The organism is Arthrobacter glycogeni, from assembly GCF_054511155.1.
Genome location: NZ_JBTNDE010000011.1, coordinates 56062 through 112648 on the forward strand (window position 1 = coordinate 56062; position 56587 = coordinate 112648).

At 64.2% G+C, this 56587-nt stretch carries 53 protein-coding genes and 3 pseudogenes (2 of these 56 running past the window's edge); 29 read left to right on the forward strand and 27 right to left on the reverse strand.

The window, feature by feature from the left end:
* The 4 genes from ACX80O_RS09230 to ACX80O_RS09245 all read right to left on the reverse strand — a co-directional run.
* On the reverse strand, window positions 1–862 hold the 5' portion of the coding sequence (locus tag ACX80O_RS09230; RefSeq protein ID WP_459306317.1) for a carbohydrate ABC transporter permease. Its footprint begins 29 nt before the window's first position; 862 of the gene's 891 nt are visible here — the first part of the coding sequence; it begins with the start codon at window positions 860–862; its stop codon lies off the left edge, out of view.
* Complete coding sequence (locus ACX80O_RS09235) at window positions 859–1983, reverse strand: carbohydrate ABC transporter permease (protein ID WP_459306319.1); 1125 nt, start codon at window positions 1981–1983, stop codon at window positions 859–861. The genes ACX80O_RS09230 and ACX80O_RS09235 overlap by 4 nt, the downstream gene beginning before the upstream one ends.
* 240 nt (window positions 1984–2223) lie before the next feature.
* On the reverse strand, window positions 2224–3489 hold the full coding sequence (locus ACX80O_RS09240) for a sugar ABC transporter substrate-binding protein (protein ID WP_459333261.1): 1266 nt from the start codon (window positions 3487–3489) through the stop codon (window positions 2224–2226).
* A gap of 59 nt (window positions 3490–3548) precedes the next feature.
* The gene (locus tag ACX80O_RS09245; protein ID WP_459306322.1) at window positions 3549–4592 is read right to left on the reverse strand and encodes a LacI family DNA-binding transcriptional regulator; all 1044 of its coding nucleotides are present in this window, start codon (window positions 4590–4592) and stop codon (window positions 3549–3551) included.
* Between the two features lie 177 nt (window positions 4593–4769).
* Here ACX80O_RS09245 and ACX80O_RS09250 point away from each other — a divergent pair, with 177 nt between their 5' ends.
* Window positions 4770–6641: a glycogen debranching N-terminal domain-containing protein gene (locus tag ACX80O_RS09250; RefSeq protein ID WP_459306324.1), complete on the forward strand. Its 1872-nt coding sequence runs from the start codon at window positions 4770–4772 to the stop codon at window positions 6639–6641.
* Between the two features lie 81 nt (window positions 6642–6722).
* Here ACX80O_RS09250 and ACX80O_RS09255 read toward each other — a convergent pair whose 3' ends face one another.
* The gene (locus ACX80O_RS09255) at window positions 6723–7544 is read right to left on the reverse strand and encodes a CPBP family glutamic-type intramembrane protease (protein ID WP_459306325.1); all 822 of its coding nucleotides are present in this window, start codon (window positions 7542–7544) and stop codon (window positions 6723–6725) included.
* A gap of 118 nt (window positions 7545–7662) precedes the next feature.
* On the opposite strand from ACX80O_RS09255, the gene ACX80O_RS09260 reads away from it, so the two are divergent.
* From ACX80O_RS09260 to ACX80O_RS09270, 3 genes are all read left to right on the forward strand, one after another.
* Window positions 7663–9045 (forward strand): dihydrolipoyl dehydrogenase family protein, encoded by a 1383-nt coding sequence (locus ACX80O_RS09260; protein WP_459306327.1) that lies wholly within the window; start codon window positions 7663–7665, stop codon window positions 9043–9045.
* 181 nt (window positions 9046–9226) lie between these two features.
* The gene (locus ACX80O_RS09265; protein WP_459306329.1) at window positions 9227–9484 is read left to right on the forward strand and encodes a hypothetical protein; all 258 of its coding nucleotides are present in this window, start codon (window positions 9227–9229) and stop codon (window positions 9482–9484) included.
* Between the two features lie 10 nt (window positions 9485–9494).
* Entirely contained in the window at window positions 9495–9728 is a 234-nt protein-coding gene (locus tag ACX80O_RS09270) for a DUF6480 family protein (protein WP_459306331.1), read from the forward strand.
* A gap of 66 nt (window positions 9729–9794) precedes the next feature.
* Here ACX80O_RS09270 and ACX80O_RS09275 read toward each other — a convergent pair whose 3' ends face one another.
* The 5 genes from ACX80O_RS09275 to ACX80O_RS09295 form a co-directional block, all read right to left on the reverse strand.
* Window positions 9795–10100 (reverse strand): PRC-barrel domain-containing protein, encoded by a 306-nt coding sequence (locus ACX80O_RS09275; RefSeq protein WP_459306332.1) that lies wholly within the window; start codon window positions 10098–10100, stop codon window positions 9795–9797.
* Window positions 10101–10233: 133 nt separating this feature from the next.
* Window positions 10234–11289, reverse strand: coding sequence for an iron-siderophore ABC transporter substrate-binding protein (locus ACX80O_RS09280; RefSeq protein WP_459333262.1), 1056 nt, complete (start codon window positions 11287–11289; stop codon window positions 10234–10236).
* Between the two features lie 188 nt (window positions 11290–11477).
* A complete protein-coding gene (locus tag ACX80O_RS09285) occupies window positions 11478–12452 on the reverse strand; it encodes an ATP-grasp domain-containing protein (protein WP_459333263.1) in 975 nt (324 codons plus the stop codon).
* A gap of 76 nt (window positions 12453–12528) precedes the next feature.
* Entirely contained in the window at window positions 12529–14103 is a 1575-nt protein-coding gene (locus ACX80O_RS09290) for an AbgT family transporter (protein ID WP_459333264.1), read from the reverse strand.
* Window positions 14104–14175: 72 nt separating this feature from the next.
* The gene (locus tag ACX80O_RS09295) at window positions 14176–15495 is read right to left on the reverse strand and encodes a M20 family metallopeptidase (RefSeq protein WP_459333265.1); all 1320 of its coding nucleotides are present in this window, start codon (window positions 15493–15495) and stop codon (window positions 14176–14178) included.
* Window positions 15496–15692: 197 nt separating this feature from the next.
* Between ACX80O_RS09295 and ACX80O_RS09300 the strand changes: the two genes are divergently transcribed.
* Complete coding sequence (locus ACX80O_RS09300; protein ID WP_459333266.1) at window positions 15693–15917, forward strand: hypothetical protein; 225 nt, start codon at window positions 15693–15695, stop codon at window positions 15915–15917.
* On the opposite strand, the gene ACX80O_RS09305 is transcribed toward ACX80O_RS09300, so the two are convergent.
* Window positions 15914–17110 carry a TerC family protein gene (locus ACX80O_RS09305; protein WP_459306340.1) on the reverse strand — a complete coding sequence of 399 codons (1197 nt, stop codon included), beginning with the start codon at window positions 17108–17110 and terminating at the stop codon, window positions 15914–15916. The genes ACX80O_RS09300 and ACX80O_RS09305 overlap by 4 nt on opposite strands.
* A gap of 108 nt (window positions 17111–17218) precedes the next feature.
* On the opposite strand from ACX80O_RS09305, the gene ACX80O_RS09310 reads away from it, so the two are divergent.
* Window positions 17219–18337, forward strand: coding sequence for an alcohol dehydrogenase catalytic domain-containing protein (locus ACX80O_RS09310; protein ID WP_459333303.1), 1119 nt, complete (start codon window positions 17219–17221; stop codon window positions 18335–18337).
* Window positions 18338–18350: 13 nt separating this feature from the next.
* On the opposite strand, the gene ACX80O_RS09315 is transcribed toward ACX80O_RS09310, so the two are convergent.
* Entirely contained in the window at window positions 18351–18893 is a 543-nt protein-coding gene (locus tag ACX80O_RS09315; RefSeq protein WP_459333267.1) for a TetR/AcrR family transcriptional regulator, read from the reverse strand.
* A 109-nt stretch (window positions 18894–19002) separates the two neighbouring features.
* Between ACX80O_RS09315 and ACX80O_RS09320 the strand changes: the two genes are divergently transcribed.
* Entirely contained in the window at window positions 19003–20562 is a 1560-nt protein-coding gene (locus tag ACX80O_RS09320; RefSeq protein ID WP_459333268.1) for an APC family permease, read from the forward strand.
* Window positions 20562–21794 (forward strand): saccharopine dehydrogenase family protein, encoded by a 1233-nt coding sequence (locus ACX80O_RS09325; protein ID WP_459306345.1) that lies wholly within the window; start codon window positions 20562–20564, stop codon window positions 21792–21794. Before ACX80O_RS09320 ends, ACX80O_RS09325 begins: the two co-directional genes overlap by 1 nt.
* Window positions 21795–21944: 150 nt before the next feature.
* Here the strand turns inward: ACX80O_RS09325 and ACX80O_RS09330 are convergent.
* Window positions 21945–23689 (reverse strand): annotated as a pseudogene (locus ACX80O_RS09330) (choice-of-anchor I family protein).
* A gap of 380 nt (window positions 23690–24069) precedes the next feature.
* Between ACX80O_RS09330 and ACX80O_RS09335 the strand changes: the two are divergent.
* Both ACX80O_RS09335 and ACX80O_RS09340 read left to right on the forward strand, forming a co-directional pair.
* Window positions 24070–24756 carry an SDR family oxidoreductase gene (locus tag ACX80O_RS09335; protein WP_459333269.1) on the forward strand — a complete coding sequence of 229 codons (687 nt, stop codon included), beginning with the start codon at window positions 24070–24072 and terminating at the stop codon, window positions 24754–24756.
* An 85-nt stretch (window positions 24757–24841) separates the two neighbouring features.
* The gene (locus ACX80O_RS09340; RefSeq protein ID WP_459306350.1) at window positions 24842–25060 is read left to right on the forward strand and encodes a hypothetical protein; all 219 of its coding nucleotides are present in this window, start codon (window positions 24842–24844) and stop codon (window positions 25058–25060) included.
* 45 nt (window positions 25061–25105) lie between these two features.
* Here ACX80O_RS09340 and ACX80O_RS09345 read toward each other — a convergent pair whose 3' ends face one another.
* Both ACX80O_RS09345 and ACX80O_RS09350 read right to left on the reverse strand, forming a co-directional pair.
* Entirely contained in the window at window positions 25106–25831 is a 726-nt protein-coding gene (locus ACX80O_RS09345; protein ID WP_459306352.1) for a YqjF family protein, read from the reverse strand.
* Window positions 25824–26483: a Pr6Pr family membrane protein gene (locus ACX80O_RS09350; protein WP_459333270.1), complete on the reverse strand. Its 660-nt coding sequence runs from the start codon at window positions 26481–26483 to the stop codon at window positions 25824–25826. Before ACX80O_RS09350 ends, ACX80O_RS09345 begins: the two co-directional genes overlap by 8 nt.
* A 56-nt stretch (window positions 26484–26539) precedes the next feature.
* On the opposite strand from ACX80O_RS09350, the gene ACX80O_RS09355 reads away from it, so the two are divergent.
* Window positions 26540–27145: a class I SAM-dependent methyltransferase gene (locus ACX80O_RS09355; RefSeq protein ID WP_459333271.1), complete on the forward strand. Its 606-nt coding sequence runs from the start codon at window positions 26540–26542 to the stop codon at window positions 27143–27145.
* Between the two features lie 65 nt (window positions 27146–27210).
* On the opposite strand, the gene ACX80O_RS09360 is transcribed toward ACX80O_RS09355, so the two are convergent.
* The 3 genes from ACX80O_RS09360 to ACX80O_RS09370 form a co-directional block, all read right to left on the reverse strand.
* The gene (locus tag ACX80O_RS09360) at window positions 27211–27846 is read right to left on the reverse strand and encodes a uracil-DNA glycosylase family protein (protein WP_237715347.1); all 636 of its coding nucleotides are present in this window, start codon (window positions 27844–27846) and stop codon (window positions 27211–27213) included.
* A gap of 98 nt (window positions 27847–27944) precedes the next feature.
* Window positions 27945–29576, reverse strand: a complete 1632-nt coding sequence (locus tag ACX80O_RS09365; RefSeq protein WP_459333272.1) for an alpha/beta fold hydrolase — start codon at window positions 29574–29576, stop codon at window positions 27945–27947.
* 166 nt (window positions 29577–29742) lie between these two features.
* Complete coding sequence (locus tag ACX80O_RS09370) at window positions 29743–30033, reverse strand: hypothetical protein (protein ID WP_459333273.1); 291 nt, start codon at window positions 30031–30033, stop codon at window positions 29743–29745.
* Window positions 30034–30269: 236 nt separating this feature from the next.
* Between ACX80O_RS09370 and ACX80O_RS09375 the strand changes: the two genes are divergently transcribed.
* Window positions 30270–30950 carry a TetR/AcrR family transcriptional regulator C-terminal domain-containing protein gene (locus ACX80O_RS09375; protein ID WP_459306359.1) on the forward strand — a complete coding sequence of 227 codons (681 nt, stop codon included), beginning with the start codon at window positions 30270–30272 and terminating at the stop codon, window positions 30948–30950.
* On the opposite strand, the gene ACX80O_RS09380 is transcribed toward ACX80O_RS09375, so the two are convergent.
* The 4 genes from ACX80O_RS09380 to ACX80O_RS09395 form a co-directional block, all read right to left on the reverse strand.
* On the reverse strand, window positions 30932–31303 hold the full coding sequence (locus ACX80O_RS09380) for a hypothetical protein (protein WP_459306361.1): 372 nt from the start codon (window positions 31301–31303) through the stop codon (window positions 30932–30934). The genes ACX80O_RS09375 and ACX80O_RS09380 overlap by 19 nt on opposite strands.
* A 266-nt stretch (window positions 31304–31569) precedes the next feature.
* Entirely contained in the window at window positions 31570–32790 is a 1221-nt protein-coding gene (locus ACX80O_RS09385; RefSeq protein WP_459333274.1) for an NAD(P)/FAD-dependent oxidoreductase, read from the reverse strand.
* A gap of 3 nt (window positions 32791–32793) precedes the next feature.
* A complete protein-coding gene (locus ACX80O_RS09390; RefSeq protein ID WP_459333275.1) occupies window positions 32794–33003 on the reverse strand; it encodes a hypervirulence associated TUDOR domain-containing protein in 210 nt (69 codons plus the stop codon).
* Window positions 33004–33167: 164 nt separating this feature from the next.
* Window positions 33168–33710: a hypothetical protein gene (locus ACX80O_RS09395; RefSeq protein ID WP_459306364.1), complete on the reverse strand. Its 543-nt coding sequence runs from the start codon at window positions 33708–33710 to the stop codon at window positions 33168–33170.
* Between the two features lie 139 nt (window positions 33711–33849).
* Between ACX80O_RS09395 and ybaK the strand changes: the two genes are divergently transcribed.
* Window positions 33850–34335 (forward strand): Cys-tRNA(Pro) deacylase, encoded by a 486-nt coding sequence (gene ybaK, locus ACX80O_RS09400; RefSeq protein WP_459333276.1) that lies wholly within the window; start codon window positions 33850–33852, stop codon window positions 34333–34335.
* Between the two features lie 35 nt (window positions 34336–34370).
* Here ybaK and ACX80O_RS09405 read toward each other — a convergent pair whose 3' ends face one another.
* Window positions 34371–35033, reverse strand: coding sequence for a peroxiredoxin-like family protein (locus ACX80O_RS09405; protein WP_459306368.1), 663 nt, complete (start codon window positions 35031–35033; stop codon window positions 34371–34373).
* Window positions 35034–35197: 164 nt separating this feature from the next.
* Window positions 35198–36010, reverse strand: coding sequence for an endo alpha-1,4 polygalactosaminidase (locus ACX80O_RS09410; protein ID WP_459333277.1), 813 nt, complete (start codon window positions 36008–36010; stop codon window positions 35198–35200).
* Window positions 36011–36095: 85 nt separating this feature from the next.
* Between ACX80O_RS09410 and ACX80O_RS09415 the strand changes: the two genes are divergently transcribed.
* The 14 genes from ACX80O_RS09415 to ACX80O_RS09480 all read left to right on the forward strand — a co-directional run bounded on the left by ACX80O_RS09415 (window position 36096) and on the right by ACX80O_RS09480 (window position 51397).
* Window positions 36096–36767 carry a GntR family transcriptional regulator gene (locus ACX80O_RS09415; RefSeq protein WP_459333278.1) on the forward strand — a complete coding sequence of 224 codons (672 nt, stop codon included), beginning with the start codon at window positions 36096–36098 and terminating at the stop codon, window positions 36765–36767.
* Between the two features lie 77 nt (window positions 36768–36844).
* Complete coding sequence (locus tag ACX80O_RS09420; RefSeq protein ID WP_459333279.1) at window positions 36845–37666, forward strand: SDR family NAD(P)-dependent oxidoreductase; 822 nt, start codon at window positions 36845–36847, stop codon at window positions 37664–37666.
* A complete protein-coding gene (locus ACX80O_RS09425) occupies window positions 37659–38363 on the forward strand; it encodes a carboxymuconolactone decarboxylase family protein (RefSeq protein ID WP_459333280.1) in 705 nt (234 codons plus the stop codon). Before ACX80O_RS09420 ends, ACX80O_RS09425 begins: the two co-directional genes overlap by 8 nt.
* Window positions 38360–39379, forward strand: coding sequence for a TAXI family TRAP transporter solute-binding subunit (locus ACX80O_RS09430; protein ID WP_459333281.1), 1020 nt, complete (start codon window positions 38360–38362; stop codon window positions 39377–39379). Before ACX80O_RS09425 ends, ACX80O_RS09430 begins: the two co-directional genes overlap by 4 nt.
* 6 nt (window positions 39380–39385) lie before the next feature.
* Window positions 39386–39907: a hypothetical protein gene (locus tag ACX80O_RS09435; protein WP_459333282.1), complete on the forward strand. Its 522-nt coding sequence runs from the start codon at window positions 39386–39388 to the stop codon at window positions 39905–39907.
* Complete coding sequence (locus ACX80O_RS09440; RefSeq protein WP_459333283.1) at window positions 39904–42123, forward strand: TRAP transporter permease; 2220 nt, start codon at window positions 39904–39906, stop codon at window positions 42121–42123. Before ACX80O_RS09435 ends, ACX80O_RS09440 begins: the two co-directional genes overlap by 4 nt.
* The gene (locus ACX80O_RS09445; protein WP_459306382.1) at window positions 42120–43352 is read left to right on the forward strand and encodes an MFS transporter; all 1233 of its coding nucleotides are present in this window, start codon (window positions 42120–42122) and stop codon (window positions 43350–43352) included. Before ACX80O_RS09440 ends, ACX80O_RS09445 begins: the two co-directional genes overlap by 4 nt.
* Entirely contained in the window at window positions 43349–44587 is a 1239-nt protein-coding gene (lhgD, locus tag ACX80O_RS09450; protein ID WP_459306384.1) for an L-2-hydroxyglutarate dehydrogenase, read from the forward strand. Before ACX80O_RS09445 ends, lhgD begins: the two co-directional genes overlap by 4 nt.
* A complete protein-coding gene (locus ACX80O_RS09455) occupies window positions 44584–45516 on the forward strand; it encodes a dihydrodipicolinate synthase family protein (protein ID WP_459333284.1) in 933 nt (310 codons plus the stop codon). The genes lhgD and ACX80O_RS09455 overlap by 4 nt, the downstream gene beginning before the upstream one ends.
* Entirely contained in the window at window positions 45516–46289 is a 774-nt protein-coding gene (locus ACX80O_RS09460; protein WP_459306388.1) for an SDR family oxidoreductase, read from the forward strand. Before ACX80O_RS09455 ends, ACX80O_RS09460 begins: the two co-directional genes overlap by 1 nt.
* Before the next feature lie 83 nt (window positions 46290–46372).
* Entirely contained in the window at window positions 46373–47269 is an 897-nt protein-coding gene (locus tag ACX80O_RS09465; protein ID WP_459333285.1) for a fumarylacetoacetate hydrolase family protein, read from the forward strand.
* On the forward strand, window positions 47269–48462 hold the full coding sequence (locus tag ACX80O_RS09470) for a CaiB/BaiF CoA transferase family protein (protein WP_459333286.1): 1194 nt from the start codon (window positions 47269–47271) through the stop codon (window positions 48460–48462). The genes ACX80O_RS09465 and ACX80O_RS09470 overlap by 1 nt, the downstream gene beginning before the upstream one ends.
* A 44-nt stretch (window positions 48463–48506) precedes the next feature.
* A complete protein-coding gene (locus ACX80O_RS09475; RefSeq protein ID WP_459333287.1) occupies window positions 48507–49667 on the forward strand; it encodes an acyl-CoA dehydrogenase family protein in 1161 nt (386 codons plus the stop codon).
* Entirely contained in the window at window positions 49664–51397 is a 1734-nt protein-coding gene (locus ACX80O_RS09480) for an IlvD/Edd family dehydratase (RefSeq protein WP_459333288.1), read from the forward strand. Before ACX80O_RS09475 ends, ACX80O_RS09480 begins: the two co-directional genes overlap by 4 nt.
* Window positions 51398–51476: 79 nt before the next feature.
* On the opposite strand, the gene ACX80O_RS09485 is transcribed toward ACX80O_RS09480, so the two are convergent.
* Window positions 51477–52247, reverse strand: coding sequence for a GAF and ANTAR domain-containing protein (locus tag ACX80O_RS09485; RefSeq protein WP_459333289.1), 771 nt, complete (start codon window positions 52245–52247; stop codon window positions 51477–51479).
* 204 nt (window positions 52248–52451) lie between these two features.
* Between ACX80O_RS09485 and ACX80O_RS09490 the strand changes: the two genes are divergently transcribed.
* On the forward strand, window positions 52452–53303 hold the full coding sequence (locus ACX80O_RS09490) for a GAF domain-containing protein (protein WP_459333290.1): 852 nt from the start codon (window positions 52452–52454) through the stop codon (window positions 53301–53303).
* Window positions 53304–53373: 70 nt separating this feature from the next.
* Here ACX80O_RS09490 and ACX80O_RS09495 read toward each other — a convergent pair whose 3' ends face one another.
* Complete coding sequence (locus ACX80O_RS09495; RefSeq protein WP_459333291.1) at window positions 53374–53877, reverse strand: hypothetical protein; 504 nt, start codon at window positions 53875–53877, stop codon at window positions 53374–53376.
* A 709-nt stretch (window positions 53878–54586) separates the two neighbouring features.
* On the opposite strand from ACX80O_RS09495, the pseudogene ACX80O_RS09500 reads away from it, so the two are divergent.
* Window positions 54587–55395, forward strand: a pseudogene (locus tag ACX80O_RS09500) (IS3 family transposase); the annotation flags it as partial.
* Window positions 55396–55741: 346 nt separating this feature from the next.
* Here the strand turns inward: ACX80O_RS09500 and ACX80O_RS09505 are convergent.
* Window positions 55742–56587 (reverse strand): annotated as a pseudogene (locus tag ACX80O_RS09505) (ISL3 family transposase) (its annotated part continues 256 nt past the right edge of the window); the annotation flags it as partial.

The window sequence follows — 56587 nt, forward strand, 5'->3', positions numbered from 1 at the left end:
TCATGATCTTCTTCTGGAAGATGAAGAAGACGATAGCCACTGGAATGGTCATCAGCGCGGCCGCTGCCAGCTTCAGCGGGTATTGGGTTCCCTGGCTGAGCTGCCCGGACGCCAGCTGGGCGACACCCTTGGTGAGAGTGGTTAACGCCGGGTCCTGGGTGGAGATGATGAAGTGATTCAGCTCGTTCCACGATCCCTGGAACGAAAGGATGACAATGGTCATCACCGCGGGGCGGGCCATCGGCAGAACGATAGACCAGAAGGTACGGAACGTGCCGGCGCCGTCAACTCTGGCCTGCTCTTCAACACTGGGTGGAATCGACTCGAAGAAGTTCTTCATGATGAACACTCCCGCCGCGTCGGCCAGCAGTGGCACGATCATGCCAACAAACGTGTCATAGATGCCGAGCTGGTTGATGACGAGGAACTTGGGAATCAACAGGACGACGCCGGGCACCGCCATCACACCGACCAACAGGGCGAAGACCAGGCCACGACCACGGAAGTTGATACGGGCCAGCGCATAGCCGGCCAGGCAGTTGAAGAACACCCGTCCTGCGGTCACGAAGACCGTGACGATGAAGGAGTTCCGCCCCCATATCGGGAAGTCCGAGTTCGCGAAGAGCGTCTCGTAAGCGGCGAAGGTCCAGTGCTGCGGGATCAGGCCCAGCGGGTCCTGCGCGGCGTCGGGTTCGGTCTTGAAAGAGGTGGCCACCTGGATGATGAACGGGAAGATGTAGATGACCGCCAGCACGATCAGCAGGATGTACGTGATCCAGGCGCCGCGCCCGATTTTGCGCCGCCGGTTTTGGGGCCGCTTCGGCGCCTCTGGCGCGGGCGCGGGTGCTGTGACAGTGCTCATCGCCGGTCTCCCTTGGTGGTTGCTGTGTCATCCGGGCCGTCGTCGGTAGGGCGGTCCGCCCCGGTGCGGTCTTCATGGCGGACGGCCGAGCTGTGGGCTGCGGCCGACTTGGGGTCGGCACCCACCGGGACCATTCGTTTCCGTTTGGGAACGTCCCGTTCCCGCAGCGCGTACCGCTGCAGCAGGGTGAGCGCGACAATGATGCCGAAGAGGATGAAGGCTATCGCCGCGCCTTCACCCCAGTTCTGGTTATTGAAGGCCGTGTTGAAGGACAGGTAGGCCGGGGTGAGGGTGGTCTTTGCAGGTCCGCCCTGGGTGCCCGTGTAGATCTGGTCGAAGACCTGCCAGGTGCCAATGAGTCCGAGCGTGAGCACCGTGAACAGGGTAGGCCGCAGCATCGGCAGGGTGACCTGCCAGAACCGCTGCCAGCCGGTGGCGCCGTCCACCATGGCGGCCTCCTGCACTTCGCCGCTGATGTTCTGCAGCGCCGCGATGAAGAGCAGCATGAAGGTGCCGGAGGTGGTGAAGATGGCCATCAGCACAAACGCACTCATGGCGACGGATGGTCCGGCCAGCCACTCCCAGCCGGAAATTCCCAGGAAGGCTGGATCCTGGAGGCCTGCGGGCGCCTGGTTGAGCCCGAACACCGAAAACACAACATGAAAGACGCCACGAGGATCCTGGAACCAATTCGGGCCCTGCACCGCGAAGAACGACAGAACCTTGTTGACGACGCCAGTCGCACTGAAGAGGAAGAGCCAAAGCACGGTAATCGCCACGGAACTGGTGACCGAAGGAAAGTAGAACGCGGTGCGGAAGAAGCCTCGGCCCTTGAGGACCTGCTTATTGACCATCACCGCCAGGAACATGGCGAGGGCCGTCTGCAATGGAACTACCAACAGCACGTAGTAGAAGTTGTTGCGGATGGCTGTGCCGAAGTCGCGGGCTGCGAGGCCTTCACCGCCGAGGATGGTGGAGAAGTTCTCCCCGCCCACGAAGTTGACGTCCCCGGAGAACGGGCTCCCCCGACCTGTCCAGTCGGAGAGGCTGACCCAAATCGCCATCAGGACCGGAATGACCAGGAACAGTCCCAGAATAAGGACAACGGGTGAGATGAACAACCACCCTGTAAGGCCTGTGCGGCCCTGAATGCCCGTACTTTTACGGTATCCAGGCTTTGCACCTGTCGTGTTGGCCGGCTTCTTTGCCGCTGTACTTCGTGCCACTGCGTCCTCGCTCTGCTACCTGCTGGTCTTGAATGCGGCTACTGGTTATCCGACGATATGGGGCGCCGCGGGACCGCCCCAGTGTCAGGGGCAGTCCCTCAGCAATTTGTACTGCGTTTGCCTGCGGTAGCTCGGCTATCCGGCGTCGGCGACGACCGCTTCCATGTCACCCTGCAGAGTGTCGAGAACCTGCTGGACATCAGCCGTCTTGATGGTTTCGAGCTGTGCGTTCAGCTCGGCGAGCACGTCCGACGCGCCTGGCTGGGCTGGCAGATTCTGGGCGTAATCGCCGCCGGCGATGAACGCTGCGAGGTCCGGGTAGGTGGTGGCCCACTCTTCGGCGGCCGACTGCACTGACGGCATCACCCCGAACGCTTCAGCGAAACCGAGCTGGCTCTCCACTGACGTCAGGTGCGCGACCAGTTCCTTGGCTCCCTCGATGTTGTCGCTATCCGCAGCAATGCCCCAGCAGTTGGTGAACTGGAGGGTGCCCGGCCCAGCCGGACCGGATGGGAGCTCGGCGACCTGGTAGTCAACGTCCGGGAAGTCATTCGTCATGGCTCCGGTGATCCAGTTGCCTTCGATGACCATGGCGGCCAGCCCCTTGCCGAAGGCCTCGCCGCCCCAACCCGCGCCCAGTTCTGATGAGAAGGCGGCGGTGCCTTCGTTCATGAGCTCCTGTACATAGGTGAGGCCCTCGACATTCTCGGCGCTGTTGACCGTGGCTTCACCGTCGGTGACCAATCCGCCGCCAGCCTGCGCGGTGAACACGCCCAGCCGCTGGAATTCGGGGCCCATTCCGAGGCCAACCACGTCATCGCTGGTGAGTTCCCCGGCAACGGTGCTGAGTTCATCCCAAGTGGTGGGAATGTCGTCTTCGGTGAGCCCGGCCTCTTCCCACAGGGTGTTGTTGATGATCAGACCCAGGGTGGAAAAGTCCTTGGGGGCGCAGTACAACTGGTCTTCGTAGGTGAAGGCCTCCTTCAGCGCCGGGTAGAAGTCGTCCTTGTTCTCCAGGTCATCGCCGTACGGCTCGAGGGATCCGTTGGCCGCATAGCCGGCGAACAGGTCGGTGGACACATAGAACACGTCGGCCGGTTCGCCGGAGGCGAAGCCCTGGCTGAGCTGTTGGGGCAGGTCGGAGGCCACGCTGACGCTGGCGTCCTTGCCGGACTCGGTGGCCCACGCGTCGACGGCACCGGTGACTGCCGTGGTCTCGGCTTCACCCGAAGAACCGATCAGCACGGAAATCGGCGCGTCCGACGGTCCCGCGGACTCGCCTCCTTCGTCTTCTGACCCCGAGAATCCTGAGCCTCCACAGGCGCTCAGCGCGAGGGCTGCTGCAGCTGTCACGGCGACGGCTAGCGTCTTCCTCCGGGTTCGAAAGTTTCCAGTCTTCATTGTCTGTTTCCTCATTCTTTGTGTTTTATTCGGGCTATCTAGGGGATGAAGTGCAGGGGTCATGTCAGCCAACCGTCGCCAGCGAGGGGATAGGGGAACCGTTCCGCCAGGGTGGGCGGCAGCAGGAGGTGCTTGTCGGGACGGCCGTTCTCCGCGTCACCCGAAAGGGTATGAGTGAGGACCCGGATGATGTGACGGGCCGCATCCTCAATCGGCTGGGCAACACTGGAGAGCCCGACGGCGGTCGCTACCGGAGTGTCGTCGAAACCAATCACGTCGGGGGTGGCGGGAGCCGGGCGGTGACCCCTAAACGTTGCGAGTGCGCCCAGCGCAAAACTGTCGCTGGCGCACACGACGGCGGTGGCTCCAGCAGCAAGGAGCTTCTCAGCCGAACGAGCGCCAGCGGGAACGCCGTCGTCGGCTTCCACATCGAGGTGATCGGTAGCCCGGCCAGTGCCTTTCATCGCACGCCGCCACCCGCCGCGACGGTCGTCGCCGGCACCGGAGCCGGTCGGCCAGCCGATGAACCCGATCGCGGTGTGACCCTGGTCGAGGAGTAGCTGGGTGGCCTGCTCAGTCCCCGCACCGCCGTCGACGTCCACCCAGGGATGAAGCGAGCTGAAGGGATCCTCGGTGTCGCTCCAGGGTCGGCCGAACGAGGCGAACGGGATCTCATTCTCGAGCAGCCACGCGGTGCGCTGATCGCCGTGATGAGTGCCGGTCAGGACAAAACCGTCCAGGTCAGCCACATTGAGAAGATCTTCGTACTGGCGGACTTCGTCGTCGTCCGTCGCGGCGCTGAACAGGGTCAGGCGATAGCCCTCCTCCTGCGCGGCCTCGGTGAGGGCGTGGAGGAAGCGGTCGAGGATGGAACCGTTGATACCGTCGACGACCGGCATCATCCGGATGCCGAGGTTCATCGAACGCCGGGTGCGCAGTTGCCGGGCCGCCGCGCTGGGCCGGTAGCCACTCTCGGTGATGGCGTGCTGAACCCGCATGCGCGTCTCCAGTTTGACGCGGTGGGGGGCGTTGATAACGTTGGAGATGGTCTGGCGGGACACGCCGAGGGATTCAGCCAGACTCACAAGCGTCGCCTTTTCCATCTCACTCCTTCGTGTTTCTCACCAACTGCGTTCCCTGACAGTTAGGCTGCTTCACAATGCCGCTGTCTGTTTACAATAATATGAACGTTCAAATATGATGTCAATCACTAATTTGAACGATCCAATAACGTTTTGGCAATAGTGTCAAGGCGACAGCACCAGCACCAAGGAGTTCACGTGTCGTATAGGCAGCCGTATCTGCACAACCTCAGCGGCGTTTTCAGCGCGCCGGTCCAGGCCTGGGCGGATAGCCAGGGACAGATCCGGGGTCACGGAGCACAGGGTATCCATTGCGGTGACGACCGGGTGCTCCGGGAAGCTGTGCTGACTGTCAACGGAGAGGAACCCGAATGGGTGTCGACACAGGTTCGTTCGGCCAGCCGAGTGGACTACCTCTACTTCGTCCGGGTGGAATCACCCGTCACCGACCCCTTGCTATACCTCACCCGCTCGCGTATCGCAGACGCGCATGGCATCAGCGAGGAGATCAGGATCGAGTCGGCCCATAGCTTCCCAGCCCACCTCGAAGTGCAATGCCATCTGCTGGCCGACGGCACTCCCATGGAGAAGGTCAAGTCCGGGTCCGCCCCGCTGGCCGCCCTTGACGTGACCGGGCCGCAGTGGAGCTGGCGCGGACCAGACACCTCCGTGGCACTGGATGCCAGCGGCGCCCGCGCCGAGTTCGACGGCAATCACATCGAACTCACGTGGACCATCGATGTTGAGCCAGGTGGCTCCGCGATGCTGCCGTGGCGAGTTTCCCTGACCGACTCTGTGGCTCCCATGATCGCTCCGAGCACCCCGGCGCTGGAAGCCCCTCGGCTCGCAGAGCCCCGGCTGCAGAGCCTGATGAGCCAGTCGATCTCCGACCTGAACGGCCTCCGGATGGCCCCTGCGGACCGGCCCGAGGACACCTTCCTCGCGGCCGGTGCGCCGTGGTTCTTCACAATGTTCGGCCGGGACTCGTTGATCGCCGCCCGAATGCTCCTCCCGCTCGATACCGCGCTCGCCGGCAGCACGTTGCGGGCCCTGGCCTCGCGGCAAGGTGACAGCACTGATCCGCAGACTGCTGAGCAGCCGGGCAAGATCCTGCATGAGGTGCGGCGGGGGACGCTGCAGTTCGTCGAGGACGGAAACGGAATGTCTCTCCCTCCGGTGTATTTCGGGACGATCGACGCCACTCCCCTGTGGATCTGTCTGCTGCACGACGCCTGGCGCGCCGGACTACCCACGGCCGAGGTGGAAGCTTTGCTGGACCAGCTTGAGGCGGCGCTGCTCTGGCTACGGGACCACGGTGATTCCGACGGCGACGGCTTCCTTGAGTACCTCGACACCAGCGGTCATGGGCTGGCCAACCAGGGCTGGAAAGACTCAGGGGATTCAATCCGCTGGCACGACGGCGCGCTGGCCGACGGTCCGATTGCCCTCGCCGAGGTTCAGGCCTACGCCTACGAAGCGGCGATGGGCGGGGCTGCCCTGCTCGACGCGTTTGGCCGACCGGGCGCCGGGGATTGGCGGGACTACGCCAACAAACTCGAGATCCGCTTCCGTGAATCTTTTTGGTGCAGCGACGAGCTGGGGGCGTACCCGGCGATCGCCCTCGATGCAGCGAAGCGGCCCGTCGACGGGATCACGAGCAACATGGGCCACCTGCTCGGCACAGGCATCCTCAACCTCGAGGAGCAAGCGGCAGTGGTCCGCCGGTTGATGGATCCCACCATGTTCTCCGGCTATGGCATCAGAACCGTGTCCACCACCAACGGTGGGTTCTGGCCCACCCGCTACCACGCCGGGTCGGTGTGGAGCCACGACACGGGCATGATCATCAGCGGACTCATCAAGGACGGCTTCGCCGACGACGCACGCACCGTGGCCTCCGGGCTGCTCCGTGCCGCCGAGGGCTTCGACTGGCGCCTCCCGGAGCTGTTCTCGGGCCACGCGTCCGACGACGTCTGGCCGCCAGTCCCCTACCCCGCCTCCTGCCGCCCGCAAGCCTGGGCTGCGGCGTCGGCGGTCCCGATCGTGACCGCGCTCGGCGGCTTCGCCTAGCCCTTCTCCGCTGGAACCTCACCATCAATGGCCACGTCAGGGATCGATGGTGAGGTTCCAGGCTCGCCGTCAGTAGCCACGTCAGTACAGGAAAATGTCGAACCACTCACGGTTGTGCGCGTGGATCAGCACCAGAAACAGCACGAAGTCGAACAACAAATGGACCGCCACGATGTAGCTCAACGACTTGGTTTTCTTGAAAATCCACCCCTGGACCAGCGCGAAGGGGTAGATCAGGAGCGGCCCCCACGCGTGGAAGCCCAATTCCCAGAGGAACGAGGTGAACAGCACCGCCTGCAGCATGTTGGCCTGCCAATCCGGCAGGTGCCGCCGCAACAAGGTGAAGGCGGTGCAGATGAAGAACAGTTCGTCCCAGATTCCCAGCACGTTGGTCCCGAGGAACAGCCTCGCCACGGTGCTCCCGTTGGACGCCGCGGGCCAGTTCTCAAACACGCCGGTCGGAATCATGTAGACGGGGAGCAGAAGGTATCCCATGACGACGACGGCCACCAGATACCAGCGCTCGGTCCGGGTCCACTTCTGACCGGTGCGGACGGGAAACCGAATCGCGTGGTCCTTCAACACAAACCGGGAGATCGCATAGGGCAGCCCCACCGCGAGGATCATCGCCGTACCCATGATGAGCATGTGGCTGAAGCTGATGTCGGTGGTGATAGGCACGAGACTCATAATGACCAGACCCAGTGCCAGCAGTGCCAGATCCTTGAATAGCTGCCGGCCGATGAGGAACGATGACGCCAGCGCCGCCGCGAGCAGGAGGTAGCCCAGCCACCGCTGATCCAGTCCAAACATCACAAACCCGGAGGACGCAACGAGCACCGCCGGAAGCAGGTTCGCTGCACTCTTCCGTGTCTCCCGGAGGACATCCGGTGCGGTGGTCATACCCACGAGATTACCGTTGTTACCCAAAGGGTGGGAGCAAGTGCGGGAGTTTCGGAGGATTTGGCGCTATACAGGAAACAGGAACACCACCACACCAGCCAGCACCGGGAGCTACGCCATGGAATACGACTTCGATGTCCTCATTGTCGGTGCCGGCCCGGCGGGCATGGCAGCCGCGGTACGGGCCGCTGAACTGGGCGCCCGGGTGGGTGTGGTGGAACGTGCGAGACTCGGCGGCACCTGCGTCAACTCCGGGTGTGTGCCCACCCGTGTGCTTGCGAAAACGGCCCGCTTGTATCGGGAGGTCCGCACCGCCTATGACTATGGGATCGTCGTCGCCGAACCGTCGGTCGACTGGCCCCAGATTGTCCGCCGCGTCCGGTTCACCGTGGACCGGGTGCTTGCGGCGAAGGGGTACGACGACGACGTCGCCCGGCTCGGCATCGCCCTGCTGACCGGCGAGGCATCCTTCGCTGATCCGCACACCCTGACCGTGAGTGGCCGCCCGGTGACCGCCGGATCGGTGATCCTCAGCGTGGGTGGCAGTGCGCGGCGACTACCCATTCCCGGCGCCGAGCACGCGGTGTTGCCGCCGGATATCCTCGACCTGCCAGACCTTCCGGCCACGATCGCTGTGATCGGCGGCGGGCACACGGGAGCTCAGTTGGCCACCATCTTCCACGCGCTCGGCTCCCGGGTGCTGCTGCTGGATCTCGCGCCACGCATCCTCACCACCGAGGATGCTGCCGTCTCGGCCGCAGTCACCGACGGGTTCCGCACCCGCGGCGTGCGCGTCGAGACAGGGATTGCCGGGATCGACCGGCTCACCAAGGACGACGGCGGGCTGCGCCTGCACTGGCGCAACGAGTCCGGGGAGCACATGGAAGCTGTCGACACGGTGGTGATGGCGGCCGGATGGCCAGCGAACACTGGCCCCCTTGCCCTTGAGGCGGCAGGGATCCAGGCACAACGGAACGCCATACCAGTCGACGATTATCTGCGGACAAACGTGCCGCACATTTTCGTTGCCGGCGACGCGAATGGTTCGAGCATGCTGGTGCAGGCTGCGGTCTTCGAAGGTGAAACCGCCGCGGAAAACGCGGTACTCGGGGCACACCGGACCACCCCGCACCATCTGCTGCCGGCGGGCGGTTTCACCGATCCGGATTACGCGGGGGTGGGGCTCACCGAGGAGGCGGCGCGGCGGCGCGACCGGGAGGCGGCTGTCATCGTCGTACCCTACGCCGAGGTGGAGCGGCCGATCATCGACGACCGCGAGCAGGGATTCCTGAAACTGGTACTCGACCGGCATCGTGAACTGATTCTCGGCGCGCACGCAGTCGGCGAGAACGCCGTCGAAGTGATCCAGGCGGTCGCTGCGGCGATGGCCGCGGGGACCGACGTCGCCACCCTCGCCCGGGTGAAGTTCGCCTACCCCACCTACACGGCGATCATCGGAGTGGCGGCACGCGCAGCCCTGCGGCGTGGGCCCGAGGACTAGGATCGGCGGGCCGCGGTTGCTTCGGTCCCCTGTAATCGTCAAGCCGGTGTGAACGGGGGTGCTGCTAGTGTTGGATCATCCCGAAACCGCACAGGGGGCTTATCCTTATGCGCCACAGAACGTGGGACCTTTATCCTGCTGGCTATCCCACTGCAGAGACCTAAGGAGCACAATAGCAACTATGGACAGCAAGTTCTCTGTAACCGAAGAGTCGTCAAGCAAGCATCCGCATGATTGGGGCCGGGCCATGGCAGTGGCGATCAGCCGTCTGGTCGAAATGGCTCATGAGGCAGGTGACGTGGTGGAACACGAGAACCTCTATGGAGAGGACCTTCACCTGTTCGTCCGCGAGACAGAAGAAGGCGCGGACATCACCATGTCCTGGACGCCCAAGGAAACCAAGGATCCATCGCCCAAGAGGTCTGAATGGGAAATCTAAGAGGAACTCTATGACAGCACCAAATCCCGATCCCCAGGGCGACAAGATCACCGGCCTTGAGCCGGGCGGCGGGGTTCCGCCGGGCGAAACGCCACCGGGCGAATCTTCGACGGTCGGGCCACAGGGTCACGATGAGGGAACCTCGAAAGGGAACAACCCATTGCCATGGCTGGTCGGCATTGGAGTGGTCTTCGTGGCCTGCATCGTGCTGTTTATTGTCGGCCGTCTGGTCGACGTCTTCTAACCCACCCCTGCTGGGGGACGCGCCCGAAATGCTCCACCGCGAGCGCGTTCCCGGCTTCAGCGACGACTACAGGTTGTAGTACTCCCGCAGGGACCCTGTCTGCTCATCGGTCAGTTCCGACTCGGCCGTGAGGTCCGGCGCGTCGGTGATTTTGTCCCTGGTGTACGCGACGTGCAGGTCACCGCCGTCGAGCCGCGCGCCGTCGAACGGGATGAAGTGCTCGCGGGTGTTGAACAATCCCAACGCCACGGTCACAAAAATGGGTTCGCCGGTGTGCGCGTCGAGGTGAACCTGGGACACCTGGCCCAACTTTTCGCCGTCGGCGTCCCAGGCGGTGGCTTCCTGCAGGTCATGAATGTCCGGTTGTGCCATGGTGCATCTCCATCCCTCGGTGAAACTAAGTGTGCTGAACCTATTTCAGCCCACCCGCGCCCGCACGGCAACTCGAGAACACCAGAGGCGCCCCCTCAAGAAGGGGACGCCGCTGGTGCAACGGTGAGTTGTGCTAGCCCTCGGCCTGCTGTGCTGCCTCATCCAGCAGGGGGAGGAACGTGTCCAGCGCCCAGGGGAGGCTCAACGGGTTGGCTGCCGAGATGGATAGCGTCAGGGTGTTGTCCGGGTCAGCGACCAGCGCGCCGGACTCGACCGCGGGGATCTGACCCAGCAGCGGGTCCTCGGCGATCGCCTGGATGGTCGACTCGTCGGGCACCCAGGTCACGAAGACGTCCGATTCCAGCTCGTTGGCACGCTCAGCGGACCACGGGATGAAGAACTCCTCGGAGCCTTTGGTGTTCTCGGTGACGATATCGGCCTGGATCATGCCGATCGACTCAAGGAACCGCGGCCGGTTGTCATTGGCCGTGTAGATACTGACCCCTTCAGCGCTGGCAGGCTCAAGGTTGCCGTAGATGAAGGTCTTGCCCACGATCGATGGATAATCGGCAGCCGCAGTCGCAACTGTCTCCTCGGTCTCGGTGACCAGCTCCCCGGCTTCCTCGGCCAGGCCGAGAGCCTCGCCGATCATTCGGGTCGATTCCTGCCACGGCGTCCCATAGGCAACCTCCGGGTACGCAACTACCGGTGCGATCTCGCTCAGGGTGTCGTAGTCTTCCTGCGTCAGGCCCGAGTATGCCGCCAAGATGACGTCCGGGTCGGTGGCAGCCACCTCGTCGAACGCGTAGCCGTCGGCTTCCGAGTACTGCACTGGTGCGTTCTCCGTGCCGATCGCCGCGCCGAGCTCCTCGAGCTTGGCGTCCTTCCACGGCGTGGAGGCGTTCTCGTTGCCGCCATACTCATCGCGCTGCATGCCCACGGGAACGACGCCGAGGGCCAGGGCCACGTCGGCATTGACCCAGTCGACAGTGGCCACACGCTCAGGCAATTCCTCGAGGACCGTCTCACCGAAGGCGTGCTCGATCGTGACAGAGAACTGATCCGCCGCGCCCGCGGCTTCGGGACCTTCGGAGCCCGAGCCGCCGTCCGTGGGACCCGTACTGCAGGCGGATAGGGCAAGGACGGCGACGGCGGCAGCGGCCAAACCGCGCAGGCGAATGGAGGCCATGGGGGCTCCTCAACTTTCGGAAGAACTATGACTCACGCCCATGCGGACGCAACGAAAGTAAGGCTACCCTACCCTTACTTCTATTACGAAATGTTTATGTTGCGTAATAGACGGTCAAGCGCTCACCTCAGTATCGGGCACCGACGACGGGCTCCAGCCGAGCCGTCGTCGTCCGCGTGGCCCCTACCCTAGCGACGAGCCGGTTCCGGCGTTGGAGCAGCCAACGAGGAGAGGTAAGTGACGAGGGCGCCCGGGGCGGACCGGGGGGCCTGGGCCTCGACCACCGCGTTGTAGTTGGTGTTCGTGTTGACGTCATAGGTCAGCACCCGGCCGTCGGCGGTTTCGATGAACTCAATCCCACACACCTCGATATTGTTCCGGCGGGCAAACTCAAGGTACTTCCCGATGATCGTGTGATCGAAGCCTTCACGGAGGCTGAACAGCTGCTGGCCTTCCTCGGGTTCGATGGTGGCGCCGGGCGGCATGATGGGCTTGCCGGTCACTGGGTCGATGGCGCAAGCGTCAGCCGGGCAGAGTTGGAATCCGCCGCGCGCCGTGTCGGCCTGGATGGCGTAGATGAACTCGCCGCCGACAATCTCGACCCGCGTGATGATCGGCTTTGCAGCCTGGATGAACTCCTGGATCAACGTGATCCCGTCCTGGGGTTCTTCGAAGTCGGACGATCCCACGTACTCGGACAGTTCCTCGTGGCTCTCGAACTTCCGCACGCCCAGACCCTTGCCGCCCTGGTTGTGCTTGGTGATGAACGGCGTCGGGAAGCCTGCAGCGGCGTCGAGGATCCGGTCCTTACCGATGGCGGCGACCGTGCGCGGCGTTTCGATCCCTGCGGCCCTCAACGCGGTGAGCTGGTCGACCTTGCTCATCTCCAGCTCAAGGACCCGCCGACCATTGACTGTCCGACGACCGTGGGCTTCGAGCCAGGACAACACAGCACGGGCGTAGTCCTTGGACAGCCCGTGGTCCCGGGTGTGTGACGACGCGCTGATCCGCGACCAGAAGATGCCCTCGGGCGGCTCCTGGTCGAGGTCGAGGATGCCGTCGGTGAGCAGCCATTCCTCTACCTCGACGCCCTCGGCTTCGAAGGCCTTGGCGAAGGGTGGGAACCATTCAGGGTTCTCATGCAGGGCGTAGATCTTGGTCACAAAGTACCTCCAGCTTGGGTTCATCAGGGAACAACGGCGGCCGCAGCGGAGCTATTCCTGCGCCCTATGGGGCAGGCTACTCGGGCAGGAAGATGCCGTTCCCCGGGCCGAGGGGCAGGTCGAGGAAGAAGAACACGCTCAGGATTACCACCCAGGCGAGCCAGAACGGCACCACGAACGGCAGCATCCGCGCCATCAGCGTGCCGAGGCCGGCCTGCGGCTCATACTTTCGCAGCATGGTCAGGAGCACGATCATGTACGGGTTCAGCGGGGTGATGACCTGGGTTGCGGAGTCGCCCACCCGGAACGCCGCCTGAATGAAGGCCGGCTCATAGCCCAGCAGCACAAACAGCGGCACGAACACTGCGGCCATCAGTGTCCACATCGCCGACCCCGAAATGATGAACAAGTTCAGCAGGGACGCCAACACGATGAAGGCCAGGATCGCCGGATACCCGGTCAGCCCGATTGCCTCCAGTCCGCCCGCACCCGCCACAGCGATCCACTGCCCAATTCCCGACCAGTTGAACAGCGCAATGAACTGGCCCAGGATGAACGCCAGCACCAGAAACCCGGCCATGTCCTTGATCGCCTCGCCCATCACCCGTGGGACGTCCCGGCCGGTGGTGATGGTGCCGACAATTTTCCCGTACACCAGGCCCGGCACCACGAACATGCTGAACACGACGAACACAATCGAGCCGAGCAACGGCGAGGCGGGCAGGAAACCGCCGTCCTCGTTCCGCCACGGCGACGCGGGCAACGTAAACGCCACCACCAGGACGACGGCGAGGATCGCCCCGCTGATCATGGCCCACCGCAGCCCCTTGCTCTCCCGGGGTGTCAGGTCTGCGCTGAGCTCGGCGCTGGTGGGGGCCACCGGGGCGTCCTCATTCCGGATCTCTTCGCGGGGGATGCCCTGCCGGTTAAGTCGCGGTTCGAGGATCTTGTCGATCACAAAGCCGGCGATCGCCATCAGGACGATCGAGGACACCACGTTGAAGAAATAGTTGGACACGGGGGTCACGGGAGACCCGGCGTTCGGCAGCGTTTCGGTGACCGCCGTCGTAATCCCAGCGAAAAGGGCGTCGAGGCTGGTCACCAGGACGTTCGTCGAGTAGCCAGCCCCCGCCGCAGCGAAGCCACCGAGCAGCCCTGCGACCGGGTGCCTGCCCGCGGCCTTGAACACCAGCGCAGCCAGGGGCGGGATCACCACAAAGGCCGCGTCGGACATGATCGAGCCGGTCACGCCGACCGCGCCGACGGCGTAGGGCAGCGCCCAGCGCGGTGCGCTCCCGAAAGCCTTGCGGATCATCGCCGCCAGCAGACCCGACTTTTCCGCCACCCCGACCGCCAGCAGGATCGGCAGCACGGTGGCCAGCGGCGGGAACCCCAGGTAGTTGGGGCCCAGGTTGGTGGTGAACCAGGTGAGGCCCTCCCCGGTGAAGAGTCCCTTGATTGGGGTGATCTCGTCGCTGCCGGGCAGCTGAACCGTGACGTTGGCCCACGCCATCCCGGTGGACACCACAGCGGTGATGCCGAACAGGATCAGGAACAGCATGAACGGATCGGGCAGCTTGTTGCCGACCCGTTCCACCCCGTTGAGGAACTTGTCGGTGACTCCGCGCGGGGCGCTGGCGGTGGTGGACATGGGTGGTGCTCCCTTGACTTTAGGTCACGCGGGTTTCGTTGAAGAGGTTCGTTGTGCCTGGTGGAGCCGTGCTCAGTCGAAGTAGGAGGGGACGTCGATGGCGCCGCCCTGGTGCTCGAATTCTTGCCGGACCTGCCGCTGCAGGATTGGGTCCATCAGGTAATCCAGTGCCGTCAGCGCGAGCCCGGCGGCCCCGTCATACGCTCCCTGCACCGCCGCGTCAGATGCGGCAGCAGCCGCGAAGTCGGTGGTGTGCAGGGCAGTGCCCTGGTCGGCGATTTTGATCAGTGGGTGGATGCCCGGGATGCGATAGCTGACGTTGCCGAAGTCGGTCGACGCCGCCAGGGTGTCCGAGACGACGCCGGCCGGAAGCGGGTTGCGCCCGCGCCGCTGCTGGGATTGCACCCAGCGGCCGGTGAGCGCATCGTTGGTCCGGATGGGGAGCGACGGCGGGTGCTGGTCCCAGTCGAGCTGCACCGTGGTGCCGGTCATCAGCGCCGCCCCGCGGGCGATGTCCTCAAGGCATCTACTGAGGTCCTTCAACGTGTCCGGATACTTCGACCGGGCGTAGAGCTTCATGACCGCCCGATCCGGGATGATGTTGGGGCTGCGCCCACCCTCGGTGACGTTGCTGTGGACGCGGTCCGACGGCGGCAACTGCTGGCGGAGCAAGCCGATCCCCTGATAGGTGAGGCTGGCGGCGTCGAGCGCGTTGCGGCCCATGAACGGCTGCGCGGAGGCGTGCGCAGCGATCCCGGTGAACGTGATGGTGAGGAGCCTGCGCCCCAGCCAGACCTGGTCGGCGAGGTCATACCCGTACGGGTGCACCATGATGGCGGCGTCGACGCCGTCGAACGCGCCGTTGCGGGCCAGCAGTTCCTTACCGGAGTGGCCCTCTTCCGCTGGCGTACCGAGGAAGACCACCGTGCCGTTGAGCCGGTCCCTGACCCCGGCGAGCGCCAGGAAGGCTCCCACCCCGGTGGCGGCGATGACGTTGTGGCCGCACGCGTGGCCGATCCCCGGGAGCGCGTCATACTCGCTGAGTACGGCGATGGTGGGCCCGTCGCCGGCGCCGCGGATTTCGGCGCGGACCGCCGTGTCGACGCCGTGGGCGCCGAGCTCGGCGTCGATCCCGTGCTCGGTAAGGATGTCAGCGATCAGCCGCGCACTGTCGTGTTCCTGAAACGCGGTCTCCGGATGCGCGTGGAGGGTGTGCACAATCCGCTGGAGATCACCGTGCAGCGCCTCAATATTAATGTCAACAGCGGCGCGGAGGTCCTCCGGTGCGCCCTCGAACGGCGACTCGGGAGTGACGGCCGTGAGCAGACGGCGCTGGGTCTCGGAATCGATCTGGTTGAGGTATGCCGGGTCCGGCAGGGCTGGTTCGGTCATCTTGGTAGCTTAGGCAACTATTCGGCGTTGTGTCGGGTGCGCGACGAAATACTGGGTAACACGGGCCGCTAATTCCCTACGAATGAAGCCGAAGCACCATAAATTCACCGGGCGGAAACACCAAGGCAACATCGCAGGAGAACAATTAGCTTACCGGCCGGACGTGCCCGCCCCGGCCCCAGATCCGAGGAGTGACCATGTCCCTGCTGACCGCTACCGCCATCACCCGCATCCACGACCTCGGCATGCTGCGCCGCGGGGATGAGATCGAGGCTAACCGCAACCGCGAGGTTCACTACAGCGGCTTAGTGGAAGACACGGCGCCCGGCCTGGGCATCGTGTGGATCCGGGATCTTTCCGACGGCCGCCGTGCCCTCCTGCACGCCGACGAGTACGCGATCTGGCAAATCAGCGCCGACTAACGGGACGGTTCGCGGTCGATCGCTGCCCCGTGCTCCTCGTGGGCCCGCCGGATCAGATCCATGAACTCGGTCTCATTGCGGATGAGTTTTTTGTACTTCTCAGGAAGCTGACGCAGCATGTTCTCTTCCTCGACCATCCGGTTGAAGATCTTCTCGCGCTCGTCGATGTTGGTTTCGTAGCCCAGGTCCAGGTACTCGGTGGCGTGACGCTTCGCACCGGAGACGGCGGTCTTGGCCTTGCCCTTGGGACTGAAGACCGAGGCGAGCACGGTGATCACCAGGACCCCGAGGATGACCGACAGAGACAGCCCGGTCGAGATCTCGACCACGGGAACGGGTTCGCCGTCGTTGATGAACGGCAGGTTGTTTTCGTGCAGCGCGTGGAGGATCAGTTTCACGCCGATAAAGCCCAGGATGACGGCGAGGCCGTAGGACAGGTAGATGAGCCGGTCCAGAAGTCCGTCAATCAGGAAGTAGAGCTGACGCAACCCCATCAGCGAGAAGGCTGTGGCGGTGAAGACGATGAACACGTTCTGCGTCAGACCGAAGATCGCCGGAATTGAGTCCAGCGCAAACAGGATGTCCGTGGCGCCAATCGCGATCATGACCAGCAGCATCGGGGTGAGGACGCGTTTGCCGTTCTCGATGGTAAACAGTTTGTCGCCGTCGTAATGTTCGGTAGCTGGAAGGAAGCGCCTGGCCAGGCGCACGATCAGCGTGTCACCGTGATCCTCATCCGACGACGGCTTGAGCAGGTTCCCGGCGGTCAGCAGCAGAATCAGACCGAAGATGTAGAAGACCCAGGCGAACTGGTTGATCAGCGCGGCGCCCAGGAAGATGAACCCGGTGCGGGCGATCAGCGAGAACACGATGCCGAACAGCAGCACCTTCTGCTGGTCGGCGCGCGGCACCTTGAAGCTGGCCATGATGATGAGGAAGACAAACAAGTTGTCGACCGATAGGGCCTTCTCGGTCACGTAGCCGGCAAAGTACTCAGTGCCCATCGTGGGGCCGCCGAAGATCAGCACCCCGACGCCAAAGAGGATTGCCAGTCCCACATAGATGGAAGACCACACGGCTGCCTCCTTCAGGGAGGGGGTGTGCGCCTTGCGGACGTGGAAGAAGAAGTCGAAGAGCAGCAGCCCCACAATTCCGGCGATCGTTAGTGCCCAGACAATGGGGGATACTTCCATGCGGTTTGTTCTCCTCGTGAAGATGGCGTATTACTCACGGTAGTTTGCCGAGGGAGTGGTCGGCAAGACGCTCCCGGGCCGTACATTGAACCCATGACCCCTTCCACGATGCGCAGCGCAGTCCTCCACCACGCCGGCGCTCCCCGCCCGTACGCCGCAAGTGTTCCCCTGATGCTCGAGAAACTCGCCGTCCCGTCTCCGCGCTCCGGCGAGCTACGGGTAAGGATTGAGCGGGCCAGTCTCTGCCATTCGGACCTCTCGGTGATCGACGGGTCGCGGGTGCGTCCGCTGCCGATGGCGCTGGGACATGAGGCAACCGGCGTCGTCGACGTCGTAGGCCCCGACGTTACCGATATCACAGTGGGTGACCGGGTGGTGCTGGTGTTTGTGCCCAGCTGCGGGTCCTGCCGTGCGTGCGACGCCGGCCGCCCCGCCCTCTGTCACCGGGCTGCTGAGGTGAATGGCAGCGGCGATATGCTGCACGGCCCCGCAGTGCTGAGCACCGCTGACGGCGTCCGGATCAACCACCACCTGGGCGTTTCGGCGTTTTCCGAGTATGCGGTGGTGGCTCGCGAGTCGGTGGTGGTGATTGACGACGACGTCCCCTTCGACGTCGCGGCCATGTTCGGTTGCGCGGCGCTCACGGGGATCGGGGCGGTGCTGAACACGGCGCAGGTGACCGAGGGGCAGTCAGTGATTGTGTTTGGACTCGGCGCGGTGGGACTGATGGCCGTGATGGCCGCTGCGCAGGTCCCCGGCATCACGGTGATCGCGATCGACCCGCTCCCGGCGAAACGTGACCTGGCGTTACGGTGCGGGGCGACGTCGGTGGGCGCCCCGGCCGAAGCGGAATCCTTGGTCAAGTCACTGGGTAGCGACGGAGTGGACGTGGCGATCGAGGCGGTCGGCAGCGCCCGGGTGATGGAGGCCTGCCTGGGCCTGCTGACCCGCGGCGGCGCACTGGTCTCGGTCGGGTTGCCGCACCCCGACCAGACCATCACCACCCAGGCGCTGCAGTTCGCCGGGGCGGGTAAACGTCTGCTCGGCTCCTACATGGGCGACTCGGTTCCGGCCCGCGACATCCCCGCCTACCTGGCCCTCTGGCGGGAGGGAAAACTGCCCGTTGAACTGCTGCACACGGATACCCGGGACCTGGCAGACCTCAACGAGAGCCTCGACGCCCTGGCCGACGGTCTGGTGGTGAGACGGATCTTCACCCTCCGGTAGTTGGTTCGGGGAGTCAGTACCTGATGGTTCCGATCAGGCCGATGATCCGGTCGATTGTGGCCGGGTCGGTTTCCTCAGGCATGGCGCCGGTGCCGGTGAGGGAGGCGTTGAAGTAGATCCCGTCGCCGAGCAGCATCACCAGGTGGACCATGTCCTCGTTCCCCACGGCGTCCATCAGCACGGTGAACCACTGGGTGCGGCACTCGGCCAGCAGTTCGTTGGCCTCCGGATGCACGCCCTGCGCCAGCCGCGTCACCGCCATGTTGCAGCGCTCCAGCGGACTTTCGACGTCGAGTGAACTCTTGACGTAATAGGTGGCCGCCTGGGCCGGCTCGGCCCGCATCACCGCCAGATCCGCGTCCACCAGGGCGCGAAGCCGGTCAAACAGGGACGCCGTCAGCTCGTCTTTGGACCTGAAATGGTAGGTCAATCCGCCCTTGGAAACCCCCGCCCTAAGCGCAATCGCGTCGAGGGTGGCCGAGCGTTCGCCGTCGGACACCAGGATGTCCTGGTACGCGTCAACCAGTCGCTGAACAGTGCTCGGAGCGTGACCCATGAGCACAAGTTTAGGGCCTAGTCAAGAAACCGACTAGTCGGTATAGTGATGTGCGTTACATCGTTCTGGCCGACGACGACGCCGGCCGGCCGGACCTCGGAGGCGCACCATGAGTCACACAGTTGCAGGGAAGGAAGCCCGCGGCACGCCGCCGGGCCAAGGCAAGGGTCTTGCCGCCGGGACCCTCGGCGTGTGGGGGTCGGTCGTCATTGGGCTCGCTTCGACAGCGCCGGTCTACTCGCTGGCGGCGTCGCTCGGCTTCGTGGTCCTCGCTGTCGGAGCTCAAGCACCCATCGCCTTCATCCTGGCGTTCATCCCCATGCTCTTCATCGCCTATGCGTACCGGGAGCTCAACCGGGAAATCCCCGACTGCGGAACCTCTTTCACCTGGGCCACCAAGGCGTTTGGCCCCTGGGTGGGGTGGATGGCCGGCTGGGGGGTGGCTGTTGCCGGGATTATCGTGCTCGCCAACCTGGCCCAGATCGCCGGACTCTATCTATGGTTGCTGATCGGCGACGGGTCGCTCGCCGAGAATCCCGCACTGGTCACCGGGACCGGCGTCTTCTTCATCGCCCTGATGACACTAGTGAGCTACCGCGGCGTGGAGATCGGCGCGAAACTGCAGAACGTCCTGCTCGGAATCCAGTATCTGGCGCTGGTCCTGTTTGTGGTGTTCGCCGTCGTCGGCATCGCGAACGGGACCACCGAGAACGCGACGGCTCCGTCGCTGGACTGGTTCAATCCGTTTGCCTTCGAAAGCGTTGAGGGGTTCACCGAGGCGGTGCTGCTGGCCCTGTTCATTTACTGGGGCTGGGACGCCTGCCTCGCCCTGAACGAGGAAACCCGTGACGCCCGCCGAATTCCGGGCCGGGCCGCCCTGATCTCGACCGTCCTGCTGCTCATCACCTATGTGGGGGTCACCGTGGCCGCGATGATGTACGCGGGGGTCGGTGAGGAAGGCACCGGCCTCGGCAACGAGGTCAACGCTGAGGATGTGTTCTTCGCCCTCAAGGACGCAGTCCTGGGTCCGTGGTCGTGGCTGCTGGTGGTCGCCGTCCTGGTGTCCGCGGTGTCCTCAACGCAGACCACCATCCTGCCCACCGCACGCGGCACCCTGTCCATGGCGGTCTATCAGGCGCTCCCCCACCGGTTCAGTACGGTGCATCCCCGATTCAAGACGCCGTCGTTCTCCACTCTCGTGATGGGCATCGCGGCGGTCGCCTTCTACGTGGTCATGAGCCTGATCAGCGAGAACATCCTCGCGGACTCCATCCTGTCCCTGGGGCTGGCCATCGCCTTCTACTACGCCATCACCGGGTACGCCTGCGTCTGGTACTTCCGCCGGGAACTCTTCACCTCACGCCACAACGTCATCTTCCGGTTCCTCCTGCCCCTGTTGGGCGCCCTGATGCTGACCGCAGCGTTCACTAAGTCGGCGTTCGACATGGCCGACGTCGACTACGGCTACAGCGTGCTCCTCGGCGTCGGCGGCACCTTCGTAGTGGGGATTGGTGCCCTGGCGTTCGGCCTAGTGCTGATGCTGGTGTGGTGGACCCGCCGCGGATCGCGGCAGTTTTTCGGCGGCGAAAGCCTGAACGAGGAGACCCCGGTGCTGGTCCCCGACTCCCCAGATACGTACCGACGCTCAGTTGATGGAGGTTTGGCCTAGTGCGCATTCTCATTGTTGGTGCTGGCGGGGTGGGTTCCGCGGCGGTTCGGATCGCCGTCCGGCGCACCTTCTTCGACCTGCTGGTGGTGGCCGATTACGATCCCGCCCGGCCGCAGGCCCTGATGGACGCGCTCGACGACGACCGTCTGGTGGCAGCCCAGGTGGATGCGTCGTCGGCGGAGGCGGTCGCCGCCGTCGTGCGCGAACACGGGATCACCCACGTGCTCAATGCCGTGGACCCGCGGTTCGTCATGCCGATCTTCAACGGGTGCTTCGCGGCGGGCGCCACCTACCTGGACATGGCGATGAGCCTGTCCGTCCGGCATCCGGAGCAGCCGTACGCGTTGACCGGCGTGCTGCTCGGCGACGAACAATTCGCCGTCGCGCAGCAGTGGGAGGACGCCGGCCGGCTGGCCCTGGTGGGGATGGGGGTGGAGCCGGGGCTCTCCGACGTCTTCGCGCGGTACGCGGAGGATGAGCTGTTCACCTCAATCGAGGAACTGGGGGTGCGCGACGGCGCCAACCTCGTCGTGGCGGGGGCCGACGGCGAACCCGCCTTCGCCCCATCCTTTTCCATCTGGACCACCATTGAGGAGTGCCTGAACCCGCCGGTGATCTTCGAACGGGAGAAGGGTTGGTACACCACCGAGCCGTTCAGCGAGCCGGAGGTCTTCGAATTCCCGGAAGGGATCGGCCCCGTGGAGTGCGTCAACGTGGAACATGAGGAGGTCATCCTGATGCCCCGGTGGACCAAGGCCCGGAAGGTGACGTTCAAGTACGGCCTCGGGGACGAGTTCATCGATGTCCTCAAAACCCTCCACAAGCTGGGGCTCGACTCCACCGAACCGCTGCTGGTGAAGGGCGTCCCGGTGTCGCCGCGCGACGTCGTTGCCGCCGCCCTGCCCGACCCCGCCACCCTGGGCGACCGGATGACAGGGAAAACCTGCGCCGGCCTGTATGTGACGGGGACCGGGACCAGCGGCCATCCCCGCGCCGTGTACCTGTACCACGTGGTGGACAACGAGTGGTCGATGGCCGAGTACGGGTCTCAAGCGGTCGTGTGGCAGACGGCAGTGAACCCGGTCATCGCGCTGGAGTTGCTTGCCAACGGGACCTGGCAGGGGGCGGGAGTGCTCGGGCCGGAAGCCTTCGACTCCCGGCCCTTCCTGGAACTGCTCGCCACGGAGGCCCCGGCCGGCTACGGGTCCCCGTGGGGGATGGAGGAGCGATAGGCCCGCTTCGTCGCGTCCGGCCCGCAAGAAAAGTGGCTCACCCGCAACGCCGGTCCCAAAAGAGTGGCTCGACGGCACGATAATGGTTGGGCCACCGCAAACCTGCAGCCCCGCCACTTTTCCGGGCGTGGCGGGGTTGCAGGAGCAGTGCTACGACCGCCGCGTCAGCACCCGGTCGACGCTAAACAGGGTGGTGGTGCCGCTGACTTCGTTGCCGACGGCGAGGAGCGGCTTGCCGGTCGGTGATTCCTTCGCCGGGATGAAGTCCAGCCCCTCGGGGCCGAGATCCCCCGCCGCGCCCAGCGTGGACGGGTCATCCTCGACTGACGCCGAAAAGTCGCGGTTGTTCACGTAGGTGACGAATTTCGAGCCCTCGGGGGACGTGACGTCGTACACCATGACGCCCCCGACCCGCTCAAGACCGACGAAGGCGTAGGTTCGACCATCCACCTCGCCTACTGTGATGCCTTCAGGCTCGGGGCCCTTGTCGTCGCTGCGGCCCTCGAAATTGCTTTCGCTGTGGTTGGAGTTGAAGAACTCAGGAACGGCCTCGGCAGTGATCCGTTCAAAATCAGCAGCGGTGTCGAACACCTTCTTCCCTTTGTCGGTCCAGATGGACATCGACCGGGTGCCGTAGGTGAACAGCTCTTCGTAGCAGGAGCCGTCGGCTGACAGTCCGTCGGCGAGCGTGATGTTCAAACGGCCAAGGTTTTCGTCCTGCTGCAACTGTTCAACTGTCATGGTGCTGCCATCGGCGTTGAGCTTTTTCGTGGCGAAATCCTCGCAGATTGGGGGCAGCCCGTCGCCGAGATCCTTGACCCGCGCCTCCTCGGAGTACGCTTTCCAGTCCCGCGCGTCCCCTTCGTTGGCTGTGACGATGTAGGTTTTGCCCTCAACCGTGTAGGAAGAAATGACGTCTGGCTGGTGGAAGCCCTTTACCGGCCAGTTGGCGATATTGACAGCGTCATCCCGATCCGAGACGTCCATCGGTGTCTTGAGCCGGTCAACAGTTCCCAACGGCATGATCTTCGTGATCCTGGCCGATTTCAGGTTGACCTCAGCGATTGCATTCGCCTCCTGCAGTGAGACGTACGCGGTCCGGCCATCCTTCGCAATGGTGATGTACTCGGGTTCCAGATTCTCGGACACCGGATACTTCGGTGTCACCCCGAGAGCGTCTTCACGACCCCCGTAGATCCTGACGCCGTCGGGCAGCTTGCCTTCGAAGGAACGGAAGCCCGCGGTCTTGACATCCTTTTGGCGCGGAAGCTCGATCCGATTGTGCTTGAGCTTCACAATCGAGACTGACCCCTCGGGATCCACCGAGTAGTCTTCGGCTGGCTCTCCTTCATTGCGACGACGGCCTGGTCCCCGCGGGGAGTGAAGGTCACCATGTCGGGGAGAGCGCCGGCGCGAACGGCACCGAGGGTTTCGCCGTCGCCATTCGCGTCGAAGAAGACCAGCCACCCGCGGTCAGTCTTGGTCGGAGCCTCGACCGCGACAACGCCGAGGCCGTCAGCCCGGACGGCAACCGAATTGACGGCTGACCCGGCGGGAATGATTGAGCCGTCTCCGGACCGCACGCCAGCTGTCTTGATGTCAAACAGCTTGGTGGGCTGAGTTGCATCCTGGACATCCAAAACGTCGATCGTGGACTGGGCAGCATTGACCACTAGCAGCCTTTGCGCAGCCGGATAGTGTGCGACGATCTCGGCGGCGCTGCCGTCAAAAATCCCAGATTCGTAGGTGCCGATGGGGTTCAACGAGACCGCAGCCCCATCCGCTGAGTACCTGACCGGATCCGCTACCACATTGGCGGTAGCCGGAGCGGCGATACCAATCGAACAGGCAACGGCCGTCGCGGTGATCATTACCCTCTGGCTGAGCTTTTTCATGGTAGGCGTCCCTCGATAGGTGCGGCGGCGTGTTTTCGGCTGGTGGATTCAGGATGCCGGGAGTGGCTCGATAAGCCCGGGTTAGTCCCAGTGATCTCACAGACCATCATCGGGGTCTGAATTGACCGGTCGGGAAACCGAGAGTGAATTCTGGCCAAACCTTTCGTCCCACGCCCGCGGGAATAGATCGCGGGAATAGTGGCTCGCACGCAGGATCGTGGTGGCGTCGCCACTCGTCTGCAGCCCCGCCACTTTTCCGGCATGCACGAGGTCCCGGCGTGAACGGCGCAGGGGGCGCACAGGGTCCCGGCGTGCACGGCGCAGGGGGCGCACAGGGTCCCGGCGTGCACGGCGCAGGGGGCGCACATAGGATGTGGGTCATGACTGAACTACCCGTTGCCCTGATCACCGGAGCCTCGCGGGGCATCGGCCTCGCCATCGCCCACGAGCTCGCCCCCACCCACCACTTGCTCCTGGGCGGCCGAGATGCCGCCGCCCTCGCGGCCCTTGCCAGCGGGTTCCCCTCCGCCAAGCCCTTCACGGCCGAGCTGACCCGGCTCACACCCGATCAGGTCCAGGGCATCGACACCCTCGATGTACTGGTTCACTCCGCAGGGGTGCTCCAGATGGGACACGTGGCGGACCTGACTCCCGAGCAGTGGCGCACCAGTTTCGAGGTCAATGTGTTCGCCGTGGCTAACCTGACCCGGCTGTTGCTGCCTGCGCTGCGGGCGGCCAAGGGCCAGGTAGTGGCGATCAACTCGGGCTCCGGGTACGCCTCCGGCGACGGGTCCGCCGTCTACAGCGGCACCAAGTTCGCCTTGCGCGCGTTCACCGACGCCCTGCGTCAGGAGGAGCGCGACAACGGTGTCAGGGTCAGCTCCATCCACCCGGGCCGGGTCGCCACTGACATGCAGCAGGAACTCCACGACTTCGAGGGCAAACCCTACCGCCCCGCAGAATGGATCCAGCCCGATCAGGTCGCCAAAGCCGTCCGCCTTGCCGTAGACGCATCACGCGATTCGGTTGTCGAATCCCTGAGCATTCGGCCGTCCGGGATGGTATGACGAATTACTAATCAGCAGGCTTACTAGTGGTCGTGTTTTGTGCGAGACTGGAACTCCAAGCCTCACACCACCATTGGAGTTTCAAATGATCGAAAAGTTGAATGAACTGGGTATCCGCAGCGAGCACGCCTACCTGGGCGGCTTCGCCTCCATCGGACTGTCAATGCTGTCCTGGTTGGCCAGCCGCGGCAAGAAGGGCGACTCCAAGGCACAGTCGGATCGCTGGGGCATCTTCATCGGACACTGGGCGCCCACCTTTTTCGCCCTTGGCATCGCACTGAAGCTTGAAGAGAAAAAGAAATAGGAACCAGCAACACCGAGTGGGGGATCCGACGAGCGGGTTCCCCATTCAGCCCCGCGAGATGACCCTCGGTTTACCAAACTGCGTCTGCACCCCGGGCGAATACAGCACCGATTCGGGCGGCCCGGCCACGTCGATCCCCGCCGCCCGCACCAACCCGTCGTCCAGATGATCGACAGTGGCCGGGTGCAGGGGCCACGGCGCGTGCGTGTTCGGGATAAAGAGCGTCCGCCCCGCGAGTTCCGAGTGCAGGCCAAACCGTGCTGTGAGGTTGATTGTCAGTGGATCGGCCGCGGCCACGGCCCGGTTCGGTCGGACAGCGAACGACGACGACGCCCCGCCCTGGAACCGCCGCACCGTGTAACCGGCCAGCCCCGGATCGGGCACGGGCGCACACCGGGACCAGACGTAAGGGATGCCGGCCGCCCGCGCCACGAGGACCACGGCCAGCCGGGAGGCGTCAAGGGTCAAAAAGACCACCCCGCGCGTCCCGTCCGGTTCACGCGAGTACAGCCGGACATTGATCTCGCTGAAGGACCCAAAATACGGCACGGGCATCCCCGAGCCGATTCCCGCGCCCACCATCCTGAAGCCGATCAACCCCACCCAGGCGTCGCCGTCGTACACGTCAGGCTCCGTTCCGGGCGGCATGAAACGCGCCGCCGTCGCCACTGGGATCCGCCAATGCAGGAAGACAGCGTCCATCCATGCCTGATCCATGATCGGCCAGCTGATCAGGGGCGGGGCCGCCGGCCACGCAATTGATTCAGCCATGCGAGATCTCCTGACTTTTGGTCGGTTTCATTCGGTTGTCTATTTGCAGGACGGCAAACCCGAAACCTACAAACATGGCGCCGATAAACACGCAGTTGATAAAGACCTCAATGGGATCGATGATTCTCAGGTCGACGAAAGGGTACGGATACCAGTTGACCATTGCGCCGCGGATCAGCGTGTAGACCAGCCACACCGCTGGAAAAATCAGCGACAGCCACACAGTCTGGATGGTGAAGCGCGGCCGCGGGCCGAACAGCAACCAGCCCAGCACCGTCACGATCGGCACCACATAGTGCAGCAGGGTGTCGGATAGCCGGCCTAGTCCGACCAGTGCCTGCACCTCGGGAAGACGCCGCAGCAGGGTGAAAGCGATCAGCCCGGTCACCGAGATATTGACGACGGCGTTCAGGCGCAGCACCTGCCAGAGGGTGGACTGGCGTCCGAGGGGGTGGCGTGCTAAATCAATGTTGATCACCAGGACAAGGATGTTGCTGAGAATGGTGAAGTAGCTGAAGAAGTTCCACCACGACACGGCGGGCCCGAGCACCGAGTAATTCTCGCCATTGATCAGGGCGATCACCTGCGCCCCAAGCCCTACCAACCCAATCAACGCGACCACGCCGTGCCAAGTCCGCGCCGCTATCCTCATCGGTACCTCCCACAGTGACTGATAAACCCTGATCTTGATCGTATGCCTTGTAGGCTGTGCCAGTGAATGATGAGACCCTCTGGGCAGCAGAAAACCGTGAACACCCGGGCCACTCCGCCCGCTACATCGAACGCTTCGAGGCGATGCGCGCTGACGGCAAGGACCTGCATGGTGAGGCACGGCTTCTCGACGCGATGGCGTCCCGGAGTAGCCGGATCCTCGACGCCGGGTGCGGCACCGGCCGGGTTGGCGGGGAACTGGCACGGCTGGGACACCACGTCACCGGTGTGGATGCGGATGCCGAACTGATCGCCGCGGCGCTCAGGGATCATCCCGGATCGCGGTGGCAAACCGCAGACCTAAGCGCGTTGGAACTCGGCGAGACGTTTGATCTGATTGTCTGTACCGGAAATGTGTTGCCGTTCCTGGCTCCCGGGACGGCACCGGCAGTGCTACGCCGGCTCGCCGGTCATCTCACCCTGGACGGCAGGCTGGTGGTCGGCTTCGGCAGCGACCGCGGATACCCCACCGGGAGCTTCTTCGCCGACGCCGACGCCGCCGGGCTTGAACGACACAACGAGTTCTCCACCTGGGACCTCAGGCCGTGGCAGCCGACGTCGTCGTTCCTCGTGGCAGTGCTCGCCCCCGCGCAGGCCGATTAAACGACAGACGGCACCCGGCGAGAGCCATGGAGGCTTCTCTCTGGGCGCCGTCAGGCGGGAGGCACTCAGGCGCGGCTAATACCAGCGCGAGCCATCGCATCGGTGTAGGCGGCTTGCATTTCCTGGCGCCACACTTCCTGCTTGGCCGGGGATCCCGCAAACGCGCGGTCCCCAGTGGAGCGCACCTTATAGACCTTGAAACCGCGGCGCTGAATGGCCCGGTTCTCCAGCTGGGTGAGGCGGCGAGCCACCTTGTGGGCATCGGTGCCGTGAGCCACGAGGGCCGAGGCACGGGAGACGCGCTGCAGGAAGGCCAGCAACGGCTTGACACCCTCGTCGATCTGCTCTGGAGTGAGCGCCTTCTCTTTAACCTCGGTGACATACCAGGGGTAAACGTTCCAGGGCATCACGAATTTGGGCTGCAGCCCAACGCTTTCATAGATTTCAGCGGTGCGGATGGCACTCTGATCGTCGTTCTCCGCCGACACAAATCCTGAGGCGAGGCTCGCGCCGGGGTTGGAGAACAAGCTCACAATCCGACACTCGTCGAGGTCATGTGCTGGGTCAATGTAGGGAAGTGAACGGTCCGGCTTCTGCTCGGCCAGAGTGTCACACATCCGGTTGATTTCTTCGATGTTCGGGTCGTAACGTCGTTCCCACTGCTGTGCTCGGTAAGCCGGGTCCGCCATGCGTCGTGCCAATTTTGCCTCCTCGCGGACAATGCCTGAAGTGGCAATAATGTTATCCGCAGTCTTCCAGCTTACGCGCCCCAGCCGGAGGAGGTGACCCGGGTCCGGGTTCAGCGGGCCACGAGTGGATCGTTCCGCAGGACGAATTCGAGAATTCCTGCTCCTACCGCTTCGGGAGCGCTGTGGTGAACGGCGTGCGGACTTCCCTTAATTTCCAGGAGGTCTCCCTGCTGGGCCGACTCCGCGAGGGTCCTGGACCACCGGGAGCCAGCGATCGGATCCCTGGTGCCGCGCATCACCAGAACTGCTTGCCTGACCATCGGGAGGCGCTCTTCCAGCCGGTAGGCCATGGCGACGGCGAGTTCGGTGACATACCAGCGGGGTCCACAGCGCAGGACGTCAAGGAATTGTGAACTGTTGAGCAGCGGCTTTTCCAGTGCCGAGTTGAAGGCCAGTCGTGGTGCCTGCCGTAGGAGTGTGCGCTGCTCAGCATCGACGGCGGCCCCGATCAGGACGAGACTGCTCACCAGATCCGGGCGATCAATAGCCAGTTCGGTGGCGCTTTGCACCCCCATCGAATGACCCACCACCACGCAGGGGCCGACACCAATATCATCGAGCAGGGCGCCGATTAGCTCCGCGTTGGCAGGGTTGGTGAGCTTGTGTGCTGGCCTACCGGTCCAGCCGTAGCCTGGCAGATCAATCAGGTAGGTATCGCCGTGATCGGCGAGCACAGCGCCGAGGCGTTTGAAATAGCGATGGGACATGCCGATGCCGTGGATGAGCACAAACGTCCGTTGGGCGGATCCTGGTCCGGTAGCGGAACCGGCGGTACTGGCACCGGTGTGCAGGAGCGGGTAGGCCCGACACTGCCTGTCGCCGACAGTGATGCTGTGGAACTTGGTGATATCCGACGACACCGATGCGCCGGCTCTTCGACTAAGCACGGTGCGAACCCGTGAAATGACGGTTTGCGATCCGGTGGGAGCAGGCGACACCCGATTTGACGGTGCCACGGCGAGGTCATTCCTGTGGAGGAAATCAAGGATGGCCTGCGCAACTTCTTTGGCTCCACCGCGGTGGGCAACGTGGGGCTGCCCAGGAATTTCCACGAACGCGCCGTCTCTTGCTTCCCGGGCCAGGCGCGAGCCCCAGGGTTGCCTCGAGACTGGATCTTTGCTTCCGCGAATCACCAACACAGGGGAAATCACTAGTGGGAGGCGCTCGTGGAGGCGGTAGTTGAGCATGATGGGCAATTCCGTGAAGTACCAAGGCAGCCCGCATCGCGCATAGTCGGCCAAGACCATGGCGTTGGTGAGGGGCCGCTCTTTCAGACTGTCCAGGGCGAGGGTCATCGTGTGCCAGAGAAGCGACCGGCGAGCCGCATCGGTAACCGGTCCGATCAGGACCACCTCGGACACCAGATCTGGGCGCTGGAGGGCGAGTTCAGTGACGAATTGGGCGCCCATTGAGTGACCAATGAGCACGCAGGAACGGATGCCAGCCGCGTCAAGCGCCTTGGCTATGGCGGATGCGTAATCGTCGACCGTCAGTTGCTGCCCGGGCTTTTGAGTTCCACCGAAACCCGGCAGATCCAGCGTGTGCGTGTGACCATGATTGGTGAGAATGCCCTGCAGCCGGTCAAAGTAGCGGTGCGACATCCCAATCCCGTGCACCATGACGAAATGGGGTGCGTCCGCGGCCGCTTCGGGCTTAATGGCGGACCGGAGACGGCACGACATCAGATCAACATCAGTCAAGGGAGTTCACCAGATCTATGAGAAGGCGTGGATTGTGTGGACGCTGAGCCTACCGGCCCAAAGATCAGCCTCGCGAAACGCCGGCCGGCAATAATCACGCGTGGAAACGGTGGGGAAGCCGTATTGGCTCCCCCGCCGCTCACCAAGATTACGCGCTGTAGCGTTCGCGGCTTCCCGACTTCGCCAGGCCGCGTGCGATCATGTAAGCGATCGTCAGGTAGGTAATGAGCTCCATGCCCTGGTGGGCATCGAACATGTCAATGCCGTCTTCGTTGTCACCGTCGCCGACGACAACGGCGGTGATGATCGTGGCGATCACCATAGCGATGTAGGCGAAAAACTCGGTGGTCTTCGTGGCAGACTTGGTTTCGGTGGACCGACGGTTGTCGACGCTACCGTTATGAGCCGAAGTGGCAGCGCCGCTGTTGTTGTTGGACATGGCTGTATCTCCTGAGAAATTGGATTGGTCAAAATCAGACCGGGAACCGCGCTCGACAGAGGCGGTTGAGTAAGGGAGTAGCAAGATTTTGCGGGCTGCTTCACGAATCGGCTACGCTGTAGAAACTACAGCGTAGATCTAAATAAAGCAAGCTTGCTTACTAAAGGATGTTCATTGGTGAACTTTCGACGAGCCAAACACGCCCCGGCTCAAACAAATCCGCGTCTGGTACCGCGGTGATTCCTGGTGGAGGCCGACTGAGCCGAGCTGTCGTGCTGGCTGCAGCCCTTGAGTTGGTGGACGACGACGGCCTTGAATCGTTATCCATGCGGAAGCTGGGACAGAAGCTTGGCAAGGATCCGATGGCGCTGTATAGATACGCCCACAACCGCGAGGCACTCCTGGATGGCCTGACTGAGATTATTTGGGATCAGCTGGAAATACCACCGGTCGAGGAGTGGAAGGAACAGCTTCGGAAGACTGCTCATGAGTTCCGGAACTTGGTTCTCAAACACCCAAATGTGGTTCCACTACTGGTGACCCGACCCCTCTCGACCCCCCTTGGCCTCCGTCCTCCCGGAGCGCTGCGTCCCATCGAGCAACTCTTGGCCCTCCTCATGAAGGCCGGCTTTGATTCGCGAGGCTCCCTGCATGTTTACCGGGCCTACTACGGGTTCCTTTTCGGGCATATCATCAACGAGCTCGAGGAGTTTGTAGTGGATGCTGATGAGGACGAAGAGGTGCTGAGACTGGGCTTGCAACGCCTTGCGAAAAAGGACTTTCCCCATCTGCGCACCCTGGCGCCGTTGCTTGCCGACTACGATGGCAAGTCCGAATTGGACCAGGGAATCGACATCCTGCTTCAAGGGCTTCAGATCAGTTTGGACCGGGCCGATGTTCAGGCATCATCGCCATAGATGAAGCTCTTCGCGAAGGCCACCGCCTTCCTGAACGCGTCGTTGCGGAGCGAGATCTCGTCGGTCCCATCACTCGATTCGAGGTACGCCGTGCTACCGGGACGGAGCACCCAGATGTCGCCCTCCGGTGGCAGGTAAAATACGCCGAAGGAACGCTGCGTCCGATCGTCACCCCAGATGGGGACCGCTGCCACTGCCGCTCCGGTATCCACGTTGATCCACTGCGCGCGCGGCTGTGGTTCAGCCGCGGCCGCCGGATCCAGGAACGGTGCGGTGCCTTTCCCCCAGCGTTCCTCGAAACGCTCGTGGAAGGCGGGAACTAGCTGATCGTCATACCGGCGCCATCCGGACATTGCATCCTCCTTACCTCCCAGATCCCTGACAACTCCAGCGAGTGGGGTGGCCCCCGTTGCCCCGAGCGGGAACCACCCCGGCTTGGCTGCCGTTCACGCGTCAGGCGTTGATCTCCTGCCGGGGACTGTCGGTCCTCAATGAGGGCTGACATAGATTTTTATAGCACCAGCGAAAAACTGATGCAAGAGGAATGTTCAGCAATTTGATCTGCAATCCGCGGATTGAGGGATGCCAGCAACCTACGGGACGAACGGGACGCCGTGGACTAGGCGCGGCCTTTCAGGATCAGCTTCCAGTACACCTGGGGCAGGATGCGCCGTTCCAGGATGAAGGTCATGTGCCGTTCCCGCATGATGCCTTTCCACGGGATGGAGGGCTTGGCGTGGTACTGGTCGTCAAATTCGGAGAACACCACGGTGGACCGTGACACGGTGAACGGGCAGGCCGAGTAGTTGTTGTATTTTGCTGTGACGCTCTTCCCTTTCAGGGCGGCCAGCAGATTCTTTGCGACCACCTGGGTTTGTTGCCGAAGGGCAGCGCCTGATTTGGAGTTCAGGGCTGCCGCGGCGTCGCCGAGTGACCAGACGGCGGGATACCTGACGGAACGCAGCGTCTCGGGGTCCACCTCCACGAATCCTGACGGATCGCCGGCCGCTGGAAGATCGGTGGCTTTGAGCCAGTTGGGCGCCGATTGCGGCGGGACGGCATGCAACACATCGTAGGCAAGGGTTTCGGTGCTGCCGGCAGCACCGCTGTCACGGACCGTGACGGTGCGCGCACCCGCATCCACTTCAGTGATCTCGCTGCTGACGCGCAGCTCAATCCCATAGTGGGCGATCTTGCGGTTAAGCTCCTCATTGGCCACTGCTTCGGGAAACACCGTGGGCGTCGGAACTATCAGCACCACGCGAATGTTCTGCAGAACACCCTGCTGGGCCCAGTAGTCGCAGGCCAGATACATCGGTTTTTGCGCCGCTCCCCCGCAGCTCAACGGGCCCGGTGGCAAATTGAAGACGACTGTCCCCTGCCGCATGGCCCGCAACAGGTCCCAGGCCTTCGACGCAAGCGCAATCTCGTAGTTCGACGCGCCGTATTCGGACGCCATCGCATCGGCCAGGCCGGGCACAGCGTTCCAGTCTTTTTGGATTCCAGGGCAGACCACCAGCTGCTCGTAGCGAACCTGGGCGCCGGAGGCCAGATGAACAGTGTGCCGTACCGCGTCGACGTCGACGGCGGCGTCCTGAATCCACTGAACCCCGCGAGGGATCACCGAGGCCTGGGGCCGGATGGCTTCGGCGGCCGCGGCGGTCCCGCCCGCGATATGGGAGAACAGTGGCTGATAGAGGTGGTCGGAGCTTGGCTCCACCACCGCAATATCCTTGGCGCCATACCTGCGCAATCGTGCCGCGAGGGATATCCCCGCGTTGCCTCCTCCAATCACGACTACCTGATGGTGAGCGACGGTTGAGTTCCCGGCAGCTGTCACGGTCTAGCCCGACTTCTCGGTCAGGGCGCTCGCCTTATGAGCTGCCCGTGCCCCGGTCTTGCCGGACTCGACAATGTATTGCGGCTCGTCGTCGCTGGCCCGGTGGGTGTTGCCGTCCAGCTGGAAATCGCTGGTCTTTTTCTCCACGATGGTTCCGTAGGTGGTGCCCTGCGGAGTGTTCCACTCCACGCTAGTGCCCTTGCTCAGTGCCACAGTAACTCCTCTAATCGACAGTGTGCTTACCAGCCTATGTCTCGTTTGGTGTGGGACGCCGACCGGCCGCTTCCGCGACGCACCGGCTCAACGCGAGGAGGGACAGGCCGCGTTGGCCCGCCCCTCCACCGTGGACGTCTATCTCGCCCAGAAGTTACCGTGGCTCAGCGACGGTTTGCGAGGCCGCTCAGCACATTCTTGGGTCGCTGCATTTCGCCTTGCTGCGCACCGAGCACGATGACCGCTCCGCTGACAGCGGGCAGGATCCACTGAACAACCTTCAGCTGCTTCTGGGCCGCCGCCAGTTCAGGTGAGCTCGAGGCGCCGGGCTCGGTTGCACCCTGCGCGCCTTGATCGGCGAGTTCTCCGACCTTCTTGCCGAGAATTCCGGCGTACAACGACAGGCCCATTCCGGCGACTGTTACCACTGACTTGATTGTGGTGTTCGCCAAAGCACCATCTTGTTTGGCCACCCGGCCCTTGTTGCCGAGAATCAGGCCGACGCCGCCAATGGCGTGTGCGCCGAAGGCCGCGACCTGAATGGGGGTCCATTTGGCCCAGCCCAGTGCTGCCAGTCGGGTGCGTTCTTTCGGGTCTTTAGCCTCGGCGGCTGCGCCGTTGAGGCCCACGGCACCCATCAGTGTTCCACCGAACCACGCGGCGGCGCTCAAATCGTGGACGGATCGTGCCAGTAGATTTCCAGCCATCGTGATCACTCCTTGCTAGAGGTCTTCCGTCTTATGACGGAAAGAAACATGCCCTAAGCATACTTACTATAAGGGGGTTCCGCTACCAACTCTGCTGCCAGACCCGTCTTTGACGCCGGTTATCCACTAGGCTTCCCGCATGAATCACACGCCACAATCGACCCCCGCCACCGTGGCCCTGGCCCTGGCCGGGATCGACTTCACAGTGCAGAGCTATGCCCACGACCCGGCATCCGGCAGCTATGGAACGGAGGCCGCAGCAGCTCTGGGAGTCGAGGCTTCCCGTGTCTTCAAGACGTTGGTGGTGGACGTCGACGGCGTCCTCACGGTCGCCGTCGTCCCCGTTTCCGGCACCCTCAATCTGAAAGCACTCGCAACCGCCTGCGGGAAAAAGAAGGCGGCAATGGCCAACCCGGGGGCTGCGCAGCGGCGGACCGGCTACGTGCTGGGCGGAATTTCTCCGGTGGGCCAGCGTCAGCGCAGCCCGACGGTGGTCGATCAGTCAGCCCTGGAATTCGACAGGATCCTGGTCTCCGGCGGGCGGCGCGGACTGGAGATTGAACTGGCTCCGGCGGACCTGATCCGGGTGAGCGGCGCACTGGTCGCCCCCATCGCGGCTGACTGACGGAAAAGCCTGTGACAGACGGCCAGCAGACTGGTTCAGCCTTTGCTGAATCGGTCAAGAGCCTCAATGATCTGCGGTACCTCGGTGCGTCGAGTGTAATCGGCGTGAACATCAGCGAACCGGACGGTGCCGACCTGGTCCACCAGCAGGACCGTGGGGAACGGAATACCTGCCGTCGAATCGGCGTTGCTGTCCGCCACATCGAAGCCCAGTTCCGAATGCGCTTCGCGGGCGTCGGGGCTCGGCTCGGTGAGCAGTCCCAGTTGACGGGCGAGTCGGCTGCCCGGATCCGACAGTACGGTGAAGCCGAGCTCACCGTTCTCGACGGCGGCGCGGGAGCCGTCAGGCGTCTGCGGGCTGATGGCGATGAGCTGGATGCCATGCTCCGTCAGCGTTGGGAGCAGGTCCCGCTGGTAGGTCTTGAGGGTGATGTTGCAGTAGGGGCACCATGCGCCACGGTAGAAAACAACGACGGCGGCGGCCTCGGCGAGCACCTCGCTCAGTTCCACCGGTGAACCATCCACAGCTGTCAGCGCGGCGTCCGGTACCGTGTCACCCTCCGCGACGGCTCCCTGCGGAAGCCCCTGGCGGGTGAGATCCTGCTGCTCCCGGGCGAAAACCGCCGACAATTCGGGCCCGATCTGCGCAGTGAACCCGGTATTAAAGTGGTCTACCTGCTCTGCGATGCTGCTGGACATAGTGGTCTCCTTCGATAGAGGCTGCTAAACCTGCCTGCCTCCGACGGTAGAACACCCGAACGCCGTGTGGCCAGCGCCCAGTAACATCGCGCAACACACGGTAGGAGACGATCGGAAGGGTATCCCGACATCATGGAGCGCAATCAGGCAGCAATGGTCCGGGGTCAACGATCAACGCCAATCTGACATCTCCGATACAAGTAGCCAGTGTCGCCGGGCACGGTTAGAAGTCTGTCGCGGAGGATGGTCATCGCTGGCCGATCATCCGCGGCGCAGGGGTCGGCGACACCAGACTGCTCAGGATATTCGATTCCGAGGACAGCGGTCCCGTAGACGTCCGTGTAGGCCGAACACTCGTTGAATTCAATGCACTGTTCTGCGACGGCAAAGTCAAAACCAGCTTCCTTCAGCACCGGTGATTCTTCGGCAGCGTTCTTCTGCCCGACCAGCATTCCGAGGTTGTGACCCTTCAGCACCAGCGCTCGCGCTAGCTCGACGTTGTCCGCGAGGGTCAGGAGCTCGGCAGACCGACTATACGAATCGAGATTATCCAATTCAACGGCGTCGAACCCTCGGTCGGCGCACTGCCCCAGGCCTTCGCCGATCCTCTCTGCGATGAGAACGCGGTTGGCCTCCGTGCCCGTGTCCAGGATGTACTCGTCGGGCCAGTCCGGGTCAGCGAGCGGTTCGCCGTCGACGTTGAGGACCAGACCATCGGTCATCCAGGACGATGATTTCCCCGGCTGCGTCTGGAAGGCGTTCAAATAGCAGATCGAGTATATTCCGTCGGCTGGCTCCTGGGAGACGTCTCGAACGACGACACTCACTCCTGGTGATGGTTTGTAAGCACCGCCGAGCTGGTAATCGAACTGGGCATCCTCGGGGAAGCCGTCGGCCACCGTGTCATTCTGCGGGGAGCAGGCTGCCAAGGCGAGGCCGGCGATCAGGACAGCGCACACGCTCCGGAGGATCGTCACGACTAAACGGTAGCCTGCGTCACCAACGATAGTGTTCCGCTAGAGTCATGCAGGTGAAGAATGCCCTGCGGACCTCCGGTTCGCCGTGATCGACGACCACACAACGGACTCCCAGCGGCCCACCACCGCCCCAGCCTTTGTGCTCGCCCAATTACGCCGGGCCATCATTGCCGGGGAGCTCCTCCCCGGCCAACCCCTTCGGCAGGACGCACTTGCTGAGCGCTTCGGTGTCAGCCGGGTCCCCCTCCGCGAGGCCTTCAAAGTTCTAGAGGGTGAAGGTCAGGTGGTCTACGCACCGCACCGCGGCTACAAGGTGGCCACCCTGTCGCTGACCGATCTGCTCGAGGTGTACCGGATCCGCGAAATCCTCGAAGCCGAAGCCGTGCGGGTAGCGATCAGGCGGTCGGACGAGGATATTGTCGGCAAGCTGAGAACCGCTGCACAGGACGTGGAGACAGCGAGCGCCTCCGGCGACCTGCTCACCATGACCGAGGCCAACCGCCGATTCCATTTCCTCATGGTGACCGAAGCCCGGATGCCGCGCCTTGAGAAGCTGATCCAGGTGCTGTGGGACGCCACCGAGACCTACCGGTTCGTCTACTACGGCGACGAAGCCAACCGGCACCGGGTCGAGGACGAGCACCGGCGCATCATCGACGCTTTCGCCGACCGCGACATCGACCGGGTCATCATCCTGCTCAACGAACACCGAAATCATGCGGTCGAAGCTTTGAGAACGTTCCTCGACGCCCGGTAGTTGTTTGCAAAACGCAAATATATTTGTGTGATGCGGGTTACATTTTGCGTGCTAATTGGATACAGTATCCAAATGACTTGCTCACCACGGCGAACATCAACGCTACCCGCCTCGCCCCCTACCGGGCCTTCGGAGCAGAACTCGTCGATCCGGCAGCATCCATGAGTGATTGGCTGGGCCTCAGCGGCCAGCGGGTTCTCATCGCTGGCGCCGGCGGAATCGGCAGTGCCCTGGCCCGTGCTTTCGCTGATGCTCAGGGCTCCGTCGTCGTCGCCGACGTCAACCCGGCCGGCCTCGCCGCCCTGGATCCGCGGGTCCACCCCCTCGAAGTCGACCTATCGACGACGGCGGGCTGCGAGGACGCCGTAGGCCGCGCCGCGGCCGAGCTCGGCGGGCTCGACGTGCTGGTGCACGCGGTGGGAGTCAACAACCGGGTTCCCCTCCTGGACACCACGGACGAGGACTGGGACCGCATGATCTCCATCAACCTCACCAGCGCCTTCCGCCTCGGCCGGGCCGCCGGGAAGCTGATGGTCGCCGCCGGTTACGGCCGCCAGGTCTACTGCTCCTCCGTCTCCAGCCTGCTCGCCCACCTGGACCACGGCCCCTACGCCGCCAGCAAGGGCGGCCTCAACCAACTCCTCCGCGTGATGGCCCGCGAATGGGCGTCCCACGGCGTCACCGTCAACGCCGTCGCCCCCGGCTACGTGGAAACCGAACTCACCCGCGGACACCTCGACAAACCGGGCGTCCGCGACCACTACACCTCGCTGGTCCCCGCCGGCCGGCTCGGCACCACCGGCGACCTCACCGGCCCCGCCCTCTTCCTCGCCTCCCGCCAGGCCGCCTTCGTGACCGGCCACGTGCTCTACGTCGACGGCGGGCGAACCCTTGTCTAAGCAAGAGCTGGCGGCGCCACAAGCCACCGAGAAGTCCCACGGCGGGCGATTCCCGCTCCTGGCACCGGACGCCCTCGACGACGAACAGCTCGCCCTGTACAACACGATCGCCGGCCCACCCCGGGCGGGCGGCCCGTTCCTGGTGGTCGACGCCGACGGCCACCTCGCCGGCCCATTCAACGCTCTGCTCTATGCCCCGCAGATCGGCCAGGCCGTCCAGGCGCTCGGCGCCGCTCTGCGCTTCGGCGGGAAATTGCCCGCCCGGACCCGGGAACTGGTGATCTGCGCCGTCGCCGCCGAACGCTGCTCGGCCTACGAGTGGTACGCCCACAGCCGGGTGGCCCTCACCGTCGGCATCACCAATGAGGAACTGGGCAGCCTTCGTGGGGGTTTCCTACCGGCTGAGCTGCCCGACGACGAGCACTCCGCCCTCACCTTCACCGCCGCCCTCCTGAGCGGACGGACCGTGACCGACAGCGACCACGCAGCCGCCCTGAAGCATCACGGACACGCTGGTATCACCGAACTGTCCATCCTGGTGGGCTACTACCGGGCCCTATCCGGGCTACTCGCGGCCGGCGACGTCAACGCGCCGATCGTCAACGCACCAGACCCCGACGCACCAGGTGCCCACGAAGCCACCCCCAATTCTCATCCTCAATCGCACATCACCACCACAAAGGGAGAACACCCATGACAACCTCACCACTGCACCGTCGCAGGGTCCGGCTTGCCGCAGCAGCACTCACCGTCCCCGCACTGTTCCTGTCCGCATGCGGCAGCCCCGATACCAGCGGCGGAGGTAGCGGCGGCGGTGATGCCAGCGGCGGCGCCGACGGCGGCACCCTCTCCATCGCCACCGGCGGCACCGGCGGCGTCTACTACCCCCTCGGCGGCGGCTTCGCCACCATGATCCGCGACAACATCGAGGGCTACGACGCCACCGTCCAGGAGACCAACGCCTCCGTCGACAACATGCTCCTGATCGAGAACGGTTCAGCCCAGCTGGCGTTCGCGGTGGGCGACGTCGTGTCCGACGCCGTCGAGGGCGTCAACGACTTCGAGGGCAACCCCATCGAAACCTGCTCGCTCGGCAACACCTACAACAACTTCATGCAGGCGGTCACCGTTGACGGCACCGGCATCGAGGGTGTCGCTGACATGGAAGGCAAGGTCGTCTCGGTCGGTGCTCCCGGCTCGGCCACCGAGGTCGCCGCACTGCGCATCCTTGAGGCGGCTGGCGTTGACCCCGAATCCGGCGTGGAACGCCGTCAGCTCGGCGCGGCGGAAACCGTTGCGGCACTGCGTGACGGCACCATCGACGCCGGTTTCTGGTCCGGCGGCCTGCCCACCGGCGCGCTGATCGACCTGGCCAGCGACGGCGACATGAACCTCCTCAACATCGGCGAATACGCCGAGCAACTCTCCACCGAATACGGCGAGTACTACGTCGAGGAAGACATCCCCGCCGACACCTATGAGGGCCAGACCGAAGCGGTGTCAGCGATCGCCTCGCCGAACATCCTCGTCGCCAGCCCCGAAATGGACGAGGAGCTGCAGTACAACATCACCGCGGCGATCTTCGACAACGTTGAAGCCCTCACCCAGGTGCACCCCGCCGCCGTCGAACTGGATGCCGCCACCGCCGGAGACATTTCCTACATCGACACCTGCCCCGGCGCCCAGAAGTACTTCGACGAAGCCGCAGGCTAAGCACTGATGCGCAAGCCCGCCGTCGTCGTCGCCGTCCTGGTGTGCCTTGGCACGCTGGGCGGTGGGGCATTCGCGGTTGCTGCCCAGGAGGCTCCCGAACAGGGTTCACCTGGACGCAGCATCGTGATCACCAACGACGACGGCGGGCTGGCCTCCGTGGCCCTATCTGGAGACACTTTCGCGGTCAGCTACCGCAACTCGCTGTACGGAACCATCGCCGAGGAACGCTACACGGTCCTCCCCGACGGCAGTTTCCGGCTCGACCAGATCGCCGCCGACCAGCTCGCGGTGCTCGAGGAGTATTACGGCGTCCCCGGCGCCCCTACCCCCGCGGACCCTACCGACCGGCGGAACTTCGTGGTCGATCCAGACCCAGCACACCCCGCCGTGTTCACCGACCTTTCCCTTGCCGCCACCGATCTTGGTGAACGCACCCTCCACCTGCCCGGAACAGCGCCCGTTCCGCTGTGGGCCTTGGTCGACGACGACCAGCCCTTCATCCTGCTAGCTATCAAGGAGACCCCATGACCGAGCGAATTGACGGCGACGGCGCCGTCAAGGCCGGCAAGCAGCACCGCCCCACCCCCGACGAGGCAATCGACCCCAGCCGACGCGACCAGGCGAGAATCCCTGAGGATGCCTCGGTCAACCCGATGAACCGCAACGACGAGATCGACGAAGACGCGCTGATCGCCGAATTCGAGGCCGAAAAGCCCGCCCGTCAGTTGACCGGCATTCCGGCCCTGGTGGTCAAGGTGGTGGGCGCTGGCCTGTCAGTCTTCGCCCTGTACTGGGTGTTCAATCCGATGGCCACCCAGTTTTACCTGCCCGCGTTCCTGATGATCGGGCTGTCCCTGACCTTCCTGGTGTACCGGGGGTGGGGCCGGTCGTCGAAGGCCAAGGACGCGGGTAAGTCAGACAATCCGCACCTTCTTGACTGGGTGCTCGCCGTCGTCGCCGTGGTGCCGTTCGCGTACATCATTTCCGACTGGGATCCGTTCTTCCGCCGGGCCATCGTGCCCACCTACCTCGACCTGATCATGGGCGTCATCGCCATCCTCGTGGTCCTTGAGGCGGCACGGCGCACCGTGGGCATTCTGGTGCCCCTGGTGGTCCTGGGTTTCTTCGGCTACGCCTACTGGGGCCCGTTTTTTCCAGCACCGTTCACCACCTCATCCTTCGACTGGATCCGGCTGGTGGGCCACAACGTGATGGGTACGCAGGGTATTTTCGGGGTCCCGACGGACGTCGCCGCAACGTACATCATTTTGTTCACGATCTACGGCGCCGTGCTGGGCGCCTCGGGTGCCACTAAGTTCTTCATTGACCTCTCCTTCTCGGCGTTCGGTCAGTCGAAGGCCGGCCCCGGCCGGACCGTCACCCTCGCCGGCTTCCTGCTGGGTACCGTGTCAGGGTCCGGCGTCGCCACCACCGTCACCCTCGGTGGGATCTCCTGGCCGCTGCTGCGCAAGGCCGGCTACCCGAAGGAACACGGTGGTGGCATCCTCGCCGCCGCCGGTATCGGCGCCATCATGTCGCCTCCCACCCTCGGCGCCGCGGCGTTCATCATCGCCGCCCTCCTTGGGGTGTCCTACCTGCAGGTGCTGATCTGGGCCACCATTCCGACCTTGCTCTACTACTTCGGCATCATCCTCGCCATCGAGATGGACGCCCGACGGTTCAAGACCAAAGCTGTCGCCATGGACGTCAAGCCGGTAGGGAAGCTGCTGCTGCGCTTCGGTTACCACTTCAGTTCGCTGATCGCCATCGTAGTGTTCATGTCCTTCGGCATGACGCCGTTCCGGGCCGTGGTGTTCGCCACCGTCCTCGCGTTTGTGCTGAGCTTCTTCGACCGCGAATCCTGGATGACCCCGAAGCGGATTTTCGATGCCCTCGCCACTGGTGCCACCGGCGCTCTCTCGGTCATCCCGGTGATGGCAGCAGCCGGGCTGATCGTCGGCATCATGACCCTCACCGGTCTGGGCCTGAAGCTCGCCAGCATCATCGTCGACTTCGCCGGCGGCAGCCTGCTGCTCACCGCGATCTTTTCGGCCATCGCCGTGATTCTCCTGGGTTTGGCGGTCCCCGTGACCGCAAGCTTCATCATCTCCTGGGTGATCATCGGACCTGCCCTGCAGGACGTAGGCGTGCCAGCCTTCGCCGCCGCGATGTTCATCTTCTACTACTCGGTACTCAGCGAGGTGTCGCCTCCGACGGCGCTCTCCCCGTTCGCGGCGTCCGCCATCACCGGCGGCAAACCGATCAAGACCATGTGGCTCACCTGGCGGTACACGCTCTCCGCCTTCCTGGTGCCGTTCATCTTCGTCCTCTCCGGAACGGGTGTCGGGCTGCTGCTGCAGGGCGGCGTCGCCACCATCGCGCTGGCACTGTCGGTCTCGCTCCTCGCGGTTGCCGCGCTGGCCGTCTCCACCGGCGGGTGGCTCATCGGCCCGGCCCGCTGGCCCGAACGGGTCATCCTGGGCATCGGCTCACTGCCGCTGCTCACCCTTGACCCGCTCTACATCGGGATTGGCGTGGCGATCATCGCCGTCGGCGTCCTGGTGCACCTGGTCGGGCGGAAGCGTCACCCGTACGATCCCGACGCCGACGATGCCGCAGTTCCTTCGGATGCTGATTCGGCCTCCAGTACGACGTCGGGCACCTCCTCGAGGTCCGCGGCGCACCGTGCGCCGTCGTCGCCAACCACCTCACCGAAAACGACGACGGATCCCACCGCTTCATGACCACAGCACCGTCGACGCGCGCAGCAGTCACCATGCTGCAGGCCGTCTCCGTCACCACCACAGGGGTGCTTCCTGCCTTCCTGCTAGGTGCGTTGGCGGTGCAGATCCGCGGTGACCTGAACATTGGCCCGGCGGAAATGGGGATGGCTGCAGCCACCCTGTTCACCGTGTCCGGGGTGCTGGCCCGGCCGTTGGGCGGGCTGGTGCAGCGGATTGGTGCGGCGAAAGGCATGGTCGCCTCGGCGACGCTCGCCGCGGTCGCGCTGGCCGGTGCCGGTCTGGCGCCGACGTTCGCGCTTCTGATTGTTGCCTTGTTCGTCGGCGGTCTGGCCAATGCGATGGCCCAGCCGTCGGCGAACCTCGGCATCTCCCGGGCGGTCAATCCCAGCCGGCTGGGGCTCGCGTTCGGCGTCAAGCAGTCGTCCATTCCGGCGGCCTCCATGATCGCCGGGATTGCCGTTCCGTTGATTGCCCTCGCCGTCGGCTGGCGGTACGCGTTCCTGCTCGGCTCGCTGATGGCCGTCGCCATTGCTGTCTGGGCGTTTATCAGTGCACCCGGCACCCGTCCCACCCAGCCCGGGGAAACCCCCAAAGCTGACCGGGGCACCCCCAAGGGTGGCCTGGTGATGCTGAGCGTGGGCGCCGGCTTCGCTGCCGCGGCGGCGACTTCGTTGGGCGTATTCCTGGTGGACTCGGCCGTGGAGTCCGGGATGGCGCCCGGGACCGCCGGCCTCTTGTTCGCCGGCGCTGCGCTGCTGGGCCTGATGATCCGCATTGTGCTGGGCCTCGCCATGGACAAGTACCCGCACCGCAGCCCCCTGGTGCTGATCACCAATCTGTTGGCCCTCGGCGTGATCGGGTACCTGCTGCTCGCCCTGGGCACCAGTTCACTGCTTTTCGTCCTCGGAGCCCTGCTCGCCTACGGCGCTGGGTGGACATGGCCCGGCCTGGTGCACTTCGCCGTGGTCCGGGACAACCGCGCCAACGCGGCCACCGCCACCGGCGTCATCCAGACCGGCCTTTCCCTGGGCGCGGCGGCCGGTCCGCTGCTGTTCGGGTTGCTAACCGCCGCCACCTCGTATGACACCGCCTGGCTCGCGGCCGCCGTCGTCGCCGGTCTGGCCGCCGTGACCTTCACGGTGGCGCGGCGGATGATCCGCCGGTCCCGGGCAGTCATCGCCGCTCAAGTACCTACTGACACCTTGACCCCAATGGAGGAGAAAAGATGACGCCCACGCGTTTCGCAGTGGTGGGAGGCGGGATTGTTGGTGCCGCCGTCGCCCGCCGGCTGCTGCAGGTCCAGCCCGACGCCCACGTCACAGTGCTCGAAAAGGAGCCCATCCTCGCCGGGCACCAGACCGGGCGGAACTCCGGCGTCGTCCACGCCGGACTGTACTACACGCCGGGATCGCTGAAGGCACGGCTCTGCCGGCAGGGCGTTGACATGCTCAAGGCCTACTGCGCCGAGAAGGACCTGCCCTACGACGAGTGCGGGAAGGTGCTGGTTGCCCGCAACCCCGTCGAGGAGGGCCGGCTGGGAGACATCATGGAGCGCGCCGTCGCCAACGGGGTGCCGGGCGTGCGCATCATCAACCAGGACGAACTGCTGGAACTTGAGCCCCACGTCAAGGGCACCTCCGGCATCCACTCCCCGCATACGGCGATCGTCGACTACGGCGCTGTCACCCGTTCCCTTGCCATGGATGTGGTGGCCGCGGGCGGCACCGTCCACACCAACTTTGAGGTCACTGGGCTGACCGAACGCGCCGGGCAGACGGTGGTCACCGGAACGCATCATGGCGTCGAAACGTCCGACGTTTACGACACGGTGATCGTCTGTGCCGGGCTGCAGGCGGACCGGGTGGCGAAGCTGGCCGGCGACGACGACGACCCCAAGATTGTGCCCTTCCGCGGCGAGTACTACCTGCTGCGCCCCGACCGCCGCCATTTGGTCCGCGGGCTGGTGTACCCGGTGCCGGACCCGCGGTACCCGTTCCTCGGCGTGCACCTCACGCCCACCACCAACGGCGAGGTGATGGTGGGACCCAATGCGGTGCTGGCCCTCGCCCGCGAAGGTTACAAATGGTCCACCATCTCACCGCGCGACCTCAAGGACGCGGTGATGTACTCGGGATTCCGGTCCTTCGCGAAGCAGCACTGGCGCACCGGCGCCGCCGAGATGCTTGGATCGTTGAGCAAGCGCCGGTTCGTTGCCGAGGCCCGCAAATACGTTCCAGAGATCACCGCCGACGACGTCGTCCCCGGCCCCCGCGGCATCCGCGCCCAGGCGCTGACCCGCGACGGGTCGCTGGTGGACGATTTCCGGATCACCCGGCAGGGTTCGGTGCTTTGCGTCCGGAACGCGCCGTCGCCCGCCGCCACCTCCTCGCTCGCCATCGCCGAGCACATTGTTTCGCTGGCACTCGAGAACGCCACTGGCCGAAAGGACACCACCTCCCTGTGACTACACACCCTCCAACCAACTCCCCCGTCCCCCCGCTCGCCCGGGGCCTCTGGGGCGTGCTCGCCACTCCCTTTCACGGCAGCGACTTCGCCGTCGACACCGAGTCGCTGCGCAGCGAGGTCCGCCTCTACACCGGACTCAACGCCACCGGCATGGTGGTGCTCGGCGTGTTTGGCGAGGGCGTCTCCCTGGACACCGCCGAGCAGACCCTGATCGTGCAGACCGTCACCGAGGAAGCCGGCGACACCCCGCTGGTGGTCGGTCTCTCGGCGCGGTCAACGGCGGTCGCCGTCGAACAGGCACGGACGGCCGTTGCCGCAGCAGGCAACAACCTGGGCGCCCTGATGGTGCAGGCCAACAGCGCCAACCCCGAGCTCCTCGCAGCGCACCTGGCCGCCATCAACGAGGTCATCCCGGCCGAGACCGGCGCCGGGATTGTCCTGCAGGACTACCCGGTGGCTTCCGGCGTGAAGATCAGCGCCGCGCAGATCCTCGCAGTCCTTGAGCGGTGCCCGTTCATCAGCGCCGTGAAGTCCGAAGCACCACCCACCGCCGTCCCCATTGCCGCGCTCACCGCAGCCACCACGGTGCCGGTGTTCGGCGGGCTCGGCGGCGTCGGCTTGCTCGATGAGCTGGCCGCCGGTGCAGCAGGCGCCATGACCGGGTTCTCTCACCCGGAAGGATTGCAGGCAGCGCTCACCGCGTTCGCCGACGGCGGTTTCCCAGCGGCCCGCGCGGCGTTCGCTTCATGGCTGCCGCTCGCCAACTTCGAGGGTCAGCCCGGCATTGGGCTCGCCTTGCGCAAGGAGATCCTGCGCCGCCGCGGCATCATCGCCGACGCCGCGGTTCGCCCGCCCTCCCCCACATTGCCGTCGGCACTAGCCGACATGATCGATGCCCACCTTGATGCTGTGAAGGAAATTGCCTGATGGATACCGGACTTAAAGGGAAAAACGTATTGGTGCCGGGCGCGAGCTCGGGCATCGGCCTGGCCATCGCCCAGGCGCTGGCCGACGAGGGCGCCAACGTCGTCCTCGCCGCCCGCCGTGAGGACGTCGTGCAGGCCGAAGCGGCCAAGCTGCCCTTCGCCGTCGGGATCACGATGGACCTGACCGACGACGGCTCCCCCACTGCCCTGGTCGAAGCCGCCGAGAAGGCCTTCGGCCCGATCGACGTGCTGATCCTCAACGGCGGCGGTCCGCCTCCCGGTGGGGCCGCTGACGTCAGCGATGAGCAGGCTCTCGCTGCCGTACACCAGCTGCTCCTGCAGCACATGCGCCTGACCAACCTGGTGCTCCCCGGCATGCGCGAGCGCGGCTGGGGCCGTATCGTCGCCGTCGGCTCCAGTGGCGTGCAGCAGCCGCTGCCCAACCTGGCGCTCTCCAACATCGGCCGGGCTGGCCTGGCCGGCTACCTCAAGACCCTCGCCGCCGAGGTAGCAGCCGACGGCGTCACCGTGAACATGGTGCTCCCAGGCCGGATCGACACGGATCGGGTGGCGTCCCTCGACGCCGCAGCGGCCAAGCGCACCGGCAGCACCCCCGGCGAAGCCCGTGCCGCATCGGAAAAGACCATTCCCGCTGGCCGGTACGGTGCGCCCGAGGAGTTCGGCGCCGTCGTCGCCTTCCTCGCCAGCGTTCCCGCCGCTTACGTGACGGGCGAACAGATCCGCTGCGACGGCGGACTGGTCCGCGCGTACTAGCTCCTGCACTTTCCCGGCTCTCTTGAACCTCTGCATCTCTCGACTCTCGACCTTTAGAACCTGAACAGAAGGAAACCCTGACCATGCATTTGGCCTCAGTCCGCGAAGGCGGCGACGAGCTCGCCGCAGTGATCCACCCCGTGCGCGGCGTCGCATTGGTCCGCGACCTCATCCCCGGCTTCACTGGTGACCTGCTCGAGCTGCTGGCCACCGATTCGCTGGGCAAGCTCGAGTCGTTCGCCGAGTCGGCGGACACGGCGATTTTCCGTGACCGGGATTCGGTGACCTTCGGCGCCCCGTACCGGCATCCGCGGATGCTGTGGGGCATTGGCCTGAACTATGTGGAGCACGCCTCGGACCTGTCCGAAGGGGTGCCGGACGAGCCGGCGTCATTCATCAAGGGCGACCACACCGTCATCGGCCCGGGCGAGAACATCACCATCCCGCACCAGAGTGTGCGCACCACCGCAGAGGCTGAGCTGGGCCTCGTGATCGGCAGCTACTGCCGCGACGTGGAGCCGGAGGACGCGCTGTCCTACGTGGCCGGCGTCGTCACCCTGCTGGACCAGACCGCCGAGGACATCCTGGAGAAGAACCCCCGGTTCCTCACCCGGTCCAAGAACTTCCCCGGCTTCTTCTCCTTCGGGCCGGAAATCGTGCCCCTGGCGGAGGTAGCGGACGACGCCGGGTCGCTGGCCGCCGTCGAGGTGTCCACCGTGATCAACGGTGAGGTGCACCGCAGCAACGTGGTGGGCAACATGAGGTACTCCCCCGAGTACCTGGTCAGCTTCCACAGCAAGGTGATGCCGCTTTACCCGGGCGACATCATCTCCACCGGCACGCCGGGCGCCGTGCACATCAAGGCGGGCGACGTGGCTGAATGCCGCATCCCCGGCGTAGGTGTGCTCAGCAACCCGGTGGTCGACCAGGAAGCTGCTCCCCAGGAAGACAGCGTTTCATCAGGAAGGCCGTGGCAGTAGTGAGTAACAGGCCCGACGACGGATTCCCAGCGGGACCCCTGGACGGCATCAAGGTGGCCGACTTTTCCAGAGTGCTCGCAGGACCGTTTGCCTCGATGATGCTGGCCGATTTCGGGGCCGACGTCATCAAGGTGGAAAGCCCCTCCGGCGATGACACCCGCAGCTGGACGCCGCCGGTGGACGAGTACGGGGTGGGCACCTATTTCTCCAGCGTGAACCGCAACAAGCGCTCGGTGGTGTGCGACCTGGCCACTCCCGAGGGTCAGGCGACTGCACTGGAGATCGCGTTGACGGCGGACGTCGTGATCGAGAACTTCCGGCCCGGCATCATGGAGCGGTTCGGGCTGGACTACGACTCCCTCAAGGACCGTAGGCCTGACCTGATTTACTGCTCCATCACGGGGTTCGGCAGCGCCGCTGGCGCGCACCTGCCGGGCTATGACCTGCTGGTGCAGGCCGTCGGCGGGCTGATGAGCGTCACCGGTGGGCTCGATTCCGAGCCCAGCAAGGTTGGCGTCGCGCTGGTGGATGTGGTGACCGGACAGAACGCTGTCGTCGGGATCCTCGCCGCCCTGCGGTCGCTGGAGCAGACCGGGGTGGGCCAGCGGGTGGATGTGAACCTGTTGTCGTCGCTGCTGTCGGGGCTGGTGAACCAGGCGTCGAGCACGCTGGCCACCGGTGAGTCGCCGCAGCGGATGGGCAACGCGCACCCGAGCATCGCGCCGTATGAGACGCTGCGGACCGCCGATGGCCCGCTGGCCGTCGCCGTCGGGACGGACAAGCAGTTCGCCGGGTTGGTCCGGGTGCTCGGCGTGCCCGAGCTCTCCAGCGATGAGCGGTTCGCTGGCAACTCGAACCGGGTGGCCAACCGGGTGGTTCTAAAGTCCCTGCTGGAACAGCAGCTATGCTCCAAATCCGCCGCCGACTGGTCGGAGCTGCTCAGCGTCGCCGGTGTGCCGGCCGGGAAGGTGAACTCGATTGTTCAGGCGCTGGAACTTGCGGACACGCTGGGACTCGCCCCCGTCGTCGAGATCGCCAACGCTGACGGGTCCCGGACCAGCCAGCAGGTCGCCAACCCGATCCACCTGTCCGGGACTCCCGCCCGTTACCGGCGCCCGCCGCCTCTGCTGGGGGAGCACACCGGCGCCGCCTTTGACGCCCCCGCCGTCCCCGCACTACACCACCTACAGTGAAAGCAGGATCCCCAGTGACCTCCTCAACAGTTGAAAGCAGAACCATGACTGACATGTCAGACCTGATCGGTATTGAATCGCTCCTCTCCCCCGAGGAAATCACCTTGCGGGAGACCGTGCGGTCCTTTGTGGACAGCGAGATCAAGCCCAACATCGCCCAGTGGTACGACGACGCCGTCTTTCCCATGGAAATCGTCCCGCAGATGGCCGAGCTGGGCCTGCTCGGCATGCACATCAAGGGCTACGGCTGCCCCGGAAAGTCGTCGGTCGAGTACGGGCTCGCCGCGATGGAGCTGGAGGCCGGCGATTCCGGTCTGCGGACCTTCGTGTCGGTGCAGGGCTCGCTGGCGATGAGCGCCATCTACAAGCACGGCTCGGAAGAGCAGAAGACCGAGTGGCTGCCACAGATGGCCGCAGGTACCGCGATCGGTGCGTTCGGGCTGACCGAGCCCACTGCCGGCTCCGACCCCGGCGCGATGCAGACCTTCGCGAAGCGTGACGGGTCGGACTGGATCCTCAACGGCGAGAAGCGCTGGATCGGTCTGGCTTCGGTGGCGAAGCTGGCCATCATCTGGGCGATGACCGACGACGGTGTCCGCGGCTTCGTGGTGCCCACTGACAGCCCGGGCTTCGTGGCGACGCCGATCAAGCAGAAGCTCTCCATGCGTGCGTCCATCCAGTGCGACATCACCCTCACCGATATCCGGTTGCCGGAGAGCGCAATGCTCCCGAACGCCAAGGGGCTGCGTGGTCCGTTTGAGTGCCTGAACGAGGCGCGCTACGGCATCATCTGGGGCGCCATGGGCGCGGCCCGGGACAGCTACCTCACCGCCCTGGCCTACTCGCAGGAGCGTCTGCAGTTCGGGAAGCCGCTGTCCGGCTACCAGCTGACGCAGGAGAAACTGGTCAACATGGCGTTGGAGATCAACAAGGGCACCCTGCTCGCGTTGCAGCTGGGCCGGTTGAAGGATGCCGGGACCCTGCAGCCGTACCAGATCTCGGTGGGCAAGCTGAACAACTGCCGCGAGGCGATCGCGATCTGCCGTGAGGCGCGGGCGATGCTCGGCGGCAACGGCGTCACCCTTGATTACTCGCCGCTTCGGCACGCAAACAACCTGGAAAGCGTCAGGACCTATGAGGGCACCGACGAGGTGCACACCCTAATTCTGGGCAACCACATCACCGGCGTCCCCGCGTTCCGGTGAGCGACCCCACTGCCCCCGAACCCGCTACTCCGACCGGCAATCCTGCCACCGGCATCCGCAAGGGCCTGACCAACTACGGGGACGCCGAGTTCTCGCTGTTCCTGCGGAAGGCGTTCATCAAGGGTGCCGGGTACTCCGACGAAGCCCTGGACCGGCCGGTGATCGGAATCATCAACACGGGCAGCGGCTTCAACCCGTGCCACGGCAACATGCCGGCGCTGCTGGAGGCAGTGAAGCGTGGGGTAATGCTCGCCGGCGGGTTGCCGGTGGACTTCCCCACCATCTCCATCCACGAGAGCTTCTCGCAGCCCACCAGCATGTTCCTGCGGAACCTGATGTCGATGGACACGGAAGAGATGATCCGGGCCCAGCCGATGGACGCCGTCGTGCTGATCGGCGGCTGCGACAAGACAGTACCCGCCCAGCTGATGGGTGCGGCGTCGGCAGGCGTGCCAGCGATTTCGCTGGTGACCGGCTCCATGCTGACCGGCGGTTACCGGGGCGAGCGGGTGGGTGCATGCACCGACTGCCGGGCGTTCTGGGGCAAGTTCCGGGGTGGCGAGATTTCCACACCAGAGATCGACGACGTGAACTCGCGGCTGGTCGGCAGCGTCGGCACCTGCTCGGTGATGGGCACCGCCAGCACCATGGCGTGCCTGACGGAGGCGATGGGGATCGCGATGCCGGGATCGGCGTCGGCTCCCGCGGTCACCGCTGACCGGGTGCGGATCGCTGAGGCGACTGGGACCCAAGCCGTTGCCCTGGCCGCGGCTGACACGAAGATGAACACCATCCTCACCCAGGAGTCGTTCGAGAATGGGCTGCGGGTACTCCTGGCCATCGGCGGATCCACCAACGCGATCATCCACCTCACCGCGGTGGCTGGTCGGTTGGGGATCCGGTTGTCGCTGGAGCAGCTGGACCGGATGAGCACCGAGACGCCAGTGTTGGTGGATCTCAAGCCGTCCGGGAAGTACTACATGGAGGACTTCCACCGGGCTGGCGGCGTTCCGGCCGTGCTGCGTGAGCTCGGTTCCCTGATTCACCGGGATGCGCCGACCGTAACAGGTCGGACGCTGGGTGAAGAGATTGACGACGCCGGCCCCGGCTTCCCGCAGGACATCATCCGGCCGCTGTCCAACCCTGTGTATCCGGAGGGAAGCCTTGCGTTCCTCCGAGGGAACCTGGCGCCGGGCGGGGCGATCATCAAGCAGGCAGCCGTATCGCCTGCGCTGCTGGAGCACACCGGCCCGGCCGTGGTGTTCGAAAACACGGCAGACCTAGCGACACGGATCGACGACCCCGATCTGGACGTCACCGCCGATTCCGTGCTGGTGCTGAAGAACATCGGTCCGGTCGGTGCGCCCGGGATGCCTGAGGCCGGATACCTTCCCATCCCGAAGAAGCTTGCCTCGCATGGAGTACGCGACATGGTGCGTATCTCGGACGGCCGGATGTCCGGCACCGCCGCGGGGGCGGTGGTGCTGCATGTGACGCCGGAGTCGGCTGTCGGCGGTCCGTTGCGGTTGGTGCAGACCGGGGACACGATCACACTGAGTGTCAGCCGTCGGTTGATCCAGTCTGAGGTGCCGGAGGCTGAGCTGGCGCGGCGCGAGGAAGCTATGGGTCCGGCAGCACCAGTTGTCCCGGAGCGTGGCTATCGGAAACTATTCGTCACCGAAGTGACCCAGGCGGACGAGGGCTGCGACTTCCGCTTCCTGCAGGGGTAGTAACCTCAGCCACCTGACCACCTATTTGGCTCAGCAAGGAACAATGAGCGTACCGAACCGTAAAGGAGCAGGCGGTAGTTCAGGGCACCGGTCCGAAATTCTGGGGACGGTCTTGGTCGTGGGCGGGGGTGAAGTGAGTGGTTGCCGGTACCGAATTAATCGATTGAACAATCTGTTCTGCCAGAGTGCGTAGTTTGAGGTGTTGTTGGCCGGCGGCCCGCCGGAGGACCTGGACCGCTTCGGCCTGGATGCAATGGTTCTGGGCAATGACAATCCCCACAGCAATGTCAATGTTGGTGCGTGAGTCCATGGCTGCATATAAATCCGCCGTCGAGTCCCGATATGCCGCTAGTTTCAAGGCTAGTTCAAGGCTGCTTGCGGCCTCACTGGCGTACTGCTCAAAACCTTCGATAACGTCCGGGCTGAAGACTCCGGGCTTGCGAGCATAGAGGTTAATCGCGGCCCCACCGTCCCTACCTATCATTACGGGCACGCCAAGGACCGAAGTGAACCCGCGGTCCCCGAGACCCTGAAGGCATTCCGACCACCGGGTATCTGTGCGGACATCTTCAACGAGAACGGTTTGGCCGGTCCCCGCAGCATTAAGACAAGGACCGTCGCCGTAATCGCTCTGGACCTTATTAAGTTCCGTGGCCTCGCCGCTGCTGCCGGCAGTCACAACCAGATCCCTGCGCTTGAGGGTAATCCCGCAAAGGACCTCGACCTCTGGCCCGAGGATTTTTGAGGCATGCAGGGCAAACGCTTCGAGGAACAGTTCGACGCTCCCGGACCGCAGAATCAGCTGCTGAAGCTGCGCTGCCACCGACCCATCACCCCGGCCTTCTGCCATGGCTTCAGTCTAGAGGCGGCAAGGGCACATGCTAAGGCGTACGGACCATATTTTCGCTGGCACAGCAAAAAAGCAAGGTTCCCCCTATCCGGGCTCACCCTCAGCTAGCCTTAGTGAGCTGGGGTATTCATTGATGTTGCAGCGGACCACGCGCCCGCATATCAAGAAGGCAACTGGTCCGACGAAGCGGGTTGAAGGTTATTCATGGATGCACAAACACAGCAGCAACTCACCGTCGCCGGTGCGACCCAGACCCGAATGAAACCGGCTCAGCTCTGGATCGAATACTTCGCCCGAGGCGGGTCACTGTCCCAGCTCGAGCTGGAAGCCTACCTGCTAGGCGTGGTGGTCATCCCCCCACTTGAACGCGACGTCGTTGCCCTCACCCTCAACGAGATTCTGCAGAACACCACCTCCCAGTACCGCGTCCCCTACAGCACCGACACTCACGTAACCAACACTGACAGCACAGGCCAAATCATCTCTGGCAGTCTCAATCAAGTGCAAGACATTGTGGACCAGGCACTGAGCGACTTGGGCGCCGCTGGCGTGTCCTTCCTCCTGCCTGGAGAGGCCGAATCCCAGCGACTGCGTGCTGTTGATCAGACCGGTCTGGTAGACACCGCCGCCGAAGAACGATTCGACCGGATTACCCGCCAGGCTCAAGAGCGCTTCGGCGTCAGTTCTGCGAGCGTGGCCCTAATCACCGACCGAAGGCAGTTCCTCAAATCAGTCGTCGGACCGCTCGGTCAGAACATCCCCCGAGACGTCGCGTTTTGCAATAGAACTATCCGCCGGGCAGGCCCGCTAATCATCAACGACACACTGGCCGATCCGCGATTCAAGAACAACCCACTCGTCACCGGCGAACCCCACATCCGCTTCTACGCCGGGTACCCAATATTCGGGACCAGAGGTTGGGCCATCGGCACCCTATGCATCATCGACCAAAACCCCCGAGACTTCTCCTTAGAGGACCAACAAGAACTCCAGACTCTGGCCTCAGCCGTCCAACACCAAATCGACATGCACGAGCAGCCAGGTGAGGACCGGTAAGCCGATCCTTGAGCGGACAGGGCCACCCCGTACCGCAATCGTCCGTGGCGTTGGTCAACGGCTTAGTTCCTTATGCTTTGGGCCGTCCACTTCTCGGCAGCAGGTCTAGGAGTTGCTGGGTGTGCCCGGTTAGCTCTACGGCTGCCAGCCCGGTGATGAGTTCCCTCAAGGGGACGGGCTGATCGACCAGGACTTCATTGTTGGACAGGAGCCTGCTGGGTACCATCGTGTCGAGTTCGGGCTCGCTCAGTGTGGGGCCGGCCAGGGTGCACAGTGCATCTGATTGGGCGCGGATGCGGTCGCGAAGTCCGGGGGTGCCGCCGGCCAGTGAGATGACGCGCCCTATTGTCCATGTATCCAGAGCGATGCGGTTGTCGTACGTCGTGTTGATCCCCGCGGCCACAGCTGAAATGACCGCGATGGTGGTTGCGTTCACGAGCGTGACGTGGGCAAGGATCTGCTCAGCATTCCATCCTCCGTCTGGCGGTGTGCAGGGCGATTCGCCTGCATCCGCCATGGCGGAGGTGGCGTCGAGCAGTGTCTGGTAGGCACTTCGAAGTCGGGAGGTGTCCATTGCGTCTCCGGCTTCCTATGGTCGTGGTGCACGTCGGGATGACCGGCAGTGTGGGTGTTCTACGTGTGCGCGGGTGACATGCCCCATGGCGCTTGTGAGAGTACCTCGCCCGTTCCAGAATCTCTCACGGCCAAGACTAGGGATGACGAGATCGCCACGGCAACGTCTTGCCCTCACGATATCGATCAGAAGCTGAGTGATCAGGTCGAGGAAGTGGCTCGGCTTCGGACTGCTGATCCGGGGCAGGAGAAGCAGAAGCTGATCCGCACGGCCGATGCGCTGAATCTGCCCGCACGTCACCTGTCCGGCCTCGACCGCCCCTTGGGTTCGGCTGTGCACGAGAGGCTCAAGGGCTTACGCGAGAGCGCGAAGGCAGCCCAGGAAGCGGCGGACGCAGCGTCTTTGACTACGTTCGGAGACGAGCCGCTCGCTGGCATTGGATCACCCATTTGGAAAGCGTTGTGGCAAGCGGCGGAGAAGTACTTGCGTGTCGTCTACCCGAACCACGACTTTCCGCACTCAGATGACGGAGCAGTCTGCGTCCTGTGCCAGCAGTCTCTCGACGGCGGAGGTGCGGCGCGCCTGAAGCGGTTTCACGAGTTCGTCTCGGACACAACGGCTCAGGACGCAGAGTCGGCCAAGAAGGCACTCGAAGCGTTCCTCACGACTCTCGGCCGGCAACCAGTCGAGAGCCAACCGGTGGCGGTCGCCATCGCGGCCCCGCTCCGCCACCGCGGCCCGCAGACAGGCACTGGCGGTGCGTATCCGGTACTTCTTCGAGGCAGCCGACGGGACGTACGGGTACCGGCGGATCCACGCCGACCTCGCCGCGGAAGGCATATTGTGTTCCCCGGAGCTGGTGCGCTCCATCATGCGCGCCGAGCCGCTAGTGCCGTGCCAGCCGCGCCCGTTCCGGGTCACCACCCACGCCGATGCCCAAGGTGCTGCCGCGGTCCCGGACCTGGTGAAACGGGACTTCACCGCAGACCGTCCGGGGGTGAAGTTCGTCGGGGACATCTAATGCCGACGTCGGCATAGGACATCACCTACATTCACACGTGGCAGGGATTCATCTACCTGGCCACCGTCATCGACTGTTATTCGAAGAAAGTCGTGGGCTGGTCCATCGCCGATCACATGCGCACCGACCTCGTCGCGGACGCCCTGAGCAACGCAGCCAAGACCACCCAGGTCGACGCAGATGCGATCTTCCACTCCGACCGCGGAAGCGTCTACACCTCGGCTATGTTCAGGGCCTTGGTCACCGGTCTGGGTATGCGTTCCTCGATGGGACGTACCGGGGTGTGCTGGGACAATAGCCTGGCCGAGAGCTTCTTCGGCGCCTTGAAAAACGAGCGGGTCCACCGAACCGTTTACGCCACCAAACAACAAGCAAAACGAGACGTCATCCGCTACATCGAGGGCTTCTACAACAGCCGCCGCCGGCATTCAGCCCCCGATTACCGCCGGCCCAACGACGTCCATTACAGTTACCAACAGCCAGCCATGGCAGCGTAGAGAAAACCACCACATCCGCTGTCCGAAACCACAGCAGCAGCTCAGATTGAAACCATTACGTCTCACTCGTTCGATCAAAGTATCTTCTAAGGAAGAAGTTTAAAAATGGTGGGAAGAATGCCTGCAAAAGTGTTTATATTCGGATTAGTGGCCGCAGTTATACTCACCGCAGTGGGGTTCCTGGTCCCGGGCTCAGTCGACATAGTGCGGTGGTTGATGCTAGCAACTGTGGGGGTTGCGATCTCCTACACTATTTACTTCAACCGAAAGAAGAAGGCAGACGAGTAACACATCATTCGAAATATCTTTAGTCCGAATCAGCCGGTGCTCCGTGTAAACCGGCTCTTCACAATGGAGGGTGTAGTTTCGGTCTGAATCCGCCGGATTCGAGTAGTGATCTGGCGACATAGTTGGTGAGGTTGCGGAAGCCGAGGGCGGAGCCGCGGAGGTGTTCGAGTCGTCCGTTGATTGCTTCGGTGGGTCCGTTGGACGTGCCGGGGCGGTCGAAGTAGGCCAGGATGTCGGGGGCTCGGCGTTTGAGGGTCCGTCCGAGGCTGATGGCCTCGGTCAATACGCTGGGAACGCCGTGGCTGACGGATTCGATCAGCTTGTTCATCAGCTCTCGGCCGGCGGAACGGGCCGGTTCGCGGTAAGCGGCGATCATCCGCTGGTAGATTCCCCAGGTCGCTTCGACCTCGACGTGCGCGTCGGCCGCGAACAGATCAGTGAGCCGGTCTTTTTGCTTATCGGTGTGCAAATCAGCTCCAGTATGCAGGGTCCGTCGTGCACGGTAGAGCGGGTCATCCTTGCGGCCACGGTGACCGTGGGTACGCTGCTGGATCCTACGCCGGCACCCATCGAGGGCGTCGCCTGCCAGACGGACCACATGGAACGGGTCCATCACCGCGGTAGCCTCGGGGAGCTCTTCGTTGGTGGCGGTCTTGAACCCGGTTGAAGCCGTCCATCGCGACGACTTCCACGTCCTGACGCCAGGATAAGTCGCGTTCGGCCAGCCAGTCCTTGAACACCTGTTTCGAGCGCCCTTCGACCATGTCCAGCAGCCGTGCCGGCCCGGTGCCGTCCCGGATCGGGGTCAGATCGATAATCACCGTCACGTATTTGTCGCCGCGGCGGGTATGCCGCCAGACGTGCTCATCGACGCCGATGACCTTCACCGCTGTGAACCGGCCCG

What these genes read in the sequence shown, in the direction of transcription:
- ACX80O_RS09460 (WP_459306388.1), top strand. Translation starts at nt 45,516, where the DNA reads ATGGATACCGGACTTAAAGGGAAAAACGTATTGGTGCCGGGCGCGAGC.
- ACX80O_RS09335 (WP_459333269.1), top strand. Translation starts at nt 24,070, where the DNA reads ATGACTGAACTACCCGTTGCCCTGATCACCGGAGCCTCGCGGGGCATC.
- ACX80O_RS09380 (WP_459306361.1), bottom strand. Translation starts at nt 31,303, where the DNA reads ATGTCCGGATGGCGCCGGTATGACGATCAGCTAGTTCCCGCCTTCCAC.
- ACX80O_RS09305 (WP_459306340.1), bottom strand. Translation starts at nt 17,110, where the DNA reads ATGGAAGTATCCCCCATTGTCTGGGCACTAACGATCGCCGGAATTGTG.
- ACX80O_RS09485 (WP_459333289.1), bottom strand. Translation starts at nt 52,247, where the DNA reads ATGGCAGAAGGCCGGGGTGATGGGTCGGTGGCAGCGCAGCTTCAGCAG.
- ACX80O_RS09490 (WP_459333290.1), top strand. Translation starts at nt 52,452, where the DNA reads ATGGATGCACAAACACAGCAGCAACTCACCGTCGCCGGTGCGACCCAG.
- ACX80O_RS09430 (WP_459333281.1), top strand. Translation starts at nt 38,360, where the DNA reads ATGACAACCTCACCACTGCACCGTCGCAGGGTCCGGCTTGCCGCAGCA.
- ACX80O_RS09475 (WP_459333287.1), top strand. Translation starts at nt 48,507, where the DNA reads ATGACTGACATGTCAGACCTGATCGGTATTGAATCGCTCCTCTCCCCC.
- ACX80O_RS09345 (WP_459306352.1), bottom strand. Translation starts at nt 25,831, where the DNA reads ATGGCTGAATCAATTGCGTGGCCGGCGGCCCCGCCCCTGATCAGCTGG.
- ACX80O_RS09240 (WP_459333261.1), bottom strand. Translation starts at nt 3,489, where the DNA reads ATGAAGACTGGAAACTTTCGAACCCGGAGGAAGACGCTAGCCGTCGCC.
- ACX80O_RS09245 (WP_459306322.1), bottom strand. Translation starts at nt 4,592, where the DNA reads ATGGAAAAGGCGACGCTTGTGAGTCTGGCTGAATCCCTCGGCGTGTCC.
- ACX80O_RS09260 (WP_459306327.1), top strand. Translation starts at nt 7,663, where the DNA reads ATGGAATACGACTTCGATGTCCTCATTGTCGGTGCCGGCCCGGCGGGC.
- ACX80O_RS09395 (WP_459306364.1), bottom strand. Translation starts at nt 33,710, where the DNA reads ATGGCTGGAAATCTACTGGCACGATCCGTCCACGATTTGAGCGCCGCC.
- ACX80O_RS09370 (WP_459333273.1), bottom strand. Translation starts at nt 30,033, where the DNA reads ATGTCCAACAACAACAGCGGCGCTGCCACTTCGGCTCATAACGGTAGC.
- ACX80O_RS09275 (WP_459306332.1), bottom strand. Translation starts at nt 10,100, where the DNA reads ATGGCACAACCGGACATTCATGACCTGCAGGAAGCCACCGCCTGGGAC.
- lhgD (WP_459306384.1), top strand. Translation starts at nt 43,349, where the DNA reads ATGACGCCCACGCGTTTCGCAGTGGTGGGAGGCGGGATTGTTGGTGCC.
- ACX80O_RS09280 (WP_459333262.1), bottom strand. Translation starts at nt 11,289, where the DNA reads ATGGCCTCCATTCGCCTGCGCGGTTTGGCCGCTGCCGCCGTCGCCGTC.
- ACX80O_RS09300 (WP_459333266.1), top strand. Translation starts at nt 15,693, where the DNA reads ATGTCCCTGCTGACCGCTACCGCCATCACCCGCATCCACGACCTCGGC.
- ACX80O_RS09315 (WP_459333267.1), bottom strand. Translation starts at nt 18,893, where the DNA reads ATGGGTCACGCTCCGAGCACTGTTCAGCGACTGGTTGACGCGTACCAG.
- ACX80O_RS09310 (WP_459333303.1), top strand. Translation starts at nt 17,219, where the DNA reads ATGCGCAGCGCAGTCCTCCACCACGCCGGCGCTCCCCGCCCGTACGCC.
- ACX80O_RS09340 (WP_459306350.1), top strand. Translation starts at nt 24,842, where the DNA reads ATGATCGAAAAGTTGAATGAACTGGGTATCCGCAGCGAGCACGCCTAC.
- ACX80O_RS09270 (WP_459306331.1), top strand. Translation starts at nt 9,495, where the DNA reads ATGACAGCACCAAATCCCGATCCCCAGGGCGACAAGATCACCGGCCTT.
- ACX80O_RS09495 (WP_459333291.1), bottom strand. Translation starts at nt 53,877, where the DNA reads ATGGACACCTCCCGACTTCGAAGTGCCTACCAGACACTGCTCGACGCC.
- ACX80O_RS09465 (WP_459333285.1), top strand. Translation starts at nt 46,373, where the DNA reads ATGCATTTGGCCTCAGTCCGCGAAGGCGGCGACGAGCTCGCCGCAGTG.
- ACX80O_RS09445 (WP_459306382.1), top strand. Translation starts at nt 42,120, where the DNA reads ATGACCACAGCACCGTCGACGCGCGCAGCAGTCACCATGCTGCAGGCC.
- ACX80O_RS09255 (WP_459306325.1), bottom strand. Translation starts at nt 7,544, where the DNA reads ATGACCACCGCACCGGATGTCCTCCGGGAGACACGGAAGAGTGCAGCG.
- ACX80O_RS09295 (WP_459333265.1), bottom strand. Translation starts at nt 15,495, where the DNA reads ATGACCGAACCAGCCCTGCCGGACCCGGCATACCTCAACCAGATCGAT.
- ACX80O_RS09365 (WP_459333272.1), bottom strand. Translation starts at nt 29,576, where the DNA reads ATGTCGTGCCGTCTCCGGTCCGCCATTAAGCCCGAAGCGGCCGCGGAC.
- ACX80O_RS09350 (WP_459333270.1), bottom strand. Translation starts at nt 26,483, where the DNA reads ATGAGGATAGCGGCGCGGACTTGGCACGGCGTGGTCGCGTTGATTGGG.
- ACX80O_RS09265 (WP_459306329.1), top strand. Translation starts at nt 9,227, where the DNA reads ATGGACAGCAAGTTCTCTGTAACCGAAGAGTCGTCAAGCAAGCATCCG.
- ybaK (WP_459333276.1), top strand. Translation starts at nt 33,850, where the DNA reads ATGAATCACACGCCACAATCGACCCCCGCCACCGTGGCCCTGGCCCTG.
- ACX80O_RS09405 (WP_459306368.1), bottom strand. Translation starts at nt 35,033, where the DNA reads ATGTCCAGCAGCATCGCAGAGCAGGTAGACCACTTTAATACCGGGTTC.
- ACX80O_RS09320 (WP_459333268.1), top strand. Translation starts at nt 19,003, where the DNA reads ATGAGTCACACAGTTGCAGGGAAGGAAGCCCGCGGCACGCCGCCGGGC.
- ACX80O_RS09290 (WP_459333264.1), bottom strand. Translation starts at nt 14,103, where the DNA reads ATGTCCACCACCGCCAGCGCCCCGCGCGGAGTCACCGACAAGTTCCTC.
- ACX80O_RS09440 (WP_459333283.1), top strand. Translation starts at nt 39,904, where the DNA reads ATGACCGAGCGAATTGACGGCGACGGCGCCGTCAAGGCCGGCAAGCAG.
- ACX80O_RS09435 (WP_459333282.1), top strand. Translation starts at nt 39,386, where the DNA reads ATGCGCAAGCCCGCCGTCGTCGTCGCCGTCCTGGTGTGCCTTGGCACG.